70 protein-coding genes, 1 tRNA gene and 2 pseudogenes (2 of these 73 running past the window's edge) are annotated in these 52,594 nt (G+C 66.4%); 36 read left to right on the forward strand and 37 right to left on the reverse strand.

Translation table 11 applies throughout. The annotated features are described in order from the left end of the window. A protein-coding gene (locus LSF15_RS14475; RefSeq protein WP_232499257.1) for an ATP-dependent DNA ligase crosses the window boundary here: on the forward strand, nt 1-1,540 show its 3' portion. Its footprint begins 929 nt before the window's first position; the window shows 1,540 of its 2,469 coding nt (coding positions 930-2,469); its start codon lies off the left edge, out of view; its stop codon occupies nt 1,538-1,540. A gap of 18 nt (nt 1,541-1,558) precedes the next feature. Here LSF15_RS14475 and LSF15_RS14480 read toward each other — a convergent pair whose 3' ends face one another. Continuing rightward, on the reverse strand, nt 1,559-2,443 hold the full coding sequence (locus LSF15_RS14480) for an SDR family oxidoreductase (RefSeq protein WP_232499258.1): 885 nt from the start codon (nt 2,441-2,443) through the stop codon (nt 1,559-1,561). A gap of 206 nt (nt 2,444-2,649) precedes the next feature. On the opposite strand from LSF15_RS14480, the gene LSF15_RS14485 reads away from it, so the two are divergent. Next, nucleotides 2,650-3,060: a DUF7882 family protein gene (locus LSF15_RS14485; RefSeq protein ID WP_232499259.1), complete on the forward strand. Its 411-nt coding sequence runs from the start codon at nt 2,650-2,652 to the stop codon at nt 3,058-3,060. A 28-nt stretch (nt 3,061-3,088) separates the two neighbouring features. Next, the gene (locus tag LSF15_RS14490) at nt 3,089-3,295 is read left to right on the forward strand and encodes a hypothetical protein (RefSeq protein ID WP_232499260.1); all 207 of its coding nucleotides are present in this window, start codon (nt 3,089-3,091) and stop codon (nt 3,293-3,295) included. A 60-nt stretch (nt 3,296-3,355) separates the two neighbouring features. Here LSF15_RS14490 and LSF15_RS14495 read toward each other — a convergent pair whose 3' ends face one another. Further along, the gene (locus LSF15_RS14495) at nt 3,356-3,679 is read right to left on the reverse strand and encodes a DUF7882 family protein (protein ID WP_232499261.1); all 324 of its coding nucleotides are present in this window, start codon (nt 3,677-3,679) and stop codon (nt 3,356-3,358) included. 250 nt (nt 3,680-3,929) lie between these two features. On the opposite strand from LSF15_RS14495, the gene LSF15_RS14500 reads away from it, so the two are divergent. Beyond that, nucleotides 3,930-4,226 (forward strand): hypothetical protein, encoded by a 297-nt coding sequence (locus LSF15_RS14500; protein ID WP_232499262.1) that lies wholly within the window; start codon nt 3,930-3,932, stop codon nt 4,224-4,226. A gap of 9 nt (nt 4,227-4,235) precedes the next feature. Here the strand turns inward: LSF15_RS14500 and LSF15_RS14505 are convergent, their stop codons facing one another. Both LSF15_RS14505 and LSF15_RS14510 read right to left on the reverse strand, forming a co-directional pair. Then, a complete protein-coding gene (locus tag LSF15_RS14505; protein WP_232499263.1) occupies nt 4,236-4,892 on the reverse strand; it encodes a response regulator transcription factor in 657 nt (218 codons plus the stop codon). Beyond that, the gene (locus tag LSF15_RS14510; protein ID WP_232499264.1) at nt 4,889-6,331 is read right to left on the reverse strand and encodes a sensor histidine kinase; all 1,443 of its coding nucleotides are present in this window, start codon (nt 6,329-6,331) and stop codon (nt 4,889-4,891) included. Before LSF15_RS14510 ends, LSF15_RS14505 begins: the two co-directional genes overlap by 4 nt. A gap of 121 nt (nt 6,332-6,452) precedes the next feature. Between LSF15_RS14510 and LSF15_RS14515 the strand changes: the two genes are divergently transcribed. From LSF15_RS14515 to LSF15_RS14535, 5 genes are all read left to right on the forward strand, one after another. Then, nucleotides 6,453-7,661, forward strand: a complete 1,209-nt coding sequence (locus tag LSF15_RS14515; protein ID WP_232499265.1) for a phosphotransferase family protein — start codon at nt 6,453-6,455, stop codon at nt 7,659-7,661. A gap of 71 nt (nt 7,662-7,732) precedes the next feature. Beyond that, complete coding sequence (locus LSF15_RS14520; protein WP_232499266.1) at nt 7,733-8,107, forward strand: hypothetical protein; 375 nt, start codon at nt 7,733-7,735, stop codon at nt 8,105-8,107. A gap of 214 nt (nt 8,108-8,321) precedes the next feature. After that, nucleotides 8,322-8,741 (forward strand): hypothetical protein, encoded by a 420-nt coding sequence (locus LSF15_RS14525; protein WP_232499267.1) that lies wholly within the window; start codon nt 8,322-8,324, stop codon nt 8,739-8,741. A 161-nt stretch (nt 8,742-8,902) separates the two neighbouring features. After that, entirely contained in the window at nt 8,903-9,301 is a 399-nt protein-coding gene (locus LSF15_RS14530) for an MmcQ/YjbR family DNA-binding protein (protein WP_232499268.1), read from the forward strand. 115 nt (nt 9,302-9,416) lie between these two features. Then, a tRNA-Arg gene (locus LSF15_RS14535) sits at nt 9,417-9,489 on the forward strand. A gap of 64 nt (nt 9,490-9,553) precedes the next feature. Here the strand turns inward: LSF15_RS14535 and LSF15_RS14540 are convergent. The 6 genes from LSF15_RS14540 to LSF15_RS14565 all read right to left on the reverse strand — a co-directional run bounded on the left by LSF15_RS14540 (nt 9,554) and on the right by LSF15_RS14565 (nt 12,189). Next, a complete protein-coding gene (locus tag LSF15_RS14540) occupies nt 9,554-10,789 on the reverse strand; it encodes a tyrosine-type recombinase/integrase (protein WP_232499269.1) in 1,236 nt (411 codons plus the stop codon). An 18-nt stretch (nt 10,790-10,807) separates the two neighbouring features. Then, a complete protein-coding gene (locus LSF15_RS14545; RefSeq protein WP_232499270.1) occupies nt 10,808-11,008 on the reverse strand; it encodes a hypothetical protein in 201 nt (66 codons plus the stop codon). Further along, nucleotides 11,005-11,307, reverse strand: coding sequence for a hypothetical protein (locus LSF15_RS14550; RefSeq protein WP_232499271.1), 303 nt, complete (start codon nt 11,305-11,307; stop codon nt 11,005-11,007). Before LSF15_RS14550 ends, LSF15_RS14545 begins: the two co-directional genes overlap by 4 nt. Further along, the gene (locus LSF15_RS14555) at nt 11,304-11,594 is read right to left on the reverse strand and encodes a hypothetical protein (RefSeq protein WP_232499272.1); all 291 of its coding nucleotides are present in this window, start codon (nt 11,592-11,594) and stop codon (nt 11,304-11,306) included. The genes LSF15_RS14550 and LSF15_RS14555 overlap by 4 nt, the downstream gene beginning before the upstream one ends. An 80-nt stretch (nt 11,595-11,674) precedes the next feature. Beyond that, on the reverse strand, nt 11,675-11,989 hold the full coding sequence (locus tag LSF15_RS14560; protein WP_232499273.1) for a hypothetical protein: 315 nt from the start codon (nt 11,987-11,989) through the stop codon (nt 11,675-11,677). Further along, a complete protein-coding gene (locus LSF15_RS14565; protein WP_232499274.1) occupies nt 11,989-12,189 on the reverse strand; it encodes a helix-turn-helix transcriptional regulator in 201 nt (66 codons plus the stop codon). The genes LSF15_RS14560 and LSF15_RS14565 overlap by 1 nt, the downstream gene beginning before the upstream one ends. Nucleotides 12,190-12,296: 107 nt before the next feature. Here LSF15_RS14565 and LSF15_RS14570 point away from each other — a divergent pair, with 107 nt between their 5' ends. Then, nucleotides 12,297-12,863, forward strand: coding sequence for a helix-turn-helix domain-containing protein (locus tag LSF15_RS14570; protein ID WP_232499275.1), 567 nt, complete (start codon nt 12,297-12,299; stop codon nt 12,861-12,863). A gap of 117 nt (nt 12,864-12,980) precedes the next feature. On the opposite strand, the gene LSF15_RS14575 is transcribed toward LSF15_RS14570, so the two are convergent. Beyond that, nucleotides 12,981-13,640, reverse strand: a complete 660-nt coding sequence (locus LSF15_RS14575; protein WP_232499276.1) for a helix-turn-helix domain-containing protein — start codon at nt 13,638-13,640, stop codon at nt 12,981-12,983. Between the two features lie 115 nt (nt 13,641-13,755). Here LSF15_RS14575 and LSF15_RS14580 point away from each other — a divergent pair, with 115 nt between their 5' ends. From LSF15_RS14580 to LSF15_RS14625, 10 genes are all read left to right on the forward strand, one after another. Continuing rightward, nucleotides 13,756-13,956 carry a helix-turn-helix domain-containing protein gene (locus LSF15_RS14580; RefSeq protein ID WP_232499277.1) on the forward strand — a complete coding sequence of 67 codons (201 nt, stop codon included), beginning with the start codon at nt 13,756-13,758 and terminating at the stop codon, nt 13,954-13,956. Between the two features lie 118 nt (nt 13,957-14,074). Beyond that, on the forward strand, nt 14,075-14,890 hold the full coding sequence (locus LSF15_RS14585) for an LvrA C-terminal domain-related protein (protein ID WP_232499278.1): 816 nt from the start codon (nt 14,075-14,077) through the stop codon (nt 14,888-14,890). Nucleotides 14,891-14,959: 69 nt separating this feature from the next. Continuing rightward, on the forward strand, nt 14,960-16,018 hold the full coding sequence (locus LSF15_RS14590) for a hypothetical protein (RefSeq protein WP_232499279.1): 1,059 nt from the start codon (nt 14,960-14,962) through the stop codon (nt 16,016-16,018). After that, a complete protein-coding gene (locus tag LSF15_RS14595; RefSeq protein WP_232499280.1) occupies nt 16,015-16,392 on the forward strand; it encodes a hypothetical protein in 378 nt (125 codons plus the stop codon). The genes LSF15_RS14590 and LSF15_RS14595 overlap by 4 nt, the downstream gene beginning before the upstream one ends. Before the next feature lie 9 nt (nt 16,393-16,401). Beyond that, nucleotides 16,402-16,743, forward strand: coding sequence for a hypothetical protein (locus tag LSF15_RS14600; protein ID WP_232499281.1), 342 nt, complete (start codon nt 16,402-16,404; stop codon nt 16,741-16,743). A gap of 20 nt (nt 16,744-16,763) precedes the next feature. Beyond that, nucleotides 16,764-17,513 (forward strand): hypothetical protein, encoded by a 750-nt coding sequence (locus LSF15_RS14605; RefSeq protein ID WP_232499282.1) that lies wholly within the window; start codon nt 16,764-16,766, stop codon nt 17,511-17,513. 21 nt (nt 17,514-17,534) lie between these two features. After that, a complete protein-coding gene (locus LSF15_RS14610) occupies nt 17,535-18,296 on the forward strand; it encodes a hypothetical protein (protein ID WP_232499283.1) in 762 nt (253 codons plus the stop codon). Between the two features lie 246 nt (nt 18,297-18,542). After that, nucleotides 18,543-18,845, forward strand: coding sequence for a hypothetical protein (locus LSF15_RS14615; RefSeq protein ID WP_232499284.1), 303 nt, complete (start codon nt 18,543-18,545; stop codon nt 18,843-18,845). Next, nucleotides 18,842-19,189: a hypothetical protein gene (locus LSF15_RS14620; protein ID WP_232499285.1), complete on the forward strand. Its 348-nt coding sequence runs from the start codon at nt 18,842-18,844 to the stop codon at nt 19,187-19,189. Before LSF15_RS14615 ends, LSF15_RS14620 begins: the two co-directional genes overlap by 4 nt. Before the next feature lie 227 nt (nt 19,190-19,416). Beyond that, entirely contained in the window at nt 19,417-20,157 is a 741-nt protein-coding gene (locus LSF15_RS14625; RefSeq protein WP_232499286.1) for a hypothetical protein, read from the forward strand. A gap of 202 nt (nt 20,158-20,359) precedes the next feature. Here LSF15_RS14625 and LSF15_RS14630 read toward each other — a convergent pair whose 3' ends face one another. Beyond that, nucleotides 20,360-20,716 (reverse strand): hypothetical protein, encoded by a 357-nt coding sequence (locus tag LSF15_RS14630; protein WP_232499287.1) that lies wholly within the window; start codon nt 20,714-20,716, stop codon nt 20,360-20,362. Nucleotides 20,717-20,751: 35 nt separating this feature from the next. Further along, on the reverse strand, nt 20,752-21,039 hold the full coding sequence (locus LSF15_RS14635; RefSeq protein WP_232499288.1) for a hypothetical protein: 288 nt from the start codon (nt 21,037-21,039) through the stop codon (nt 20,752-20,754). Between the two features lie 99 nt (nt 21,040-21,138). On the opposite strand from LSF15_RS14635, the gene LSF15_RS14640 reads away from it, so the two are divergent. Beyond that, a complete protein-coding gene (locus tag LSF15_RS14640; protein ID WP_232499289.1) occupies nt 21,139-21,834 on the forward strand; it encodes a DUF3800 domain-containing protein in 696 nt (231 codons plus the stop codon). Nucleotides 21,835-22,001: 167 nt separating this feature from the next. Here LSF15_RS14640 and LSF15_RS18860 read toward each other — a convergent pair whose 3' ends face one another. From LSF15_RS18860 to LSF15_RS14650, 3 genes are all read right to left on the reverse strand, one after another. Then, entirely contained in the window at nt 22,002-22,136 is a 135-nt protein-coding gene (locus LSF15_RS18860; RefSeq protein WP_269756478.1) for a hypothetical protein, read from the reverse strand. A 167-nt stretch (nt 22,137-22,303) separates the two neighbouring features. Further along, complete coding sequence (locus LSF15_RS14645) at nt 22,304-23,206, reverse strand: DUF732 domain-containing protein (protein ID WP_232499290.1); 903 nt, start codon at nt 23,204-23,206, stop codon at nt 22,304-22,306. Nucleotides 23,207-23,715: 509 nt separating this feature from the next. Then, complete coding sequence (locus LSF15_RS14650) at nt 23,716-24,285, reverse strand: DinB family protein (RefSeq protein WP_232499291.1); 570 nt, start codon at nt 24,283-24,285, stop codon at nt 23,716-23,718. A gap of 77 nt (nt 24,286-24,362) precedes the next feature. Here LSF15_RS14650 and LSF15_RS14655 point away from each other — a divergent pair, with 77 nt between their 5' ends. The 3 genes from LSF15_RS14655 (at nt 24,363) to LSF15_RS14665 (ending at nt 26,453) form a co-directional block, all read left to right on the forward strand. Further along, nucleotides 24,363-24,701, forward strand: coding sequence for a hypothetical protein (locus LSF15_RS14655; protein WP_232499292.1), 339 nt, complete (start codon nt 24,363-24,365; stop codon nt 24,699-24,701). A gap of 293 nt (nt 24,702-24,994) precedes the next feature. Further along, on the forward strand, nt 24,995-25,732 hold the full coding sequence (locus LSF15_RS14660) for a DUF4328 domain-containing protein (RefSeq protein WP_232499293.1): 738 nt from the start codon (nt 24,995-24,997) through the stop codon (nt 25,730-25,732). A gap of 184 nt (nt 25,733-25,916) precedes the next feature. Then, on the forward strand, nt 25,917-26,453 hold the full coding sequence (locus LSF15_RS14665) for a helix-turn-helix domain-containing protein (protein ID WP_232499294.1): 537 nt from the start codon (nt 25,917-25,919) through the stop codon (nt 26,451-26,453). A gap of 119 nt (nt 26,454-26,572) precedes the next feature. On the opposite strand, the gene LSF15_RS14670 is transcribed toward LSF15_RS14665, so the two are convergent. Next, entirely contained in the window at nt 26,573-27,067 is a 495-nt protein-coding gene (locus tag LSF15_RS14670; protein WP_372460023.1) for a DUF7010 family protein, read from the reverse strand. Between LSF15_RS14670 and LSF15_RS14675 the strand changes: the two are divergent. Continuing rightward, nucleotides 27,015-27,239: pseudogene (locus tag LSF15_RS14675) on the forward strand (IS30 family transposase); the annotation flags it as partial. The gene LSF15_RS14670 and the pseudogene LSF15_RS14675 overlap by 53 nt on opposite strands. A 41-nt stretch (nt 27,240-27,280) precedes the next feature. Here LSF15_RS14675 and LSF15_RS14680 read toward each other — a convergent pair. Both LSF15_RS14680 and LSF15_RS14685 read right to left on the reverse strand, forming a co-directional pair. After that, complete coding sequence (locus LSF15_RS14680; protein ID WP_232499296.1) at nt 27,281-27,898, reverse strand: GNAT family N-acetyltransferase; 618 nt, start codon at nt 27,896-27,898, stop codon at nt 27,281-27,283. 181 nt (nt 27,899-28,079) lie between these two features. Continuing rightward, nucleotides 28,080-28,382: a putative quinol monooxygenase gene (locus tag LSF15_RS14685; protein ID WP_232499297.1), complete on the reverse strand. Its 303-nt coding sequence runs from the start codon at nt 28,380-28,382 to the stop codon at nt 28,080-28,082. A gap of 136 nt (nt 28,383-28,518) precedes the next feature. Here LSF15_RS14685 and LSF15_RS19085 point away from each other — a divergent pair, with 136 nt between their 5' ends. Further along, nucleotides 28,519-29,358 carry a helix-turn-helix domain-containing protein gene (locus LSF15_RS19085; protein WP_232499298.1) on the forward strand — a complete coding sequence of 280 codons (840 nt, stop codon included), beginning with the start codon at nt 28,519-28,521 and terminating at the stop codon, nt 29,356-29,358. 63 nt (nt 29,359-29,421) lie between these two features. After that, nucleotides 29,422-30,003 (forward strand): dihydrofolate reductase family protein, encoded by a 582-nt coding sequence (locus LSF15_RS14695; protein ID WP_232499299.1) that lies wholly within the window; start codon nt 29,422-29,424, stop codon nt 30,001-30,003. Between the two features lie 66 nt (nt 30,004-30,069). Here the strand turns inward: LSF15_RS14695 and LSF15_RS14700 are convergent, their stop codons facing one another. From LSF15_RS14700 to LSF15_RS14725, 6 genes are all read right to left on the reverse strand, one after another. Further along, entirely contained in the window at nt 30,070-30,510 is a 441-nt protein-coding gene (locus tag LSF15_RS14700; protein WP_232499300.1) for a GNAT family acetyltransferase, read from the reverse strand. Between the two features lie 60 nt (nt 30,511-30,570). Continuing rightward, on the reverse strand, nt 30,571-30,807 hold the full coding sequence (locus LSF15_RS14705; protein WP_232499301.1) for a hypothetical protein: 237 nt from the start codon (nt 30,805-30,807) through the stop codon (nt 30,571-30,573). A 335-nt stretch (nt 30,808-31,142) separates the two neighbouring features. Continuing rightward, nucleotides 31,143-32,315: a M14 family zinc carboxypeptidase gene (locus LSF15_RS14710; protein ID WP_232499302.1), complete on the reverse strand. Its 1,173-nt coding sequence runs from the start codon at nt 32,313-32,315 to the stop codon at nt 31,143-31,145. 764 nt (nt 32,316-33,079) lie between these two features. Next, nucleotides 33,080-33,610, reverse strand: coding sequence for an RNA polymerase sigma factor (locus LSF15_RS14715; protein WP_232499303.1), 531 nt, complete (start codon nt 33,608-33,610; stop codon nt 33,080-33,082). Beyond that, nucleotides 33,607-34,272 (reverse strand): hypothetical protein, encoded by a 666-nt coding sequence (locus LSF15_RS14720; protein WP_232499304.1) that lies wholly within the window; start codon nt 34,270-34,272, stop codon nt 33,607-33,609. Before LSF15_RS14720 ends, LSF15_RS14715 begins: the two co-directional genes overlap by 4 nt. Before the next feature lie 202 nt (nt 34,273-34,474). Further along, complete coding sequence (locus tag LSF15_RS14725; RefSeq protein ID WP_232499305.1) at nt 34,475-35,035, reverse strand: hypothetical protein; 561 nt, start codon at nt 35,033-35,035, stop codon at nt 34,475-34,477. A gap of 248 nt (nt 35,036-35,283) precedes the next feature. Here LSF15_RS14725 and LSF15_RS14730 point away from each other — a divergent pair, with 248 nt between their 5' ends. Beyond that, entirely contained in the window at nt 35,284-35,919 is a 636-nt protein-coding gene (locus tag LSF15_RS14730) for a Pr6Pr family membrane protein (RefSeq protein ID WP_232499306.1), read from the forward strand. Between the two features lie 556 nt (nt 35,920-36,475). On the opposite strand, the gene LSF15_RS14735 is transcribed toward LSF15_RS14730, so the two are convergent. The 3 genes from LSF15_RS14735 to LSF15_RS14745 all read right to left on the reverse strand — a co-directional run bounded on the left by LSF15_RS14735 (nt 36,476) and on the right by LSF15_RS14745 (nt 39,813). After that, nucleotides 36,476-37,993 (reverse strand): serine hydrolase domain-containing protein, encoded by a 1,518-nt coding sequence (locus LSF15_RS14735; protein WP_232499307.1) that lies wholly within the window; start codon nt 37,991-37,993, stop codon nt 36,476-36,478. A gap of 615 nt (nt 37,994-38,608) precedes the next feature. Continuing rightward, nucleotides 38,609-39,310 carry a hypothetical protein gene (locus tag LSF15_RS14740; protein ID WP_232499308.1) on the reverse strand — a complete coding sequence of 234 codons (702 nt, stop codon included), beginning with the start codon at nt 39,308-39,310 and terminating at the stop codon, nt 38,609-38,611. A 233-nt stretch (nt 39,311-39,543) separates the two neighbouring features. Next, nucleotides 39,544-39,813, reverse strand: a complete 270-nt coding sequence (locus LSF15_RS14745) for a hypothetical protein (protein WP_232499309.1) — start codon at nt 39,811-39,813, stop codon at nt 39,544-39,546. 311 nt (nt 39,814-40,124) lie between these two features. Here LSF15_RS14745 and LSF15_RS14750 point away from each other — a divergent pair, with 311 nt between their 5' ends. The 6 genes and pseudogenes from LSF15_RS14750 to LSF15_RS14775 all read left to right on the forward strand — a co-directional run bounded on the left by LSF15_RS14750 (nt 40,125) and on the right by LSF15_RS14775 (nt 45,746). Next, nucleotides 40,125-40,688, forward strand: a complete 564-nt coding sequence (locus LSF15_RS14750) for a hypothetical protein (RefSeq protein ID WP_232499310.1) — start codon at nt 40,125-40,127, stop codon at nt 40,686-40,688. Between the two features lie 253 nt (nt 40,689-40,941). Further along, a complete protein-coding gene (locus LSF15_RS14755; protein ID WP_232499311.1) occupies nt 40,942-41,382 on the forward strand; it encodes a DUF8243 domain-containing protein in 441 nt (146 codons plus the stop codon). A 375-nt stretch (nt 41,383-41,757) separates the two neighbouring features. Continuing rightward, nucleotides 41,758-42,348 carry a thymidine kinase gene (locus LSF15_RS14760; protein ID WP_232499312.1) on the forward strand — a complete coding sequence of 197 codons (591 nt, stop codon included), beginning with the start codon at nt 41,758-41,760 and terminating at the stop codon, nt 42,346-42,348. A 137-nt stretch (nt 42,349-42,485) separates the two neighbouring features. Next, nucleotides 42,486-43,744, forward strand: a pseudogene (locus tag LSF15_RS14765) (IS256 family transposase). A 656-nt stretch (nt 43,745-44,400) separates the two neighbouring features. After that, the gene (locus LSF15_RS14770; RefSeq protein WP_232499313.1) at nt 44,401-44,967 is read left to right on the forward strand and encodes a DUF7010 family protein; all 567 of its coding nucleotides are present in this window, start codon (nt 44,401-44,403) and stop codon (nt 44,965-44,967) included. A gap of 488 nt (nt 44,968-45,455) precedes the next feature. Next, nucleotides 45,456-45,746 carry a DUF6881 domain-containing protein gene (locus LSF15_RS14775; RefSeq protein ID WP_232499314.1) on the forward strand — a complete coding sequence of 97 codons (291 nt, stop codon included), beginning with the start codon at nt 45,456-45,458 and terminating at the stop codon, nt 45,744-45,746. A 65-nt stretch (nt 45,747-45,811) separates the two neighbouring features. Here LSF15_RS14775 and LSF15_RS14780 read toward each other — a convergent pair whose 3' ends face one another. Both LSF15_RS14780 and LSF15_RS14785 read right to left on the reverse strand, forming a co-directional pair. Beyond that, nucleotides 45,812-46,402 (reverse strand): hypothetical protein, encoded by a 591-nt coding sequence (locus tag LSF15_RS14780; RefSeq protein ID WP_232499315.1) that lies wholly within the window; start codon nt 46,400-46,402, stop codon nt 45,812-45,814. 146 nt (nt 46,403-46,548) lie between these two features. Further along, nucleotides 46,549-46,845 carry a hypothetical protein gene (locus tag LSF15_RS14785; protein WP_232499316.1) on the reverse strand — a complete coding sequence of 99 codons (297 nt, stop codon included), beginning with the start codon at nt 46,843-46,845 and terminating at the stop codon, nt 46,549-46,551. 170 nt (nt 46,846-47,015) lie between these two features. On the opposite strand from LSF15_RS14785, the gene LSF15_RS14790 reads away from it, so the two are divergent. Further along, on the forward strand, nt 47,016-47,687 hold the full coding sequence (locus LSF15_RS14790; protein WP_232499317.1) for a DUF4304 domain-containing protein: 672 nt from the start codon (nt 47,016-47,018) through the stop codon (nt 47,685-47,687). 80 nt (nt 47,688-47,767) lie between these two features. Here the strand turns inward: LSF15_RS14790 and LSF15_RS14795 are convergent, their stop codons facing one another. The 4 genes from LSF15_RS14795 to LSF15_RS14810 form a co-directional block, all read right to left on the reverse strand. Beyond that, a complete protein-coding gene (locus LSF15_RS14795; RefSeq protein ID WP_232499318.1) occupies nt 47,768-48,034 on the reverse strand; it encodes a hypothetical protein in 267 nt (88 codons plus the stop codon). Nucleotides 48,035-48,055: 21 nt separating this feature from the next. Continuing rightward, nucleotides 48,056-48,316, reverse strand: a complete 261-nt coding sequence (locus tag LSF15_RS14800) for a hypothetical protein (protein ID WP_232499319.1) — start codon at nt 48,314-48,316, stop codon at nt 48,056-48,058. Between the two features lie 295 nt (nt 48,317-48,611). Further along, the gene (locus tag LSF15_RS14805; protein ID WP_232499320.1) at nt 48,612-49,100 is read right to left on the reverse strand and encodes a hypothetical protein; all 489 of its coding nucleotides are present in this window, start codon (nt 49,098-49,100) and stop codon (nt 48,612-48,614) included. A gap of 9 nt (nt 49,101-49,109) precedes the next feature. Further along, a complete protein-coding gene (locus LSF15_RS14810) occupies nt 49,110-49,742 on the reverse strand; it encodes a sigma-70 family RNA polymerase sigma factor (protein WP_232499321.1) in 633 nt (210 codons plus the stop codon). A gap of 150 nt (nt 49,743-49,892) precedes the next feature. Between LSF15_RS14810 and LSF15_RS14815 the strand changes: the two genes are divergently transcribed. Beyond that, nucleotides 49,893-50,282, forward strand: coding sequence for an MmcQ/YjbR family DNA-binding protein (locus tag LSF15_RS14815; protein WP_232499322.1), 390 nt, complete (start codon nt 49,893-49,895; stop codon nt 50,280-50,282). 647 nt (nt 50,283-50,929) lie between these two features. On the opposite strand, the gene LSF15_RS14820 is transcribed toward LSF15_RS14815, so the two are convergent. The 3 genes in view from LSF15_RS14820 to LSF15_RS14830 are tightly spaced (each overlapping or abutting the next) and all read right to left on the reverse strand, a layout consistent with a single transcriptional unit that may run on beyond the window. Then, nucleotides 50,930-51,400, reverse strand: a complete 471-nt coding sequence (locus tag LSF15_RS14820; RefSeq protein ID WP_232499323.1) for a hypothetical protein — start codon at nt 51,398-51,400, stop codon at nt 50,930-50,932. Continuing rightward, a complete protein-coding gene (locus tag LSF15_RS14825) occupies nt 51,397-52,032 on the reverse strand; it encodes a DUF4166 domain-containing protein (RefSeq protein ID WP_232499324.1) in 636 nt (211 codons plus the stop codon). The genes LSF15_RS14820 and LSF15_RS14825 overlap by 4 nt, the downstream gene beginning before the upstream one ends. Then, nucleotides 52,029-52,594, reverse strand: the 3' portion of a protein-coding gene (locus tag LSF15_RS14830) for an SRPBCC family protein (RefSeq protein WP_232499325.1). Its footprint extends 43 nt past the window's final position; the window shows 566 of its 609 coding nt (coding positions 44-609); the start codon falls outside the window, past its right edge; its stop codon occupies nt 52,029-52,031. The genes LSF15_RS14825 and LSF15_RS14830 overlap by 4 nt, the downstream gene beginning before the upstream one ends.

The following is a 52,594-nucleotide window of genomic DNA, read 5'->3' on the forward strand; positions in this document are numbered from 1 at the left end:
GTCGACCGGCAAGACGCCCGAGCCCATGCCGGCCTCGACGTGGGGTGCCGCCAGCGCGCCGGGTGACGACTCCGCGCGGTTCGTCATTCAGGAGCACCACGCCCGTCGCCTGCACTTCGACCTGCGGCTCGAGCGCGACGGGGTGCTCAAGAGCTGGGCGGTGCCCAAGGGCGTGCCCGAGACATCCGGCGTCAACCATCTCGCGGTGCAGACCGAGGACCACCCGATGGAGTACGCGACGTTCGAGGGCACCATTCCGGCGGGGGAGTACGGCGCCGGCTCGATGACGATCTGGGACACCGGCACGTACGCCACCGAGAAGTGGCGCGACGAGGAGGTCATCATCGACCTCGACGGACAGCCGGGCGGGCCCCTCGGCGGTGTCGTGCGGGTCGCGCTCATCCGCACCGACGGGTCGGGCGAGAAGAGCAGCTGGCTGCTGCACCGCATGAAGGACCAGCGGCCGCACGCGCGGGTTGAGGAGGCGCGCCAGCGCCGTCTCGAAACTGCGGGCGACGACGAGGGTTTCGCGACGCGTCCTCCTGCGTCGGGCGCTCCTCGACCCGCGATGATCCGTGAGCGGCCGATGCTCGCCACGCCCGGCACCGTCGGCATGCTCGCCCGCGGTGACTGGGCGCTCGAGTGGAAGTGGGACGGCATCCGGGTGCTCGCGCGTGTCGAGGGCGGCGGCGTGCGACTCATGAGCCGCAACGGCATCGACATCACCGAGCGGTACCCCGAACTCGCCCGCCTGCCCGAGGTCATCGACGGCGACGCCCTCGTCGACGGCGAGATCGTCGCGCTCGACGCCGAGGGCCGGCCAGATTTCGGCCGGCTGCAGGAGCGCATGGGACTCACCAAGCCTCGCGAGATCGCCGCGGTCGCGGCATCCGTGCCGGTTCGCCTGCTGCTGTTCGACGTGCTCGAGGTCGACGGCGCGTCGGTGGTGGCCGAGCCCTACCGCGCCCGGCGGGCGCGACTCGCAGAGCTGGCGCGCCGCGTGCCCGGGGTGCCCGTCGAGGTGCCGCCGGCCGCCGAGGGGACGCCGGCCGACGCGCTCGACGAGAGCCGCATGCTGGGGCTCGAGGGGATCGTCGCGAAACGACCGGGCTCGGCCTACCGGCCGGGCGCGCGCACCGACGAATGGGTGAAGCTCAAGGTCACACGCACGCAGGAGGTCGTCATCGGCGGATACCGGCGCGGCGTCGGCACGCGCACTGGTCGTATCCGGTCACTGCTCGTCGGCATCCCCGGCGCACGCGGGCTCGAGCACGGGCTCGAGTACGCGGGCCGGGTCGGGTCGGGCCTGGGTGAGAAGGAACTCGATCGCCTGCTGGCGACCTTCTCCGAGACCGAGCAGCCGGATGCCCCGTTCCTCGACGTTCCCGCGGCCGACGCCGCCGACGCGGTGTGGGTGCGGCCCGGACTGGTCGGTGAGATCGAGTTCAGCGGATGGACCGGCACGGGCGTCGCCCGCCATCCGCGGTGGCGGGGCCTGCGCACCGATATCGACCCCGCCGACGTGCGTCGCGAGGAGTGATGCGCGGCGTGGGTGGTCTCAGAGTCCTCGCCCGCCGGTGACGGGCAGCACGGCGCCCGAGACGTACGACGCCTCGTCGGACGCGAGGTATACGTAGGCTCCGGCGAGCTCGGCGGGTTGACCGGCGCGGCCGAGCGGGGTGTTGCGCCCGAACTCCGGGAGCTTGTCGGGCCAGCCGGTCGCCGGGATGAGCGGCGTCCAGATCGGGCCGGGCGCGACGGCATTGACGCGGATGCCCCGTGGTCCGAGCTCTTCGGCGAGGGCCTTCGTGAACGCGACGAGCGCCGCCTTCGTCATGGCGTAGTCGACGAGCACCGACGATGGGTCGAACCCCTGGATGGATGCCGTGGTGATGATGGACGACCCCGCGTCCATGAGCGGCACGGCGGCACGCGCCATGAACACGGGAGCGAACAGGTTCACCCGCATGACGTACTCGAAGTCGTCGGTGGGGATCTCGTCGATCCCACCCCGGTTCCGTTGGTGCGCGGCATTCAGCACCAGCAGGTCGAGCCCGCCGAACGCCTGCGCGGTCTGCTCCACGATGTCGCGGCAGTGCTGCTCGTCGCGCAGGTCGCCCGGCAGCAGCAGCGGGTCGCTGCCCGCGTCGCGGATCCATTCGGTCGTCTCCTCGGCGTCGGGTCGCTCGCTCGGGAGATAGGAGATGGCCACCCGCGCGCCCTCGCGGGCGAACGCGATCGCGAGCGCACGCCCGATGCCCGAGTCGCCGCCGGTGATGAGCGAGCGCCGTCCCTCGAGCCGGCGATTGCCCCGATAGCTCTGCTCCCCGTGGTCGGGCAGCGGTGCCATGCGCTCGGTGAGCCCGGGCGGCTGCTGCTCCTGACGCGGGAACGGGTCGGTGGTGTGCTTGGTCGTGGGATCGATGAGCCGATCGTCGGTCACGGCGCCTCCTCGGATCACGCGCGACGCTACGCCGGTGCAGGGCCGGCCGACAGGGGATTGACACGGTCGCCGGCCCTCCGGCTGCGATGCCCGACTACCGCCACGCCGTTGGCCGGGACGACGCCGGCAGGGGAGGGCGGATGTCGCATCCGGGTCGCTCGTCGAAGGCCTGTCGGCGCAGGGCTCCCGCGGCCTATGCTGGTGTCGTGGGAACGCTGTACTACGGTGACTCCGGCACGCCGATCGGCATCGAAGATCGGGCGCTCGCGCACGTCAAGGTGGCGATCACGACCAAGCTCCGGCGGGGCGAGAGTTTCACGCTGTCATGGCAGCACACCGACGATCAGCCGCGTGGCCGCAGCACGCTGTGGCTGCATCCGTCGATCCCGCTTCGCTTCGTCTTCGACGAGCCCGAGCGCCCCGAGCTCAGCCGCCGGTGGATCGAAGACCTGATGCGCTCGGCGAACAGCACGGGCGGCATCCAGCTCGTTCCAGAGCATCTCGACACCAACCCGATACCGACGAACCCCGAACAGCCCGTACAGGTGGGGGTCGACGTGCAGGAGGTCGAGCCCGACAGCGAGTCCCAACAAGGCGGGCAGACGCAACCCGCCTGATCACGGGCGACGTTCAGGGAGGGGAACCATGAACGACACACTCGGGCACGAGATCGAGCGGTGGTGGCCGCATCTCTCGATAGAGGCGAAACACCGACTGCTCAACGACCTCGACGGTGAGATCGATCCGGCGACGGCGTCCGAGATCGAGGCGCTCGTCGGGTCGCCGGTCGACACATCGTTGTCACCCGCAGAGCGAGACTTCATCCGGACGCAGATGGAAGCCGTCGACTGAGCGTTCAGGGGTCCGCTGCAGGCGAATCCGCGCCTGACCGCGCGTTGTTGTCCTCGAGCGCTACTCGACGTCGATCTCCTCCGACTCGTCGGGCTCGGGTACGTAGTGCAGGCCGGAGGTGCTGTTGGCGGTGAGCAGCAGCTGTTCGACCCACAGTCGATTGAGGGTCGGCTGCCGGTTGCCGCTGAACACGAACTGCAGCGGGATCGCTTCGTGCAGCCAGAACGTCGTGCGGCCGCTGCCCTTCTCGACGCCGTGCTCCCACGTCATTGCGAAGCTCTCGGCACGTCGCAGCTTGTTCAGGATGGCCACGCGCAGGTGGGCGAGGACACGATCGTCGATATCGATCTCACGCTGAGACGAGTTGTAGATGAACTTGCCCATGCTCGCACTCTAGTGCTCACGCACCCGTCTCATGATGCGGCGTGGCGACCGCGTCGACTCGGGCTGGCCCGTCGTGGCGCGACGCCGCCCACGGCGCCCCGGCACGGCGCCCCGGCACGCCGACCCCGTTCCTGAATTGCGCACGGGCGAATGACGGGTGACGCGGTCAAGGGGCGACGGATGTCCCGCATCAGATGACAGTTCTCTCATACTCGGCCTGAGCCCGTCGCCCGTTTGATACCAATGAAGGATGGAGGAACCGGGCCGCGAGCGACTCTCGCGCCGGCGACCGGCGTGGCTGGTCGCGGGCGTGGTCGGCGCGCTCGTCGTGCTCGGCATCCTCGGGGTCTCCAATGCGCTCGCGGTCGCCGACTCGAGGGGTACGCAGCAGCAGATCGCGCCGGTGGTCGGCGGCACGCCGACGCCGTCGCCCTCAGCGCCCCCGGTCGACCCCGCTCCGTCGCCAGACCCGGCTCCGGTGCCCGCCCCGCCTCCGGTCGATATTGACGACGATGACGACGACGATGCCGACGACCTCGACGACTGACGGCCCCGGTCAGCTCAGGCGATAGCCCATTCCTCGAACGGTCTCGATGCGCCCGCGACCGAGCTTGCCGCGCAGGTAGCGCACATACACGTCGACGACGTTCGAGCCGGGGTCGAAGTCGTAGCCCCAGACGCGACTGAGCAGTTGCTCGCGGCTGAGCACTTGGCCGGGATGGCGGAAGAACTCGGCCGCGAGCGCGAACTCGCGGGCCGACAGGTCGACATGCGTGCCGTCGACCGTGACCCGGCGCGTGTGCAGGTCGAGCACGAGGCCGCCGTGCTCGAGCCTGGTGGCGGATTCGGCCGGGGCATCGTTGATGCGCAGCCGGATGCGGGCAAGCAGTTCGTCGAACCGGAACGGCTTCGGCATGTAGTCGTTCGCCCCGCCCGAGAGGCCCGCGACCGTGTCGTGCCCCGAGGTGCGCGCGGTCAGGATGATCACGGGCAGGGTCGATCCTCGGCCGCGCAGCTGTTCGAGCACCGTGAACCCGTCCATGCCCGGCAGGCCGATGTCGAGCACCATGAGGGCGTGGTCGCCGCTCAGGCCGAGTTCGAGCGCCGTGGGTCCGTCGGCGGCGCGCTGCGTCGTGAACCCGGCGGCGCGCAGGCCCTTCTCGACGAAGGCGGCGATGCGCTCCTCGTCTTCAGCGATGAGGATGCTGCTCACGGAGCCTCCGCCTTCGCGGGGCCGTCGACCGGGAGGACGAGCGTGAACGTCGCCCCGAACCCCGGGGTGCTCGCGAGTTCGACGCGCCCACCGTGGGTTCGCGCGATCGCCTGCACGATGGAGAGGCCGAGGCCGGAGCCCTTCACCCCGCGGCCGACGTCGACCCTGCGGAATCGTTCGAACACGGCGGACTGCGCCTCCTTCGGGATTCCCGGGCCACGATCGGCGACCGAGAAGTCGACGGTCGACTCCCCGTCGCCGACGTCAACGATACGGCTCCCGATCGTGAGGTCGCCCCCGCCATGGGTCGTGGCGTTCGTCGCGAGTTGCAGCAACGCCTGCGTGACCCGGGCCGAGTCGAGCACCGCCGTGCCCGCGGCGATCGGCCCCTCCGCGACCTCGGCGCCCTCGATCGCCTGGGCCTTGGCGATGACGTTGCGGGTCAGGGCTGCGACATCCGTCGGTTCGAGCGCGAGGTCACGCAGGGAGCCGGCCTGCTGCGCACTCGAGATGTCGGCGACCAGGTCGGCCATGCGGTCGAGCTCGTCGATGGCGAGCGTGCGCGTCTCGGCGACGTCGGCCGGCGAGTTCGGATCGAGCAGTTCGAGGTGCCCGCGGACGATGGTGATCGGCGTCTTGAGCTCGTGCCCGACGTCGTCGAGCAGTCGGCGCTGACCCTCGAGCGCACTGTCGAGGCGGTCGAGCATGTCGTTGAAGGTGCGAGCCAGTTGCGAGACGTCGTCGTTGCCCTGCACCTCGACGCGGTCGCTCGACGCGGTTGCCGTGATGCGTTCCGCGGTCTCGCGGAGGCGGCGGATCGGGGCGAGCAGGCGCCCCGAGACCAGCCAGCCGACCAGTGCCGCGGCGATGATCGTGATCACGGCGGCGATGTTGAACGTGCCCGCCGCCGCATCGAGGTCGGCGAGCGAGCCGCGCAGGTCGTATGCGGCGAGGAAGATGCCCTGCTGCGGGTCGTCGGCGAGTCGTACCGGCGTGGCGATGTAGCGCAGCACGCGGTCGCCTTCGACATAGGTGCCCACGACGACGCGCTCGCCCGACGTCTCGTCGACGACCCGCGTGACGAGCCCGGGGAAGCTGTCGAGCGGCGCATCGACGTGCACCCCGGGCACGAGCGCGGCCTGGCCGTCGATGATTCCGAGCGTGCCCTCGTTGCGGTCGGGGTTGATCTGCTGCACGACCGCGCGCAGCGCCTGGTCGAGACCGCTCCACTGGCCCTCGGTGACGACGATCCGCACGTTCTCGACCGTCGTCGTCAGGCGATCGTCGACGTTCGCGAGGATGCGCTCGCGCTGGAGGATGTGCGCGAACGAACCGGCGAGGAGGATTCCGATCGCGGCGACGAGCACGACGACCCCGACGATGCGCACACGAACCGAGAGCGACCGCCGTCGCGGCGTCATCGAGTCGGTCGGGCTCATCCGTTCATTATTCCCGGCCCGCCTCCGCGTCCCATCAGATCGGATGTCCCGCCCGCGGCTTATGAGAAAGCTCTCACATCCGGCTCATCCGCGACTCCTTTGCGCCGAATGGAATGAACGCGTGCAGAACCGTGTCGCCGAACTGGTCGCCGAGGCCGTGGCCGAGGGTGGCGAGCCCGTGCGTTCGTCACGGGTCGTCTCGGCCGAGGTGTCCGACGACGCTCGCCTCACCGCGGTGTCGGTGGGACTCGACGGCGCCGACGACCGGCTCTACTACGTGCGCGAGCCCGCCGACGGCGGACTGCCGCAACTCTGGCTGCACCCCGACGACCCGCGGCTGCCTGCGCTGCAGGCGGTCGCGTTCCCGCACGCCGTGAGCATCATGCTCGAGCGGATGTCGCTGCCGACGACCCTCGAATCGCTCGAGCTGCTCGCGTACCGGCCGGGCCGCCGGGCGGTCGCCCGCGTCGTGGCAGGCGGGCGGCAGTTCTGGCTCAAGGTCGTGCGCCCGACGCGAGTGGAGCGCATCGTCGCGGCCCACCGTGCACTCGAGGAGCAGGGTCTCCCGGTGCCGCGGCTCATCTCGTGGTCGCCCGCCGGCCTGCTGGTGCTCGGCGCCGCCGAGGGCGTGCCGATGGCCGACGTCACGCGCACCGCGTCGGCTGAGGCCGTCATCGCGGCGGTCGACCGGATGCGCGCGGCATTCGCCCTCACTCCGCTCGAGGAGCCGGTTCGCTCCATCGTGCGGGGTCGAAGCGCCTGGTACGCGAGCGTGCTCGGCGGCACTTCCACCGAGCTCGGGGAGCGCGCAGGAAGGCTCGCGCTCTGGGTCGACTGGCGGGAGGGGCCGGTTGCGACATCCGTCGCCGTGCATGGCGACCTGCACCTCGGCCAGCTGTTCGCATGCTCCGCCGAGGACCCGACCGTCGTGGGCGTCATCGACGTCGACACCGCGGGAATCGGCGACCCCGCCGACGACTCGGCCGCGTTCATCTCGAATGCACTGGCGGCGTCGGGTCTCAACGCCGACGCCGACGATGCGGGCCGGCTCGCGGAGATCGCCCGGCAGGCCTTCCGCGCTTGGGCCGTCGACCGGCTCGATGATCCCACGATGGCCGAGCGCGTACGCCTCTCGCTGGTCGAGCACCTGCTCGCGCAGGCCGCACAGCTCGCGGATCGCGACAGCCGCATCGAGCTCGCCTCTCGCTTGCTGGCGACCGCAGAGTCGGTTGTCGCGGGCCGCGGACTCGAACTCGTCGGGGCGGGTCGCGCAGATGAGAGCCCTCTCAGATCGGTCTCCTCGTCGCCTCATCGCGACCCGAGAGTCTGAAGAACGTCACAACCCGGCGGGCCACCCGCCCCGAATCCGGCGGGACTGCCGCCATACGAAAGAAGGACAGCATGCACGCGAAGAAGTGGATCATCATCGGCGCGGCCGGCACCCTCGGCCTCGGCATCCTCGCAGGCGGAGCGGCGGCAGTGGCCGACACGCTCGACCTGCGCGACGTGCAGGGCGGAATCAGCTCGGTGCAGCCCGTCGTGAGCAACAACGGCACCTCGACCGACGGCACCTCGACCGACGGCACGCAGGACGCGGTTGCGCCCACTTCGTCCCCGGTCTCGACGCAGAGCCCGGCATCTCCGATGTCGACGCCGAGCCCGGTCTCGCCGGTCTCGACGCCGAGCCCCGTCTCGGCGGTCTCTGCGCAGAGCCCCGTCAGCGCGCAGAGCGCTGCGTCGACGGCCTCGGTCGCGTCGGCCGACTCGCCCAACTGACCCGCCGCGTCACGACTGACGGCGCCCGCCCCGGATCCGATCCGAGGGCGGGCGCGGTCGCGTGCGCTGTCGCCGCGATGGCACCCGTACTGGGGGTGCCGCACTCAGTGACAGCACCGAGCCGCGGGTGCCCGCGCAGGGCCACGGTGGGAGATGGCGTGCCACGAGGCTACGCCGCTCGAATCCTCACCGAAGGGACACCATGTTCTCCAGAATGCTGACCAACGTGGGCGCCGGGGTCGCGCTCGCCGCGGCGCTGGCGCTCGGCACCGGTGCCGCCGCGTACGCGCACGAGTGTTACAACGCCAACCGCTCCGAGCAGGGCAACGCGAGTGCCGGCTCGAACTCGAAGGCGTGGTTCACGCTCGTCGTCGCCGACGCGATCCAGGGCGACGCCGATGCCGGGTTCATCACCCAGGAGCAGGCGGACTGCATCACGGCGGAGTACGCCACGACCGGCGCACCCGCTTCGTTCACGATCAAGGTCAAGGGCGCCGTGGGACAGGACGGCACGATCGGACTGCACAACCCGAACCTCTCCCACGCCACCGACGGCCAGGGCATCGACCACGCGTTCGCCGCCTACGGCGAGCAGATCTTCGGAAGCTACGCCGCCTGCGGCGTGGAGTTCTGAGCCCACCACGGATCGATTCTCGGTCGCGAACGACGCCCCGCACGCCGACGCGTGCGGGGCGTCGTTCGATCATCGCCGGGATCCGATTCGGACCGACACCTTCGTAGGGGCTGGCCCGTCGTCGCAATGCGGATGTCGCAGGCCCCGGATAGGGTGACGGCGTGGAGCATCCCGAGGTGGTCGATCCGCGGCACCCGCTCATCGAGCGCGTGCGAGTGATCTGCCTCGCGCTCCCCGAGTCCGTCGAGGTGAAGGCGTGGGGCCGGCCGACCTTCCGTGCTCGCAAGCCGATCTTCGTGCACGTCGCGGCCACGATGGAGCGGCCACTCTCGATCGTGGTCAAGACCGACCCCGACGAGCACCGCGCACTCGTCGAAGACGGCCGGTTCTACGGAGTGCCCTACTACGATCGCGCCCGATGGATCGGCGCCGACCTCGACGCGCCCGACACCGACTGGCAACTGCTCGCCGAACTCATCGAGACGTCGTATCGCCAGGTGGCGAACCGCAGGCAGCTCGCCGCGCTCGATGCGCTGCGTCCCGATCATGCAGCTGGCTGAGGCATCCGGTCAGGCCGCCCGAGCGACGCGACGGCTTCGATTGGCATGATCGAAGCCGGTACGTTAGAGTTACGTGGTTGCCTGATCGCGATCGAAGCGCCGGGCGATGTGCCATGCGCCCGTAGCTCAACGGATAGAGCATCTGACTACGGATCAGAAGGTTGGGGGTTCGAATCCCTCCGGGCGCACACTGGTTGAGACAGTACAGGCCCCGAATCACGCGGATCTCGCGAGAGTCGGGGTCTTTGTCGTTCATCGCTCGGCCTCCTGTGTGTGCAGTGTGTGTGCACCGGCGCTCTTCACTGGCACGAGCGCGGCGGTCGACTCGGCTGCATGGCGCGACGCCGACCCGATCAAGTGCGAGCAGATGTCGCCGGTGATCGAGACCGACGAGTGGCCGAGCCGCTTCGACACGATCGCGATATCGGTGCCGGCGGCGATCATGAGCGAGGCGTTCTCGTGGCGCTGGCCGTGGAACGTCATCTTCGGCAGGCCAGCCTCGACGCGTAGCTTGTCGAACAGGCGTGACGCGTACTGCGGGCGCAGGGGCTGCCCGTCCTCGTACGTGAAGACGTAGCCGGTCTCGGTGTACGCGTCGCCCCAGTCCGCAGCCTCCTCTTGTTGCGCGAGCCTCCAGCGTACGAGCGCGCCGCTCGAGCGGTCGTCGAGATCGACAGTGCGGCGGCCGGCGCGGGTCTTCGGTGCAGCCTCGACGATCTCGGTTCCCGCCTGGATGCGGTTGTTCCGCACGGTGACCGCGCGACGGGTCATGTCGACGTCCGTCCAGCGCAGGCCGAGCAGCTCGCCGCGGCGCATGCCCGTGAACATCGCGAGTTCGAACAGCGCAGAGAGTCGGTGCCCCGCGGCGACGTCGAGGAACTCGCCTACCTGCGCTGGCTCCCACACCTCGAGCTCCTTCTTCGACACGGCCGGGAGCTTGAGCCCCGTCGCGGGGTTGTGGTCGATCAGGTTCTCCTCGGCCGCTGAGCGGAGCGAGCCCTGCACGACGGCGACGATGCGGCGAACGGTCGTGGCGCCGCGGCCGTCGTCGAGCAGCTGCTTGATGAATGCGTTGACGTGGAAGCGGCGAACCTCCGAGAGTGGGACGCTACCGAGCGGTGAGGGTGCGATGTCGAGTTCGACGTATCGCCGGTAGTTCACCATGGTGGAGGCTTTCAGGCCGCGCCCGGTCTTCTGGTGGTGGTCGAGCCAGCGAAGGATGTACGCCCCGTACAGCTCACGGGTGGGGGCGACGTACGTGCCACGGTCGAGCTTCACGGCGGCCTCGTTGCGGGCCTTCTGCGCGGCCTGCTTCGAGGCGAAGCCGCCCTGTCGCACCTGGCGCCGCTTCCCCGTGATCGGGTCCGTACCGGCGGCGAGGTAGAACGCCCACGCGCCGTGCTTAGGGTTCTCGAGCTTCGGGCAGCGGTTCCCGAGGGTCTTGCCGTGCTCGTCGCGGCATCCGCACCTGCGGTACACGTCAGCCATGATGATCCTTCCTCGCGCCTAAGGCCACTCGTCGGGCACGACGGGGTGCTCGGCGCGCTGCGCAGCCTCGATGAGGGCGACGGCGAGGTGCCGCGCCTGGTCGGGGCTGAGGTGAGCGTGCACATTCACGTTCGTGAGAATCACGCCGGCCTCGGCTCCGGTGTCGGGCTTGACCTCGAGTGGTTCGATCGCGTACCGCGGGATGAGCTTGAACGTCATGACCCCTGCTCCCTGTTCAGCGCGGCGAGCGCGACGGCCTGTTCGAGCAGCCACGACGCGGCGGCCGCGGCTTCGCTCGCGAGCTTTCGGGCGTCGTCCACCGTGGCCTCGCTGGCCCAGTGCTCGGCGTTGATCGCGAGCTTGACCGGCTCGTCGTCGACCCGCGTGAGCGCGGCGGTCAGGTTCAAGGGGCCGACCGTGTCGGCGCTCATGTGGAAGTCGTGTTCGTTCCGGGGCCGGTGTCCGCGCGCGTCGCCCTCGCACCATGGCACCGGGCAGTCGATCCGCTCGGCGCTCATGAGGTCTCCTCCGGTGCGGAGAGCGACTTCCTGAGTTCGCGGAGCTGTTCGACGAGCGTGAGGAGCAGCCCGACGCTGATCTCGTACGCCCAGTGATCCTTGTCGTTCTGCCAGATCGTCAGCGCGGCCTTGCTCCAGGGCGCGTCGGGGGAGAAGATGCCCATCTCAGGGATGGGCGCGTCGGCGGGTGCTCCGTACTCCGCGAGGATGCGACGGCCGCGCCACCCCCACGCGGGGTGTTCGAGGTGCTGGAGATCGCTGGTCGCAGGGGATACCATCGTGTTCACGCTCTGGGGTTCCTTTCAAGGTGATTCTGGATCTCGCCCTTGGCCGGGTTGCTTCCGGCCAAGGGCGTCTTTCGTTTCGGTCAGGCGAGCGTCCACAGTTGGCAGCTCGAACCGGTGCGAGTGCGCCCACGCTGCGACGCAGCACGGACCTTCCCCTCCACAACGAGCTCGTTGCGACGGGTGCGGATGCTCTGCGGCGTCGCCTCGGGCACGGAAGGGTGCATGAAGCGGTGGGCCTCGTAGAGGTCGACGAGACGCTCGTCGGACAGGGGCCCGTGGTTGTTGATGAGCGTGACGATCGCGGCCTGCACGAGCTGCCGGCGCGTGGTCGTCTGAGCGTCGGCCGCTTCCCATGAGGTCTCGGGGTCGCGGGGTCGTGCGATGGGTGCGGGCACTAGGACTCCTCGGGTTCGGTGCCGTCGTGGGCACTCGCTTCGATCCATGCCGAGACATCGGCTTCGGTGTAGAGCACCTTCCGGGGGGTGGGCTTGTAGTACCTCGGGCCCTTGCCTTCGTGGCGCAGAACGGCCAGGTGCGCGCGGGTGATGCCGTAGCGCTCCTCGACCTGCAGCGGGGATAGGTACTGGGTGTGCATTGCTCTGTTCGCCTCCCTAATCCTAATCGGGAATGATTAGTAAGGCCAGAATAGATTAGACCGGATAAGGATGCAAGGCGTATCCGGAATCGGATAGGCTGCGGCGCGTGGTCGATGAGCGCGGGGCGGAGTCAGTCGATGCCGTGTTCGCGAACGCGGTGCGCGACGCGCGTCTCGCAGCGGGCATGTCTCAGGACGACCTCGGCACGCGGATGGCGCGGCGGGGGTTTGACTTCCACCAGACGACGATCGCGAAGATCGAGCGAGGCGCGCGACGCGTGACGGTCGGCGAGGCTGCCGAGCTCGCCGACATCGTTGGCATTCCGCTCGCGGCCGTCCTCGAGCGGGACCCGGCGTCAATGCCGGCGAAGCGGGCGCAGCTGGAGGCGAAGACGCGCGCGGTGATCATCGACCTGGTCGCGCTCGAGGATCGTGCCCGAGATGCACGCGTCCGTCTTGACGAGCTGCTGCAGCTCGCGGTCGAGTTCGACGAACTCGCCGGCGAGGATCTCGTCGAGTGGCGGGGCGAGCGGATGACGGCCGGCACGTTCCTGCGCGACCTGCTCAGCGTGCTCGACGTCGACGCGCTCTCGGACTGGGATCGGTTCACGCGCTCGGCAGGCGGCGCCGCGATGCTCCATCACTTCGGACTGGACCGGCCGGCCGCGCTTTGATCTAGCGTCAGATCCCCTGCCCGCGTGGCCAGTGATTCCGAGCAGGTTTTCGGCGCCGTGTGCAGCGTGTGTGCACCTCGGGCAGATTTCGGATATGGAACTCTGCGGCTCCTTCGATCATCGAACGCGCCGACCAGTCGCCCAACCCGCGTCGTCGGGCATTTGCTCATCGAGCACATCCTCGAGCGCCGCAACAAGGGGCTTCGGCTGCTGGCCTAGAGCCCAAGTTTCGAATTCAGAGTCGTCGGGTGCCGGGAGGCCGCTCTCGATCATGCGGATCTTGTACGGCTCCCAGTGCTCCCGGAACGACTCAATGAACGTGGCTCGCTCGCGTCCCAGAACCTCTTCGGCGCGCTTCGCGATTTCCGGTGTCAGGTTGACGCGCGCTGTCATCATCGCCTTGGAGTACTGATGCCATGCGGCTCGAACGTCCTCCAGGGCTTCCGCGGCGTTCAGGACCAGTCTCCAGCGCTCGACGTCAAGGATCGCGCTGTCGGGGAGCAGCAGCTCGGCGAGCGTTGTTCCGAAGGCGCGAGAGAATCCGATGGCCTCACCAATTGTGATTCCGCGTCTGCCGGCCTTGCTGCCCGGGTTCTCGATGCGCCAGATGGACGACTTATTCATCGGGCTGCCAAGGCTGGTCATTCGTTCGGCGAGGTCGACCTGACTCCAGCCGCGCTCCTCGCGCTCGATGCGTACGCGACGGGCGACATGTGATTCGTCGCCGAGTCTTTCGATGAGCCGGGAGATCTCGTCCCAACTCGCTGCTTCGCTCATTTCTGCCTCCGTACGGGTTCAAATTCGAAACGAGTCTATCTCGCAATGGGCGACACGACAAGGCACAGTAGATATCAGGACGACGAGCACTGATACAGGAAACGGAGGAGTCGCCATGGTCATCCCCGACGAACTCAAGGGCAAGGTCACGATCGATGTCGCGACCGCTGCTCGAGTTCTTGGCATCAGCAGGAACCTTGCCTACCATGCCGCTCGCGATGGGACCATCAAGACACTGAAGCTCGGTTCGCGAGTCCTGGTGCCCGTGGGACCCCTCCTCGACCTCCTCGCCGGTCAGACTGACGAGGCGGCCTAAACCGATGGGCATCCGTCGCACGCTCATGAAGTTTGAGACCGAGTTCACTCAGGTCCCGAACGCATGGCTGCGCGACGAACGACTCTCCCGCCGGGCGCGCGGTCTCCTTGCCGAGCTGATGACGCACAAGGTTGGCTGGCGAGTCTCGATCGCGTCGCTGCAGAAAGCCGGCCCTGAGGGTCGTGACGCGTTGCGCGGCGCGGTCTCCGAGCTCGTCGACGTCGGGTACCTGCGGCTGTCGCAGGGGCGCGGAGAGCGCGGCCGGTTCAACGAGATCGAGTACGAGCTATGCGACCCCTTCACCGCTGTCGGAAAACCCGACACCGGTGGATTTACCGACAGCGGTGAATCCGACACCGGTGGGTTCACCGACAACGGTGCAGCCGATGTCGGTGAATCCGACACTAAGAAGAACATCTCTCCAGAACACGACTCCGAAGAACAGAAAGAACTCTTCGTGCATCTCGACGATGCACCGGCAGCGGTGAAGCCTGATCATTCATCCGAGTTCGAAGTGGAGTTCTGGCCCGTCTACCCCCGCAAGCAGGCGAAGGCCCCTGCGGCCAAGGCGTTCGCGAAGGCGCGACGGAAGCACAGCCTCGAGACGATCACGGCCGGTGTCCGCGCGTACGCCCTGATGAACGCGGGCGGCGACAGGACGAAGATCAAGCTCGCCGCGGGGTGGCTCAACGATGAGCGCTTCCTCGACGAGGAGCAGCTGCCCAATCAGCCGGCGGCTGGCACTGGCGCTCGCGCGGGGCGTGAGACCGCCGCGGAACGTGCGTACGCGCTCACGGAGGAGCTGAGGCGGCAAGAGGCTGGGGACTTCGCCTCGCTGCCGGTGGCGCCGCGTCTCGACGATCACGTGCACGAGTTCGACCACGGGTGCTGCATTCGCTGCGGCTTCTACGACGAGGGCCGGAGGGTCGCATGAGCGACGACGTACCTAGGAAAGGACACCCCATGCACACGGACAGCAACATCACGGCTGGAGGAGCCCCTCATGGTTGACCATCTGAAGCCGGAGCTCGCGTTCAGGCAGGAGATCGACCGGCTGTGGCGTGCAGTGCGCGCGCTCGGCAACGCGACCCCGCTCGCGTCCTCATCGATCGGTCGAGGCGGCATCCGCATCTACGACGGCGGCATCATCACCGTCGAGAACGGTGGCATCAGCGTCATCGGGTGGATCGACGTCAGCGGCGAGATCCGCATCGCCGGCACCCTCCGAGGCACGGGCGACATCGTGTGGACGGGTGACGCGTCGTTCTCGGGCGACACGACGATCGGGGGGAACCTCGACGTCACAGGTGCGACAGCGATCTCGGGCACCCTGGACGTGACCGGGGCGACGACGCTGCAGGCGCTCGTCACCCTCCTGAACGATCTTCGGGTGCAGGGTGGCGGGAAGATCACGATCACGGGCGGCCCGTCACCGATCACGCTGCAGAACGGGACGCTGTCGTTCGGGACGGGCGCACAGCTCGACGCCGACGGAGGGGGCGCGCGCCTAGTCGCCTCCGGCGGCTCCGGGCCTCGCGCGTTCGCCTTCCCCGGCTCGGTCGGGATGCAGCACAGCCTCGGGCACTCCGTCATCGTCACGGGGACGCAGACCACGATCGAGGGCGGCCTTCAGGCGTTCGGCAATAAGAGCTTCGTGATGGAGCCCCCGACGAAGCCCGGCAAGCTCCTGCGCCACGGTTCGACAGAGTCGCCCGTGTCCGGCATCGAGTACTGGGGTGAAGCGGAACTCGACGACGACGGCAACGCGAGAGTCGAGCTGCCGGAGTACTTCGAGGCGCTCGCGAAGCCCAAGGGTCGCATCGTCCTGGTCTCGCCCGTTGACGAGCTCTTCTGGGTGGCGGCGTCGCGGATCAAGGACGGCGCTTTCACCGCGAAGGGTCAGCCTGGCGGCACGTTCTCATGGCTCGTGAAGGCCGAACGGTACGGCGGCGACTTCGACCTCGAGTCCGACATCGACGCCAACGATCTGACCGGCACCATCGACTCTCAACCCCTACGGCGACGCACTGTCGCAGATCCCACCGAAGGAGAAGCACCATGACCGATTACAAGACCAAGGCAACCGAGATCCTCGCCAAGACCGAGGACCTCGCACGCGACCTCGAATCACATCTCGGGCTCGCCGCTCGCACGCGCGAGTGGAACCCGACGTTCGACACCGCGAGCGAGTTCCGCGCGGAGCGCCCCGAAGGCCAGTCGGTCGAACGGCAGACGCACACGGACCGATTCGTCTCGGAGTACCACAACCAGGCGTCGCAGGCAGCCAAGGCCGTGCAGGAGCTCCAGCAGCCCGGCCAGACGCTCACGACCGCAGAGGCCGCCGCGCGAGACACGATCCTCGCGCTCGTCGACGAGATCCACGCCGTCCAGACCCACGACGACGCGATCGCGCTCGTCGCCACCATCAACGAGTAGGAGAACAACATGACCATCAACAAGATCACCGCGCCAGACCCGGAGGCGATCGCGACCATCGGCGACACCAACCACCACGACCGCGGCGTTCGCATCGTGCTCGGCGTGGGCTACACCACGAACGACAGCATCGCCGAGTGGGCATCGCGCCGGGGCTACAGCGTCGAGGTCGTCGACGAGATCCCGCAGGACCACCTCGACAAGGTCGCCCGGCTCGACGCGTACAGCGTCCAGTTCCTCGGCTCGCTCACCGACGCAACCGACCCCGACCAGCGATTCAAGGTCACCGCCGCCGACGGGCACACCGTCGTCGACCTCCGCGACGTCATCAACGGCACCACCACCGCCTGACCCCCGAGAGGACAGACACCATGACGATCTACATCACCAGCGTGCGCTCGTTCGCCGAGACCATCCGCAACGCACGCGAGCGGGCGGCGACGCTCGCCCGATCGCTGTCGGACGCGATCGCCCGGGCCCGCACGTTCACCGACCCCGACCTTTCCGACCAGGGCGTCGCCGCGAAGCGCGCCGAGCTCGAAGCCACGTTCCGCGCCGCCGCGCAGACGGACCTGCAGAAGCTGACGGCGGAGGTGTCGCACGCCCGGCAGTACCTCGCCCAGGCTGCACGCGAGAACACGCAGCTGCCGAACGACGCGGCCGGCCTGATCCGTGCCGAGCAGAAGTGGCGGCAGGTCGAGAAGATCCTCGACGCCGGCGGCGACCTGCTCTCCCAGATCCGCACCGCCGACGCTGACACCGCCCTCGCGATCGCCGAGTTCGGCCCGTCGTGGGTGCAGGCGCAGAGTGTCCGCCCGCAGGGCCTGACGGGCGCTGTCGCGGCCGGCCTCACTCCTGACGGCGTGCAGGGCGGAGATCCCGCGGCCAGCGTGCGCAGAGCGGTGAGCGCCCGTCTCGCGGACGTCACGACCGACCCGACGCTCGCGGAGCTCCTGCGGGTTGACAGCGCCGCGGATGGGCACGTCGCCACCGTCGAGCCGTGGCTGACCGCCGCGTCGAACCTCGTCGAGTACGGCACCGCTGACCTGCTCGGCGCTGCCCTCGCATCCCAGATCGCCCAGCCCAGCACCGAACCCGCCCCGGCTGAGGCCGCGGCCTAACCCGAATAGGAGACACACACCATGGGAGTACTCGAAGCCAAGAAGGCCACGACCCAGATCGCGCGCCTCGCGCAGAACCTGCAGACGCGCCTTCTCGCGCACGACGCGTTCACCGACCCGGACCTCACGAGCGAGGCCCGCCAGCGGCGCCGCGAAGAGCGCGTAGCCGCGTCGCTCACGGACGCGCGCCGCAAGGCCGCCGCGATCCTCAAGACCGCACAGGACGGTGCGGCGTTCGCCGACCGGCAGCTCGACGCCTACCGGCCGAAGCTCGACCCCAACGACGTCGCCCAGCTCACCCGCACCGCCCAGGCGTGGCAGATGACGATCGAGCCGCTGCGAGCCCAGGGCAAGAACTGGGCCGAGATCGCGGCAGTCACCGACGCCGACGGGCTCCTCGCGCTCGAGCGGTTCGCCCCGCAGACCATCCGCCTGCAGGAGTCCGCCCGCGATGCGGAGATCATCATGGCGAACCTGCAGCGCGCCAGCGACCGCCGTCTCGCGGAGATCCACACCGACGAGCCCGCGCGGCAGCGGTTCGTGGACGCGGCTGATGCGCAGAAGTACCTCGGCGCGGTGTCGGCGATCGCGAGCGGGATCGAGGGGGTCACGAAGCCGACCGACGCCACGGCCGTGATGATCAGCGTCAAGCGAAACATCCACCCGCTCGGCACACTGCCCACGGAGCCGCCCGCGACGTCGGAGCAGCTCGACCGCACGCTCTCCGCTGCCACCCACGGCGGCATGGGAGCACACGAGCTCGCCGCGTCCGTCCCCGCCTGAGGCGACCATGGGCAAGAAGAGGAAGAAGCCGCGGCCGCCGGCACCAGCGACACAGGCGGAGTCGTACGAGCAGATGGCCGCGGAGCTCGTGGCCCGCGGGCTCGCGTCGCCCCTGATCCTCGATTCACCCGGGCGGAGGCGCCGCGACGTCCGCCCAGACGACACCGCCTAGCCCGACACCGAAACTGGGGCCGGCGTGACCTTGCACAGCACGCCGGCCCCACCGAACCGACAAAGGGAACCATCTTGACCAGCATCCCCGGCTACACCACCCTCAAGCGGCAGGCACGCAAGGCGAGACGAGACGCCGAGGACACCGCCTCACGCGAGCTCTTCGCCTGGCACAAGGCCGAGAAGGAACGACTCGATACGGATGCGTCTCTGAGCATCGCAGAGCGTCAGTACCAGGAGCGCCAGCTGCTCATGGAGTTCGGTCGACGGTCGAAGCGATTGCTCGCGAAGGCGAAGCGCGACAACACTGTACCGAAGCTCCTCGAGCGGTCGGCTCGCGCGGAGATCGAGGCGAAGCGCGAGGAGCTCGACGGATGAACGAGCTTGCCAGCCTCCTCGACCACATGGAGCGTGGCCGCTGGCCCGTTCAGAGCGACGAGGAGGCGTGGCGTCTGCTCGCAACGTGGGCGTTCCAGACGGAGTGCCTCCAGACGGACGAGGCCGAGAACGTCGCGTGGGAGACCGAGATGCGCGAACTACTGCGCCGTGACCTTCCCTACGCCGAGTTCGTCGAACAGCGCATGGCCGCTCTCTCGCGGCGTCTGCAGGCCCGAAAGCTCGCGCAGACGAACCTCCGCTACAAGTACGGATTCAAGCCCCGCAGCGGGTCGCTCGTGCGGCGCGACGTGCGGCGCTTCTACCGCTCATGGTCGGAAGACTGATCCGACCTGTGGGGTAACGGCCGTCGCGGTGCACACGCGTTGCACACACGCGGCGAAGTGGCCAACGATTCACTGGGCGCGCGGGCAGGGGATCTGACAGCAGATCACATGGCGCAGACCCCTGAGGGTGCTCAGGGTGGTCATCTCGGCATGACGCACGCGCGTACGCGCCTCGCGCACGAGAGTCGAACGTTCGACAGCGGTCACGAGTTGGGTAGTCTCGGCCTATGTCGAATCCGGCGACTGAGCTCGCGCAAATCCTTGAATCGTGGGAGGTCCCGCGAGGTCAGAGTGCATACAACGCACGCGCGGTTGAGGGTGAGGACAACGTTGCGTTCTGGACTCGGCAAGCGCAGGCTGTGACTCTGCTTAGGGCCGTGATAGCTGAGATCGATGCGATGCAGGCCGCTGGCGATGACGTCTCTGCCTACTCCGCGTACATTGCCACCTGGTCGGAAGGAATCTTCTGCTTCCACAACGGATGGCAGTCGGGACACTCGCAGGGAGGCACTGCCGTCGAGATGCCCTCATTGCTCGCGCTCAAGTCGCTGGGCCTTCTCTTATCGAAGACAGGACGAGCGGTCGGCTCAAGCCCCACACAGCGCGCCACCCTGCTCGCCTGCCTTGCCGAGGCGCTGCAGCTGATCGAGAGCGAGCTCGACGACTGGGACCGATCGGAGAAGGAGTATCTCTATCGTCTGGTGGCGTCAGCGCGTGGCGCGCTCGAGGAGCACCCGCTCCTGGGTGAAATCGACATCCGGAAGCTGCTGAACGAGCTGATCGGCGCTCTCACTGGGGTCGCGCTGGATCTCCGGGCCTCGGAGGGGAAGACGGACCGGTTCGACAGGATCATGAACTGGGTCGCGTCGACTGCCGGCGTCGTTCGGGGCATCGTGTATGACGCAGAGGCTCTTGCGAGTCTTGGGGTCGCTGTCGGCACGATCGCGGCGGTCACCGGCAGCCAGTGAAGGGGAAGGGCCCCGTGAAGTGCTGGACGCGGGTTATGTTCTGCATCCTCGGGCCTGACGCACGCGTGCACACGCGCCTCGCGCGCGCGCATGGGCGTGACCGGTCGACTGCGGCAGCCGGGGATGGCCTCAACAGCGCTTAGGGCATCCCGGTCAGTTGTCGCGGTCCGGGGAAGGGTGTCCGCCTGGGTGACACCCTTCGTCAGCGGAATGTGCCGTTGTGGTGCCGGTTGACGTTGTAGAGGGCGTAGGAGAGGCGTTTCTCCGCCTTGGTGGGTCTGCCGCTGCGCGTCATGGTCGTGGTGAGCGCGAGGTATTGGTTGAGGAGCTTGTCTTCCTTGGTGACGCGGGCAGCCCAGAGGTCGACCTGGCGGGCGTGGGTGGCGATCGCGGTCTGGGTGGAGCGGTCGAACCAGAGGCCGTAGTCGCGTGCGATGTTCGTGACCGAGCCGGGCGAGATGCCGTGCTCGCGTGCGATGGCGTTGCGACCCTTGCCGGCGCGGATATCGGCGGCGACAGCTTCGCGGGTGCTGCGGGGGAGCGGGAGCGGCTTGGGCATTGAGCCTCCTGCCTCCATTGTTCCCGGGATACCACCTAATCCTCGGCTCGTGGCGCCGGATAGTCGAACTTCGGGTAGCCCTTGAACCCTGGAGCGTGCGACTGTATGAACGCCTGATGCGTCGCCTCGAGCGCGGCCCGCAGCGTCCGGTACCGGCCGACGATCGACCCGGCGAACTCTGCCACGTATCCAACTTCGGCACCGACGCGGACGATCCGCACGACGCCGTACGCCCGGCCGTTCGTGTCGGCGAGCGTCCACACGCCGGGCGTACGCTCGTCGGTTCCGAGGAACGGATGCCAGCGCGGTCGAAACTCGGGCAACGGTGCTCCTCTCGTGGGGAGCGCGCCGGCCCGCGCAGTGCCGATTGTAGTAGCCAGACTCGGGTGAGAATCGCCCAATTCTCGGGAGAGGATGGAGGAATGCTGTTCGCCTTCATCGATGAGTCCTACACGAAGGACCGCTACTACGTTGCGGCGGTGTTAGTCGACGCGGACGATCTCAGGGCGCTCTCGGCGGCCGTGGCGCGTTCAGCGGAGTATGCCGCGGGCTATGGGGTGGAACTCGGGACCGAGTTTCATGCGCACAGCATCATGTCGGGGCGTGATGGTTGGGAGCCTGTACAGGGGAAACCTCGGGCAGCGATCGCAATCTATCGGGATCTCCTTCGGGAGCTTTCAGGTCTGCCCGTCTCGATCTACATTGAGGGCGTCGACGTCCCGAGACTCAATGCGCGGTACCGGTACCCTGACCCACCGCACCTCGTCACTCTGCGTCACGTTCTAGAGGATCTCCAGCAGGCCGCAGCCATGCGCGGCGACCAGGTGATCGTGATCTGCGACGAGGTTACCGATCAGGAGGCGCACAGCAAGAAGTTCGGCGAGTACCAGTTGATCGGCACACCCGGCTACCGATCAACAACGCTCTCGCGTATTGAGCAGTTCATGTTCGCTGATTCGCGCCAGTCGCCCGGCCTCCAGTTCGCGGACGCTGTCGCGTACCTCTATCGCCGGCGTGACGCACACACCGAATCATCCGCGCGAACCGCGCGAGCTGTAGAGGATCTCTGGGCGGTCATTCGACCTCGCGCGCGCAAAGCGCGCCGTTGGGACCCTTAAGCACTAATACCCCGCGAGGCGGGGTATTAGGCGGACAACGCTCCGGTATCCGGCTCGTCGTACGACCACGGTAACACGCAACGTTGAGCGATCGCTGGATTTTCTTGACAAACGGCGCGATCCATGGTTGCCACCGGGAGCAGTGTTCTTCCCGATGAGACGCATGTTTACGATGCGCCCTCGGGTGCCCGTTCGATGACGGAGACGACGCACGTGCGGCAGATGTACCGGCCGGCCCTCCAGATCGTTCGCGTGCCGCAGACCGGGCAGTCCGGCTCCGTCGCGATCAGGTCGTCATCCATGCTGGAAGGCTACGACCAGGCATCTGTAGGGTGGCGCCCATGCCAAGCCGTGAGCAGTGCATCGCGGCGTTCGCAGCGCACGCCCTGCGAGTCGCGACCCGTATCGCACAGGACGACCTCGATGCCGTGCACGACGGAGCCCGCGACTTAGGGCCTGAGATCCCGCCTCAGCCCGCCGCCGCGGCCTCTGCCAGCTCATCCTGAACCCACTGATCGGCATACTCGGGGCAGTAGGCGGAAGCGCCCGCCGAGAAGACGACGAAGTTGTTCGCGGTCGGGTGCTGCGCATCCGCGGATTCGACCAGCGTCACACTCTCGTGCGAGCCGCCCGACGCCAGCACGTTGCACGCCTGGTGCGCGAGCGCGATCCGGTCAGCTTCCGGCATCGATATCAACGGTTCCACTGCTCGCCCTGGCCCGGTCATGTTGATGACGGCGAGATCGGGCGCGACGACGAGGCAGGGGAAGTCATCGCCGGACTGCGCGTAGCAGACGCCACCCGGCGCGGTGAGGGCCTCGACGTCGACTGCCGGCTCGGTCGGGTCGGGCGTCGGTGTGGGCTCGGCGGGCACGGCGGTCGCTGCGGGCTCGCCCGCCTGTACCTCTGGCTCGCCCGGGGTGAGGGCTCCCGTCGCGGCGACGGCGACCCCACCGCCGAGGACGAGCACACCGGCAACGGCTGCAACAGCGATCCACTTCTTGGCCATGCCTCGGAGCCTAGCGGCCACCACCATGCCGAACTCTCGGCGGGTTCGATCCGGAGCACTGTGTGTGCGATCGTGTGTGCAAACTGCAGAGGATGAGCAGGGGGCAGCGGGGATCGTGGCCTGTTGACCCGAGCCCACGCCCGCGAGATCCTGCGCCACACGGGACGTGCGGGTATGAGCAGTCATGGCGAGCAGTTCTCTACGGATCAGAAGGTTGGGGGTTCGAATCCCTCCGGGCGCACACTGGTTGAGACAGTGTGAAAGCGGTTCGCGAATGCGGGCCGCTTTCGTCGTTTCGGACGAACCTCCGATGTCGAACGCGCGACCTGTGAATTTGATCGCTCCCTGGCGGTGAATCTTCATCACTACTTGTCGCAGGTAGCTGCCCGGAAGGGATCGGCTAACGGAACGCCCTGTCCGAGCAGACCCAGCGGTGCTGCACCCAGATGTTCGGCTCGACGTACACACCCTCGTCTGCGCCGCAGTCGATGCGGAGCGTCGAGAGCCCCCGGGCGACGGCGGCCTCGACCCATCGGTCACGAAGGTGTACGACGTGCCGCCTTCCTTGACGATCGTCTCCGCGGGCCGGTGCGTCACGACGAAGACCGGCGAGTGATACGTCGGGTTGTCGCCCCAGTGGGGAATACCAGGTCGGCCATCCGCCGGCCGACGATCACCGCGCCGATCGTGCTGAACAGCTTGTCTGGAAGCGCTCGACCTCGGGCCCCGATCTCCCCGCGAACATCCAGTCATGCATGCGGTCGCCCTCGTGTCCCATCGGTTCCTCGACGGTCACGTTGGGACCGGTGATACAACCGTCGAGCGACATCGTGATCTCCAACAGGACCTTGCCCGTTGCGAATCTCCCGTCTCTACCGCTCGGCGGCGCGAGCCTTGGCTGCCTCGACCGTGTGATAGCCGGGCGGCCAGAGGTCGATCTGCGGTCGTCCGTGGATGGCCTGGATGACCGCGATCTCGCCGGCGTGAAATGCCTCATGGAACATGAGCCGATGGATCAATGACCGCCTCGTCAGGTGCGCCGCGGCCTGCTCGCCATCGGGGCTCATCGGTTCGTCGAGCGTCTCCGGCGTCCAGCTCCGAAGTGCGTGCGCAACGATGGCCCATGTCGTCGTCCACCCAGCCACCAGCTCCTCGGCGGAGCGGGGCTGGTCGAGGTGATCCTCCCAGCCGTCATCCTCCATGCCGGCGAACGGGGTCGACTCCCGGCCCGGCAGCCCGAGGAAGGAGCAGAGCCAGTAGACCCGCGTCGCAGCGGCGTGCCCGGCGATCGCCCAGATCGGCCAGCTTGCGCTCGCGTCGGCGCGCGCGGCGTCGTCGGGTACGGCCCGCAACGCGAGTTCCTCGGGCGACATTCCGCGCAGGCCTTCCACGATGAGGTCGTTGTACAGGCGCCAGTCGCCGTAGAACGGTTCGATGCTCATGGTTCAGACCTTATCCCTCACCGGATCTTCAGTGGCCTCCGGGTTCAGCCGGGCGATAGCATGCGGCGATGAGCACAGTGCAAGCCGATTCCGGCCACGGCCTGGGAGTGGTCACGCCCTGGCGTCACTACACATGGATCGCCGTAGGCGGCGTGATCGTCGTCCCCGTGCTCCTCGCGTTCGCGTTCAATAGCTATACCGCACCCGATGATGCCGCGTTCATCCGCATGGCTTTTGCACAGGTGGCCGGCAACACTATCGCGATCGCGACGATGCTCACGTTGGTCATTCTGAGCGTCGCGAGCCGAACCAAGGCGGCGACATCAACGCTCGTGTTGAGTGCCGCGATCGTCATCTTGGTCTCCGCCGGATCGCTTTCCAACGCGGCCGACACTCTGCTGCAACGCATCGGCTGAAGCGACACGCGATCGAGCTCGACGCACTGCGGCTAAAAGACATCGCTGTCTGGCGTCCTCCAGCCCGATCCGCATGCGGGCACCGGCATGACTAGGGAGAGCCTGCGACAGGGGGCTGTTCTCGTTCCCACTCATCGGCGACTCCGTCCCGGGTAGATGGTCCGCATTTCGGCAAGGTGTCGCCAGTGGTGCTGACGCCTCGAACGGATCGCTAGAGTTGCACGCGATCCAGCGAGTAGAGCTGTCCGGATCGCACGACGTGTCGAAGACAATCCCCCTGAGGAATCCAGCCGATGACCAACACCCCCACACCGCCTTCTGCCGGCTGGCACCCAGCGCCAGACGGATCGTCGGCAACGGACGGCGCACGATGGACGCAGCCGCATCACGAGCCCAGCCAGCAACCCGCGACTGCCAACGCCATCGCGAAGCTCGCGATGGCGACCCAAGTGCTCCTGATTGTCTGCGGCGTCCTGTCCGTCACCACCATCGGAATCGAGACGTTCGGGATCAGTGCGGTCACGGGCTACCTCAACGATCACAACTTGGCCATCGACGTTTTCGACGTGTATGACCAGAGCACGTTGGTGGTCACGATCCTGTCGGCTGTCTCCCTTATCGCCACCAGCGTGCTCTGGGTCATCTGGCAATACCGGGCTGCCAAGCAGGTCACTGGCCGAACACGGCGCTCACCCGGTTGGCACGCCGGATCCTGGTTCGTGCCCATTATCATGTTCTGGTTCCCGTACCAGAACATCTCGGACCTCTGGCGAGCGGGCGGGCGTACTCGGCCCTCGTGGCTGATCATCTGGTGGTTGCTTTATGTCGTCAGCAACTTCGTCATCCAGCAATCGAGCCGGATCTACACGGCCGCCGAGGATCTCGAACAGCTCCGTACCGCGATGTGGATGAGCATCGCAGGCGAGATTCTCCTCCTGGCAGCCGCGCCGTTAGCATGGCTGATCATCCGCGGGATCACGCAGGGCATTCTGCAGCGCTCCTCTGGCCCCGTACATTCGCTGGTGGTCTGACGACCACCCATCGTTCAGAGGATGTGCGCAAGCCGATCCTTCAGCGATAGATCGGCATGCGCGTCATCCGACGTCGCGATGAGACGATGAGAATTCGGTGGCGGGACGGTGGCGGCTCAATGGCGGCTCACTGACGGCGTCTTGACGTGGTGCTGACGGGAAGCGCGGAGCGAGCATGAGATCCATGAACACGACACGAATCGTCGATCTCCGTCAGGAGTACGGCTGGACCCAGGAACGACTCGCGACCGAGAGTGGCGTTGGACTCAGAACCATCCAGCGGCTGGAAGCGGGACAGGACGCCAGCCTGGAGACCTTGTCCCTCGTGGCTGAGGCCCTGCGTGTTTCAGTTCGCGACCTCTTCACCACAATCGATGACGCCGAGCTCAGTAGCCGCGTCGAATCTCTGCAAGCCAGAACGGAGCAACAGCAGGCTGCGCGCGACCGGCTCACCGGTGCGTGGAGGTGGCTGTACATCGGGATCGGCGTCGTGCTGAGCCTGGTCAGCTTCACGCTCGGACAGTACGGGTTCGTATTGTTCCTCGCGTACTGGACGGGCGGCTATCTGATTCTGGTGGCGATCCGCAGGATCTACCTCGAACCGCGGCTCGAGGAGAAGTACCCGCTCTCGCGGAGCAAGCGGCAGCTCCGGGCGCAACGGACGCCGTGGCGTGTCTCGGAGCCCGAGGAATCAGGAACCGTCTCCAAAGCACTGCCGTGAGCGGCGCGAGCGAGGGCGGCGGATCATCGGTCTGTCTCGATTGGGTGTTTCCGTCGTCGTCGCTGCCTGATGCTGCCCACGAGCGCGTCGCACCAGCCGATCCCCTGAGCGGTGCGAACTCACCCAGCGGCCGTGCGGGACGCGGAGATGCGCCTCGTTTCGCCCTGGGCGCGGAACAAGACGGCTGAGAAGACGAGGAACACGGCAGCGCCCAGCCAGCCGCTGATATTGCCCAGGCTGGGTAGCCAGAACAGGGTGACGACACCTACCGTGATGAGTGCTCCCGCCAGCACCGCGAACAGTTTCATGCCGTAGAGCGAGATGAACACCAGACAGTGCGCGCCGACGATGATCAAGGACGCCGGGAAGAACAGCAGCGGCACATAGGTGCCGAGGGCGATCGCGACCAGCAGCCCAAGCGGCACGGTGAACGCGGACTGCATCGCGAGGGCCGCAGACGGATGCCCCTTGGGTAGTGCTGCCGAGCCGCCCATGAGCTTCAACACCAGCGTGGCCAGCGGAAAGATGAACATTCCGCCGATAAAGAAGGTGGCGATCGCTACCGGCATCGAGATCTTCTTCTGCGACCCGCACTCGCCCTGGCAGCGAGGCATCAACGAAAACACCAATGGCCTGCTGCGTCAGTACTTTCCGAAGGGCACCGAGCTCGCCGGGTTCAGCAAGGAGCACCTCGACGCCGTCGCCGCGGAGCTGAACGACCGCCCCCGCAAACGACTAGAGTTCCAAACCCCGAATGAAGTCATCGGGGACGTCCTGTTGCGATGACCGCTTGAATCCGCCGATCCCTCAGCGGGCAGGAGATGTGGTTAGTCGCTGTGTGCAGCGATGCGGTTCTCGAGATCGGTCCGGGTGGCCGGCCACTCGGTGGCGAGCACTGAATAGACCGCGGTATCTCGCCAGCTGCCATCTGCGCGCCTCTGGTCCCGGCGTAGGACGCCCTCGAATTGGGCCCCCAGTCGTTCGATCGCGCTGCGGGAGCGGGCGTTCACGGCGTCGGCCTGAATCTTCACACGGCCGAAGCCGTGGCCGAACGCGAGTCCGAGGATGAGCAGCTTGGTTTCAGGGTTCACGGTCGTGCCCCAGACATCGGGGCTATATGCGGTGGCACCTATGTGTGCACTTTCGTTGTGTAGGTCGAAGTCACCCAGCCAGGTTGCGCCGACGATCTTGCCCGCTCCACTCCCGGCCGAAGCGCGGACGGTCCAGGCAAGGGACGTCTCGTCATCGAGGTAATAGGAGTCCACGAAGCGCTCGAAAGCATGAAGGTCGGTTGGCAGCGCGGCGACGCCCCCGCCGTAGCCGTTCTCGAAGACCTCTCTCCGTCCGATGGCACGGTACAGCTCCGGAATGTCGGGAGGAGTCATCGGCGTCAATGTCACGACGGAGCCGGCGAGCATGGTCGGGCGGGGAAGAACTGCGGTCACGGATTCAGTGTCACACCTCGCGCATGCGTGCGGCGAACTCGAGGCCCCTCGAGTGCGAGCCGCTACCGGCCTACCAGTCCCGAAGGACGAACCCACCGCGTGAGGCGCAACCGGCGAGCATTTCGACGCTCGCAACCGATCGGCATTCGCGCCCGCTATACCGCTGGCCGAGCTGCGACAGTCAGTCGCGAAGCGGTGAGCCGGCCACCTCGAACTGGAAGCCGCCGAACTCGCCGGACAGTAGCGGGCGAGCCGCTGCAATGGACGCCTGAACCTCGGGCATTCGGAGGGACTCCTGATGCGCATCGGCGCTTCGCCAAAGCTCGATCACGAACACGGTGTCCGGCTCCGCATCGTTGGTGCCCACCTCGTAGGCGAGGCAACCGACTTCGGAGAGGACGCCACTTCTCTGGGTGAGGTGTGCGACGAGCGCGTCGCGCTTTCCTGGAACGGCACCTAACGTGCCAGCGTTCGCGAAGACCATGAAAGAAAGGCTAGCTATCCGTTCACCCGGTAAAGCAGTGGATCTCCGTCCGCTGGCGGACCCTCGATCGGGTGTCAGAAGTCGGAGGCCGGAAGTCGAGTGAGGGTAGTTGGAGGTGGCGGCGATACTGTGGGGCGTGGAGTACGTGTCCAGAGTGCCGCGACCGCCGCTGGACGGGCTGATCGGCGACCTCTACTACCTTGAGGGCGCCCCGCCGTACGCCCGGTTGATGCTGCCGGCGGCGCCCGCGCCTTTGCTCATCGTCAATCTTGGGGCGCCGTTTCTCATCCGCGCAGGGACCGATGTAGAAGCCGTGGAGTACACCGACGGCTGCGCGGTCACCACGCCCACCCGTGCGTGGGAGTTCAGCTACCCAACCCCGACCCGGTCCGTGGGCGTCCACTTCAGGCCGTGGGGGCTGGCACCGTTCCTTCCGATGCCCGCGGCCGAGTTGTGCGACCGACCGGCGACGGTGGAGCAGATCTGGGGCCAGCCCGCTTCAGCTGAGTTGCGACGCCGACTGACCTTGGCGGACGCGCCGCACGAAATGCTGATGGTGCTCGAGGAGGAACTGGTGCGACGGCTGCGCCCGATCAACGGCTTGGACATCGTCCGCCGGATGAGCAGCGCCATCGCGGAGACCGGCGGAGCGGTGCCGATCAGCGACCTCGGCGGGGCAGCTCACGCCAGCAGCACGTACTTGGCGAAGCGGTTCAAGGAGATCATCGGCGTCACGCCGAAGCGGCTGGCGCGCAGCTACCGATTCACCACTACCGTGCTGGCGCTCGATGTGGCCGCACCTATCGACTGGGGCGATGTTGCCGCTGGCTCAGGCTACTTCGACCAGGCCCACTTCGTCCACGAGTTCCGGGAGTACACCGGGCTCACGCCGACCCGGTATGTCGAAGTCCGGCAACGCTTCCTCCGCGAACATCCCGGCCACGCGCTGGAAGGCTGGCCGCTGCCAGCCGATTGATTTCTTACAAGAGCGACCACTCACGACACACGAGACTTGGGACTCCAGACAGAGGAGTGACCCATGGGGAAAGTAGTCATGAATGCGTCGGTCTCGGTTGATGGCTTCATTGCGGCTGAGAACGACGATCCCGGTCCACTGTTCGAATGGTTGGTCAGCGGTGACGTGCCGCTGGACGAGAGCGGCGTGTTGAATGTGTCGCAGAGGTCCTACGACTACGTCCGGCCGTACTGGGACCAGATCGGGGTGACCATCGCCGGCCGCCATGTCTTCGACATCACGGACGGTTGGGACGGGAAGCCTCCGAGCGGGATCGACCACGTCGTCGTCGTGACACACCGGCCGGCGCCCGAGGGCTGGGACCCCAACGCGCCGTTTCACTTCGTCGACGGCATCGAGGCGGCCGTGACCATGGCGAAGGAGCTCGCGGGTGGCCGCACTGTCGAGGTCGCCGCCGGCGACGTCGGCGGCCAGGTGCTCGCCGCAGGTTTGGTCGACGAGGTACGCATGGACGTCGCACCCGTCGTGCTCGGGTCCGGCAAGCGCTACTTCGGCTCTGTCGACTCGCAGCACCTGCTGGAAGACCCAGACGTGGTGATTCAGGGTAACCGGGTGCTACACCTGCGCTATCAGGTGCGCAGTTAACCGATCCTCTAACGGATCGAACCGTTGCCTCGCGCGACGTCGGGTCGCACGCGAGATGCGGCGTAGTCAGACGTCTGGGATGAGGCGCTTCCCCATCGACACGACGGGGTCAACGACATACCCCAGAGTCTCGTAGAACGAAAGTGCCTGCTCGTTGCTCGTGCGCACCTGGAGCGACAGCTTGGGACACCCAAGGCTCAGGAGTCGCTCTTCAAACTCCGCCATGAGCCTGCGTCCGAGTCCGGAACCCTGCAGGGCTGGCTTCACCGCCAGGTAGTTGACCCAGCCGCGGTGACCGTCAAATCCCGCCATGCCGACCGCCACGATGTCACGCCCGGCATCTGTTACTGACTCTGCAACGAGGAACAGTTCCGGCTGTACCGTCCGCTTGCGCGCGATATCCCGATTGGGGTCATTCCAGGGGCGAATGAGTCCGCACTCAGTCCAGAGAGCGACGACCTGCTCAGTATCACCGGTCTCGAACGTACGGATGGCGTATTCGGTCATCGATCCACGGTAGCCGCAACACCTCGGGCCACAGGCCACTACACGATCCCTTTTCGAGATCTACTCTGATGGATCGCTGCCGTCGGGCGGTTCGAATTCCGCCATGAATCGAGCTCGCGCCTTCTCGAGCCACTCGGCATGGTTCGGGAGAAACGTCGTCACCGGGTTCCTCTCGAGCACAGCCTCGAGGTTGTACAGAACTTGGTGCTCCGGATCCTGCGTCTCGCTTCGTTGATTGAACGCCGCGAGCCATTCGAAGAGAATCAGAGCCTCATCGCCACTCAGCGTGAAGCTCACGTCTGGCTCTTGCATGCTGCTCCCTCACGACCCCTTCATCGCGCCGTCCGGGTTACAGAACCCGCTTGCTCCCAATCAGCTGCGTCACATTGAATCGAACCCTACAGAGTCGCGCCCGATGGCCGGTCCTCAGGCGCGACGGTCGCTGATGTTCCACTCGCTTCCGGACGTTTGATGCCCACCACCGTCCATGCCCGGTGCGCTGTTCGGGCGTGGTCGCCCGTGTGAGCGGCCCCAGACCCGGCTGGAGTGTCCAGTCGGGTCTGGGGCCGGGGCATGCGGGAGTCACGCAGGAGCCTGCAGCATGTCACGCGCCGGGCTGCCAGGGACCGGTATCAGTCGGCCGGGAGAAAGACCCGGTTCGGGATCTCCTCGTAGTCCGCCGGATCGAGAGTGTCGACGCTGCCGTCGACGATCGCGTCGACCAGGCCGTCCAGGCCGGTCTCGACCTGCTTGGTCAGCATGCCGTTGCGCTTCTGGCCGTCGGTCTGGGTGTTGCTGGAGGTCTCGAACAGCACGGTGGCGCTGCCGCGCAGGGCGAACGAGCCGAGCGCGGTGCCCGGCAGGTTGGTGTCCTGGGGATAGAGCGTCAGGGCTCCGAAGCCAGAATTGCCCTGGCCCTGCAGCGCGTCGTAGACCGCGACGTTGGCCCGGCGCGAGGCGTCGTAGTCGAACTTCGGCCAGTCACCGAACTCGCTCGGGTCGGCGATGAAGCGGCCCGAGATGGACAGCGGCGACATCTCGCCGGTGCCCTCGACGGCATAGCAGGACCATTGGTTGTGCAGGTCGACGAAGTAGTCGACGGTGCCGAACTCGGTTTCCAGGCTGCGGTAGAGGTCGCGGACGGTCTGCGACTCCGGCGTGATGTACCAGCCGGTGTCGGCGCTGTTGCCCGGGAAGTCCGCGGGGGCCGGGACGTAGTCCAGGTCTGGGTTGAAGTCACGGTTCACGTCGAAGCCGGGCACGTCGGCGCGGTAGTTCCACGACGGCCCCGCACCTGCCAGCTGCGGGAAGTCCGCGACGACGTCGTCCCAGGACATCTCGTTCTGGCGGGTGTCGTTTTCGCCGCCGTCGACGTTGAGTCGCGGGACCGCCACGATGGTGATGTTCTCGCGCAGCGCCTGAGCCGCAGGGGTGTTGCTGCCCCACTGGGGGAGCAGGTTGAGCAGCGCCTCTGTGCCGTGGTTCTCGTTGCCGTGGATCTGGGATTCGACCAGAAGCACGGTGTCGCCGTGGCCGACGCGGGCCTGATAGATCTCGCGCCCCTGGTTGCTGTAGCCGGCAACCTCCACGTCGACGGTGCCGCCAGTGGTGCGCTCGATCTGCTGGAGCCGCTTCGTCAGCTGGGCGTGGTTGACATAAGCGTCGTTGTTGTTGCCGGGTTCGGTGCCGCAATGCGACTCGGGCGGGATGGCGAAGGCGGGTGCGGGTGCGGAGAGGACGGCGGCGCCGAGGAGAAGGGCGGCGGCCCCTGAGACGGCGCGGACCTTGGTGTGGGCGAGTGACATGGAAACCCTTCCGTAGGGAGAAGTGAATCACTGCAGACTCGCATGCTTCTGGCTGGGCCGCTAGTAGTACTTGGAGATCGCTCTCCTTTACTTGCGCGTCGCACGGTCAGAAGTCGGCGCCCTACCGTCCGAAGTTGGCGCCGCCCGTCGCGCACCCTCCTCGCTCCCGGGCAGCCCACGGTGATGCGGCGCAAGTCCATCGAGGGTGGCGACGGTGAGCCCATGCCGCACTACCGACAGTAGGCACGAGGCGTCAGTTGACGATCCTCCAGCGGGAGGGCTCGAGAGCTGCCGTGGTTCTCTTGATTACTCGGTCAGCTCGAGCGTTGGCAGATCTGACTCGAATGCGACTAATCCGAAGTTGCCGGATAGCCGATAACTTGCTCCCTCCACCCCGAATTCATCGAGGGATCCGAAATCAGGCTGGCCGGTTGCGTCTACGGCCGGATGCGCTCCCTTGGATAGCACCCAACTGTCTTCGAGATAGACGTTCTCCAGCTCCGGGATCGACCAGTAGCCAGTCAACGTGCCTCCACGGTGGCAAGTTCGATCCTGCGCAGATCCATCTCAGCATCATGGCATCTCGCCTCGGTCACCTCGGCGCCGCCCCAAAGCCGATCCTCTGCCGGGACGTACTCAGCTCTTTCCGGCAGATGGCCCGTTCTAGGCGGTGGCCTCGTCGCGCGGATCCGGAAGATAGGCGGTGATGTCGATCGGCACGGTCGGGGGCAGTGCGATCCCGGCGGGGTCGATGGGTGCTGCGGTCATGGTGTGTTCCTTTCGTATTGGTGTTCGTGAAGGAGTTCACGGAGTTGGATCCGTGCCCGCTGGTAACGTCCTCGCGCGGTCGACTCGCTGATCCCGAGGATGGTGGCTGCTTCCGGAAGCGTGAATCCATCCCAGAGGACGAGGCGCACGAGTTCGGATTGGTCGTCCGGGATGGCGTCGAGGGCGGCGCGGATGTCGAGGGTTTCCGCGTCCACGTGTTCGGTCGGGAGCGCCTGCAGATGTTCGCGCAGCTTGCCTGTGAGGGCGGAATGACGGGCGGCGCCGCGGGCGGCATTGGCAAGGATCCGCCTCGCGACGCCGAACAGCCACATCCGTGCTTGCTCGGACTCAACGGGCATTCGATCGCCTCGCCGCCACGCAACCATGAACGTCTCGCTGAGCAGATCAGCGGCGTCGGCCGGGATCGTCACGCGTCTGCCGAAATAACTGAGGAGGTCGGCGGCGTTGGCCTCGTAGGCGCGCTCCAGGTGTGCCTGTCGCGTCGATCGGCTTCGACGGCGCATCATTGCGCGGAGCCTTCGGCCGTGTCGTTGCATGGCCCTGCCGCATATTCCAACGAGACACCTTGTTTCAGGTAGCCAGCCTGCTCGAACTCGGCACCGATGCGATGGCTCATGACTTGTGTCGCCGCAATCGAGTACGTCGCGGGCGGCGGGGTCGCGCCGGAGGCGATGCTGTCCGGGTCGGTGAACGCCACGCGTTGTTCGACGTCGATTTGGTACGCTGCCTCGATCTCGTCAGCGGTGATGGATGCGATGAGCGGATCCCAGTCGTGATTGGTGAGGAATGTCCGCGCCTCTTCGGTGCGCCGGTCGACTTCCTCGTCCGGTACGTCGTGGTCGCGATAGTTGGGTTCTACGCGAATGAAGACTTCGCAGAGGCCGAGGTCGGATCCGTCCGGCAACTCGAAGCTGCGCTGCGCGACGACGTCGGGGGTCCAGCCCAGCCAGTCGATCACGGCCGGGCCGGCCGTTGCCGCGGTGACGCCCAAGCCGACGATACCGATACCCAGGGCGGAGCCTGCGATCAGCTTGCGCAGGAACGTTGTTCCCCGCGGAGCTTCGGCGAGGACGGCGCACGCAGTCGCTTTCGCGTGTTCGGCGGTGGCGGGATCAGACCCCAGCGCCGGTGGTGCAGCGTGCCGCACCGCCTCATCCAACCAGTCCATCGCCCTGCCCTTCGTGGAGTGCCTTCACATAGGACATGTCCGGAAAGGCGCCGTCCTTAACAGCTATCGCGAAGCTTGTTTCGGCCGGACTGCCTTCGAGAAGCCGCAGACAGCGTACGTGTGCGCTTTCGTGCACTCCGGATCCGTCGACGGCCTTCCGCTGACGGGCCGGCGCGCCACGGGCGGCGCGACGCGCGGAGGGTCATCCGTTGGGCGAGATGATACTTACGGTTCGAGTGGGTGCGGGTCGTGTGGCGAGCACCATGGCGACGATTCCGAGGAAGACTCCGGCGGTCGACCGCACCAACATGTCGAGCCCGACCAGCGCGCTCACGACCTCCTGATTGGACGACGCCGTGCCCGCCGCGACGATCAGCATCTGCAGCAGAGAGGGCACGATGACCGCGATCAGCGACCAGCTCGGCGCCCAGTTCCACGGCGACGGTATGACGCCGGCTCGCGCGATCTGCACGGACGCCACAGCTGCCAGAACCACCTTGAACAGGGTGTCAGCGGTGCCCAGCGCGAGCTGCTGATCCAGCGTCAGCTGCGTCAGTAGACCAAGGCTCAACAGGATCTGGTCCGCGAAGGTCCAAATCGCGAGAAGGGCGAGTACCCCGGTGCCGAAGGGGCGGTGTCCGGTGGCGCTGCCGGCTCCTCGGATGCCGAATGCGAAGATCAGCAGCGCGATCGAGAACAACCCAGGCGCCACGAATCCTGATCCGGGGATGGACAAGAGCATGGGAGCGGCGACGGCGCCCACCAGCGTCGACACGATCAGGAACGCTCCGCCGAGTATCCACGCTCGCCGAGCGTCTCGCATCGTCGCGTCGTCGCGCGGTCGAGGACTGGTCACGAGCCGCAGCATATCTGCTCCCTCCCGGCCGGCACGGTGCCATCTCGTGAGCACCCCCGCAACATCGAGGGCAATCGCGCTGAGGGTTCCGCCATCGGCCAAACCATGGAGAGCGCTGGGTGGGGGTTGGTTCCCGCGTGGTTAGGCTGACCGGCATGACCCAGCGGAGCGCGCTCTTGACGGCCGCCAGCACGATCGCGCTGGTCCGGATGGTCGAGGGTGCGCTGTGCATCGCGGTTCTCGCCTATGCCTACGGCCTGCGCGTTGCGGCCGGCGACAGCAACCTCTTCGACTACTTCGGCTATTTCACCAACCAGACCAGTCTTCTCGCAAGCGTCGCGCTGATCACCACTGGCATGTTCGCCATCCTCGGACGACATGTGCCGGGTTGGCTGTCCACGCTGCGAGGAATCACCACCGCGTGCCTGCTCGTTGTCGCGGTCGTCTACAACGTCCTTGTGCCCGGCGCAGGGTCCGCACCGCCCTGGGTGAGCGTTGTCCTCCACGTCGTGTTCCCGATCGCTGTCACGCTCGACTGGGCGCTCGTCGGAGACCGTCCGCCCCTGTCTTGGCGGCGGCTCTGGGTCGTCCTCCCTTACCCGCTCATCTGGGTGGGAGTCGTCCTCGCTCGCGGCGCGATCGACGGATGGGTCCCGTACGGCTTCCTCCTTCCTGAACGAGGACTCCTCTCCCTCTTCGCCCATGTCGTCGGACTGGTCGGCGCACTGCTCGCGGCCGGCGCCCTGGTCTGGGCCGCGAGCCGGCTGCACGTACCTCGGTCGATCGCTTGAGCAATAGGGCGATCCCGGCGCTGAGCGCACGGGACGGCAATCGCATGATCGATGTGGGTGACCAACGGTTCCGGGAGATCGCATACGCTCGGGCCATGTCGCGATGATTTCCGCTGGCCGCCCGATCAACGGTTGGCTTGATAGGCGCGCTCGTTTCCGTGGGGCTGTTGGCGGGGTGCAGCCTCTTCGAACTGAAGTTGTCGTCTCCCACCGAGGTCGAGACAGCGAACCTGCGGATCTCAGCTGATCAGATCAGGTATTCCTTCGACGGCTACTGCGGAGTCGGAGTGAAGATCGAGAACACGAGCGACCGCACGGTGCATTTCGCCGAAGACGACGTCGAGATCTTCGACGGCGCGAGCTTCACCGAATGGGACCCCGTTCACGGATGTCCACACGGGGGATGAGGTCAGCGGTTACGTCGTCAACGAGTTCCCGACAACGATCGATCCCGGCGCGGGTCAAAAACCATCGCTTCTGACCCGCTCGTGGACAGAGTTCTCCCCGGTCGACCCCGCCACCGGGTCACACGCAACGAGCACGGGCGTCTCGAGAGCTAGCCGACCTTGGGGAGCAACCGGCCGCTGGTGCGGTACCAGGCGACCTCCCCGCTCGGGCCGCGCACGAAGTCGGAGCGGGGCGAGAGGGGGCTCGCGCCCACCACGTGGTCGTCGCGGTAGAAGTCCACGTACTCGGGCGCCGCTTCGTCGGCCACCGAGCCATCCGGATTCAGTGGGCGAATGCGCAGCCGGCCGCTCTCGGCGGTGAACTCGAGCGTCACCCTCGCCGTGTTGCCGTCGGGCCCGATCTCGGCGAGGTCGTACCGACCTTCGTAGGGGGCCAGCTGCGCAGCGGTTCTGATTCGGGGATCGGCCGGCAGGTTGTGGACGCCGGCGAACCGCGACAACGCCCAGTCGTCTTGGAAGAAGTTGCTCAGGAGCTTCGGGCCATCCTCGGAGTTCGTGAGCATGGCGATGCCGAAATTCCGTTCGGGAACGAAGAGGAACCCGCTGTGCTGCCCGGGCCAATCGCCGCCGTGCTGCACGACGCGGACCCCTTCGGCGGTCGGCCGCACCCGGAAGCTGACTGCGTACCCGTCGATCTCGATGAAGATCGTTCCCCCCGGGCCCGGATGCGAGTGCATCGCCTCGAGCGAACCAGGGCTGAGGATGGGACGGCCATCGGGTCCGGTGCCGTCGCCCAGGTGGAAGCGCAGGTAGCTCAGTTGATCGCGAGCGCTCGAGATGAGGGCGCCGGTCGGGTTGAGCGACCTCGGGACATACCAGAAGGACGGATCCAGTACCGCCTTGCCCTCGACCACGCTGTGGGCGCCGGTGAAGGTGTGTCCGACGAGGTCGTCGGTGAAGAACCGGGTCTGGTCGAGGCCCAGCGGGTCGAGCACGAGCTCCTGCATGGCTTGCTCGAAGGTCGTTCCGTGCACCTTCGCTACCACGCGGCCCGCGAGCACGACTGCGGCGTTGTTGTAGAAGAACGTGGACCCGAGCGGCGTCAGCTGAGGAAGGCCCACCATGCTCGCCACGTAGCGCTCGATCGCGTCCTCACCCCGCCCGAAGTCCTCGAGGTCGTCACCGAACCAGCCGGCGGTGTGGTTCAGCAGGTGCCGTACGGTCACGTCGGCCGCCACGTCGTGGTCGGCGACGGTGAACTCCGGCACATAGGTGCGCACGGCCCGGTCGAGGTCCACCTTGCCCGCATCGACCAGGCGCATCATCGCGGTCCCGGTGAACGTCTTGGTCGTCGATCCGATGCGGAACAACGAGTGCTCGTCCACCGGCACCGGAGCGTCGACGCTGGCGATGCCATAGCCTCGCACATGCTCGTTCCCGTCGTGCAGTACCGCCACCGCGACGCCGGGCACCGCGTACTCCTCCATCGCCGACTGGATCTTGGCGTCGAGCTCGGCGAAGAGGGCGTCGGACGCGCTGGGCGACGATGCAACCGTCGGGCCGGTGCTCCCTGTCGGGCTCGAAGCACCCGGGTCCTCGGCGGTGCATCCCGCCACCGCCGTGCCGGTGGCCACGATGGCAGCCAGGTCGGCGGACCGCCGCAGCATGGACCGCCTCGACATCGTCCGCGACGCAGACGGAACTTCGTTGTCCAGCAGGCCCATCGTTGCCCCCTTGCGCCGAGTCTGGCAGATCCTACTCGGCCGGCGCGACCACAGCGAGACCGCCTCGTCGCACACCACGACCATTCTGAATCCGTCCCACTCGGGCACGTACATGCAACCGCCAGGCATCGACGCCGGTTCGGGGAGGTCGGCAACAACCTTCGCGAGAGCGACCTCAGGCGGAATCCGCACTGTTGCGGGCAATGTCACCCTGTAAGCGTCCCAACGATCTCCATACGGGCATGTGGGTGGCGTGTTGGCTCCTCCGCCGATATCCCAACCGATCGGATCCCCACTCTGAAGGCCCTCGTTGTCGCACCTACTCTGACGGTGAGATCGTGACGTCGAGCTTGCCGTCTTGGTCCTTGAACCCGAGGCCGACCGGGATCAGTCCCCATGTTCGGAGGTGAGATCCGCTAACTCGTGGCCGCTACGTTTCCGTCGCGCAACTGGCGGAACGACCTGGCTTTTGGGCTCGCATAGCGTTGCGACGCTGGCGTGCAACCTGCCGGAACCTTGGTTCTCCTTCCGGACCGCGCGGTTCGGATCCGTCAGACGTCACGAGCGACCCGTATCAGCCCAGCCGTTCTCGAGCTCGACGCCGCTTCCGTCGAGCGTCGACTCGAACGCGAGAAACACGTCGACGAGTGCATCCCGGTCGGTGAAGTACCGCGCGTAGTAGGCCTCGAGCTCGGGGGCGAACCCGCCGTCGAGCACGACCTGGGAACCGAGGTAGGCGAACAGCTCGTTGGCACGGTTCTCTGACCGGTCGCCGACCGAAGCCGCGATCTGTCCGAGCACGCCGTCGTCGGCGGGCACCCGCAGGAGCTCCGCCTCGACGAGCACATCGACCTCATCGCGCTCTGCGGGATCCAGTCGGGCATACACGGCATGCAGAAGCTCGTGCGCGGCCGTCGTCACCATCATCGGCCGCAGTCGCGCATCCTCGGGCTTGAAGATCGAGATGACGTCGTACCCGGTGTAGCACCCGACCGTCGTGCCGCCGTCGGATTCATCGGGCTCGAACGCACGCGGGTCGCAAGCTTGCGACAACTCGTCTTGGTCGCGAAATCGTGGCCGGGCATCGAAGAAGATCTCGCGCCCCTCGGCCGTGAGGAACGCCTCATCGGCGAGCGCCGCGATCTCGGCGTCGGGACGGTTGATGATGAGCCCCCCGGGTGTGGTGAGCTCGAGCATGACCAAGAGTCCGCCGAGGGTCAGCACGCCGGCGAGGACGACGGTGAGTGCGTTCCGGGTCACGATGGCGAGTATGCCACGGCGGATGACCCAACACGGCCTGGGCCGCGGCCGCCGACCACGCGTTGCCGGTCTCTCCTACGATGCGCATCACGCCACCGCATTTCATCACTTGCCGGAATCCCGCGCGCGCGATGGAGTCCGCGACCGCAGGGATTCCGGCGCTCCGCCGGGATCCCGTACTAATCGAGCCCCCCGTGCGCATTTGACGAGCGTGAAACCAGCGGCCGGTCGATCTACCAGACGGTGCCGCCGCCGACCGAGATGCCGCCCCACGTGAGCGCGATGAAGATTGCGGCGAACACGACGGGCGCGATGCCCTTGCCGTTGCGCGCGAGCCCCTTGAAGAGCGCGATCACGGTAAGGATTGCGGCGACGATCGAGAGGCCGCCGCCGAGGATAAGCCCGATGAACAGCGGGATGGGCATGAGCACGAGGCCAGCCAGCGCGAACCAGAACGCGGCCCAGGCAGCCGGATTAGAGCGGCGTTCGATGGAGGAGGACATGCTTCATCATCTCGTGTCCGCAGCCCGCAGCCCGTGAGACCCGCGCTGCTCGTCCAGCTGAGCGCGTCCACTCGACGATCGGCGATCGGGCATATCTCGCGATTGCCGCGCGCCGGATGCGATCGAATCAGAGATTCGGCCTGCGTCGCGAGGCGTGGGAGGGCCGCCGCGGCAGCGCTCGCCAGTGCCCCGCGGACTCCGGGGGCAAGCCCCCTGCGAGCTCGGGGGTCACCTCCACAGCCGCGTCGCGCTACCGGCGATAACTTCTGGCCATGGACCAGGTCACGCGCACGAGGAACTCAGTCGTTTTCTTGGCAGTCTCGCTCGCGGCGATGGGAGTCGGGCAGCTGCTGCTCTCGTTCGGGCGCGACTTCATCAACGCCCAACAGCCCATTGACTGGGCGCACTGGCTCATCCTCATCGGCGCAGTGGGCGGTGCGCTCAGCATCTCAGGATTCGGACACGGCCGGCTCGGCCGGATCGCACGTTCCCTCGTCGTGATCGGCGCCGTCGGGTTCGGCGGAATGGTCGCGATCGACCTCCTGCTCTGGACACTGCCCGCCGAGCCGATGCTCGACGACGCCCTCAGCGCCGCGATCGATGCACCGCAGGTCGCCGTGCCCTTCCTGTGGGTCGGACCCGCGCTGTTCTTCATCGGCCTGGCGCTCGTCGCGGTCGAATGGCTTCGCCTGAGCGCGTGGGCGGCCGGGCTGTTCATCGTCGGCACCGTGCTGAGCGGAGTCGGCGCCGCCACCGCCGTCGACGGCATCACACTCGTCAGTTTCGCGATCATGCTTGCAGGTCTGGGCCGCCTGTTCGCTGCGACATCCGTCAGACCGCACACTGCTGTGCCCACCGCGGCACTGCACGGCTGAGCCCGGTCACCATAGAGCTTCCTCCTACCAACCCAACGACTACTGTCGCCTCAATTCCTCAAGCTGATCGTCCTGCGGACTACGCCAATTGGTCGAGGGCCCTGCTGATGCGCACGTATCGCGGGCAGTTTCCGTGGGTCTCGTCGGATGGTTGACGATCAACCTCGTTTGCAACACCATCGAGCATGGGGGGTGGCACCTGACCCCTCGACGACGTCCGTCGCCGATCGCGGCTAGCGAACCGAGGAAGACGATGCAACCGTCAGCTATCAACGACATCAAACTGGAGATGCGCGGACGCGGTTTCACGACGAAGGCCTTCGTCGACGACGAGCTCTTCGCCCGGATCGTCGGACTGCTCGACGATCAGCCGGAGCGGATCGACACACCGCCCGACGAGTTGCGCTTCATCGAAGGACGACTCGATCTCCCCATGGGTCACCTGGAACACTTCCGCATCACGGCAGCGGACGGGCGCACGACCTGTGACTGCGGACGCACGACGACTGCGCTCGACATCGTCTCTACCGCACTGGTGAACCGGACCCACCCGTTCGACCTGATGCGCGACGCGCTCCTCGGCTTCCGCAACACCCTCGAGTTCGCTGATAAGGGCCGGCAAGGGGACTGCTACGCCTGTGGACGGGCGGTGCTGGCGTCCTCCTACTGGACGAGCGGCTACATGTACGCCTAAACCCGCGTCAACGATTGAGTGGCTGATAACCGGGCCGCAATCAGGTACGCGACCCATCACTGGTGTGCGGCCCGCACAGAACGTGTTCGACCACGGCTGGCCGAGTGCCTTGCCGTCCGCGCTCGAGCGCGACGGCATGCAGATCGACGACTACCTCGCCTCCTAGGTGGCGTCCCCGGCCCGGCGGCACTGGCTCTACACCCAGGAGGGCAGCCAGGGCCAAGACGTCTCTACCGCACGACATCCTTGCGACGTGAGGGCAGTTCCACGTCAATCGTCGCCGTTGCGGATCCCTCAGTGAACTCATGGACTGCGGGGTGCGGGCCTGCATCCTTTCTGTTCCAACTGACGACGGCCTCACTTAAGCTCTGACCCATGCCCAGGAACCCGAACGGCCGGCTCCAGGTGGTCTGCGGGCCGATGTTCGCCGGCAAGTCCGAGGAGCTACTGCGGCGAGTGCGCCGCGCGCAACTAGCCGGACTCGCCATCGAGGTCGTCAACCACGCGCTTGACGATCGACACGCCGCGGGCCGGGTGGCCTCGCACTCGGGGCTCAGCATCGCGTCCCGATCAGTGCCCGACGTCGAGTCGCTGGTGGAGCTGGTCGGCGAACGCGAGTTGAACCTGCTGGCAATCGACGAGGCCCAGTTCTTCGGGCCGGAGCTCGTCCCGACGGTGAGCAGGCTGGTGCTCACCGGGATGTCAGTGGTCGTCGCCGGTCTCTGCGTGACGTTCGACGGCCGCCCCTTCGAGCCCCTCCCGTCGCTCATGGCGCTCGCCGAGGACGTGACGAAGCTCACAGCCGTGTGCGCTGTCTGCGGGCAGGACGCTGCGTTCCATCAGCGCGTCCTCACCGCCGAAGTCGCGGACGCTCGCGTCGCGACCGCCGAGCACGTGGGCGGCATCGAGTCGTACCAGGCACGCTGCAGGCAGCACTTCGGCGAACTAGGCCCTCGCTCGGCGTAATGCGTCGCCCAGCCCGCGATCCCGCGCCCGACAGTTGTCGCCTCATAACGGATCCGCTTGGGGTCTGTCGGGATCTTTGTGTAACTGGCTCGGCGTGACTGCCGCGATCTAGGGTCGCGGCGTGAGGAGAATCACGCATGGGTAAGGAGTTGCAGCGGTTCAGGCAGGTGAATCCGCAGACCGGTGAGGTCATCGAGGCGGAGGTCGATCTGTCGGCGCTGGCGGAGCAGTTGGTCGTGTCGGCACAGGCGCAGGGCATCGAGCTGACCGGTCCGGACGGGCTGCTGACAGGGCTGACGAGGCAGGTGCTGCAGTCCGCGTTGGAATCCGAACTGTCAGGTCATCTCGGCTACGACCGGTACGCGGTCCAGGGGCGGGGGTCGGGGAACTCCCGGAACGGGTCGACGCCCAAGACGGTGCGGACCGAGATCGGCGAGGTCACCGTGCAGGTCCCGCGGGATCGGGCCGGCACGTTCGAACCGCAGATCGTGCCGAAGCATCAACGCCGTCTGGACGGGTTCGATCAGAACGTGTTGTCGTTGTACGCGAAAGGCATGACCACCGGCGACATCGCCGCGCATCTCGCGGAGATGTATGGCGATGACGTGTCCCGGGATCTGGTGTCCACGGTCACCGACCGGATCGTGGACGAGATGACGGAATGGCAGTCCCGCCCGCTGGATCAGGTGTACCCGGTGATCCTGATCGACGCGATCATGCTGAAGATCCGGGCCGGGACGGTCGGGAACCGGCCGGTGTACGTGGCGATGGGGATCGATCTGGACGGGCACCGGGACGTGCTCGGGATGTGGGTCGGCCCGACCGGCGGGGAAGGCGCGAAGCAGTGGATGAACATGCTCACCGAACTGCGCAACCGTGGCGTGCAGGACGTCATCATGGTCTGCTGCGACGGCCTGAAAGGGCTCCCGGAATCGATCCGGGCGACGTGGCCGCAGGCATCCGTGCAGACCTGTGTGGTGCACTTTGGTGCGCAACAGCCTGCGGTTCGCGTCGAAGAAGCAATCAGGCGCCCACGATCGCGGCCGCGGAGTCCTGCTTCGCGGAGTTCGCCGACGCGTGGGAGCCCACCTACCCGGCGATGGTGCAGATGTGGCGTCGCTCCTGGGGCGAGTTCACCCCGTTCCTCGAGTTCCCGCTCGAGCTGCGCAAGATCGTGTACACCACGAACGCGATCGAATCCCTCAACGCGAGGTTCCGGCAAGCCGTCCGCCGCCGCGGGCACTTCCCGAACGAGCAATCCGCGCTGAAGGTGCTCTACCTCGTCGCGGTCCATCGACAACACAACCGAACGAATCCGACTGGCGAAACCGCCGGCTGGAAGGGCATCCTGAACGTACTGGCCATGACCTACGGCGACCGCCTAGGCATCAACTGAACAACCGAGCCGATGACCACTTACACAGAAACACGGACAGACCCTTTGCCGGCCGACACCGTGCCGGCGTGCCAGCGCCCGGATCCCCAGCCCCTCAACGCGCGCGTCACGTCGGATCCGAGCAAACACATCCACCCGAGACTCCATCCGTCCTCCACCCTCAGCAATCGGAAATCACAGTTCCGACAACGGTGGAGGTGGGTCCGGCTTAGATTGCCGCAGACACCCCGGCAACCATCAAGTGGTCCTCGCTTAGATTGCCCTGGTGGGTTCGACTTACGCTGCCATAGTCACCCCACCACCCCAGGGGACGTCACCCACACCGGACGTGCGGAGTTCCCCTCACGAGTGGGTGCATGTGGAGATGTGCCTGAAAGATTTCATCCGAAGGGTACGGAGCGTCCTGGCCCCCCGAGCGCTCGATGCTGACCAGATCGTCGGTCCTGATCTACCAGCAAGCCGGTGACACCGGTGAGGCTGGCAACGCCACGCGGTGGCGAGCCACCCTCGCAGTGAAGGATCCCAATGCGGACGTCCGCCGAGGACTGGCTGGCGGGCGCGCAGTTGATGGGCGCCGGTGGCATCGGCCAGTATGGACTCAGCCGCGTGCGTCGAGAAGCGTCGGCCACTTTTGGTTGATGAGAGGAGTGCCGCGCGTGGAAGTTCTGGCGGCACAAGCCGATGTGCGTCGCATCTACCGAGGCGGATATTCCGGCCCGCTCGTCTCCACGATCGTGTGGGCCGTCGCCAACGCGGTCTTCTATTGGGTTTCCCCGGCCGCCGGGATGGCCGCCCTGTTCATCGGCGGAATGTTCATCTTTCCGCTGGCCACGTTGGTGTTGAAGCTCATGGGCGGCTCGGCGGCACTGCCCAAGGGGCATCCGTCTGCGGCGCTCGCGATGCAGTCCGCGTTCACCGTGCCTCTGGGGCTGCTGGTCGCGATCGTCCTCGGCACCTTTGAGCCGCTGCTGTTCTTCCCGGCGTCCTTGATCATCGTGGGCGCCCATTATCTGGTGTTCATCTCGCTCTACGGCATGAAACTGTTCGGGGTGCTGGCGGGAGCACTCATCACGGTAGGCGTCATCACCCTGTTCTGGCTACCCAACCTGGGCGATATCAGCGGCTGGCTGGGCGCTGCCGTGTTCCTCGTCTTCTCAGCCGTCTTGTTCCGCGCCCAGGGCGAAACGAGGCGCATCTCCGCGTCCCGGACGGCCGTTAGGTGAGTTCGAACCGCTCAGGGATCCCTCACCGTACGTTGCGGGCAGGATAGTCGACATTCGACTTCAGCGCCCGGTGGAGGATCCCGAGACTGAGGCTTGGCTCGAGCCATTCCGTGACGGTGTCGGGGAGTTGAGCCGAGAAGGCGAGGTCCTCGGACATCTCGCTTCCGTTGTGACGTGGTTCTGGTCCCCGTTGAGCCCGCGTCGACGGCAGGCTTGAGTGTGGCTTGTTGCGGTTTGGGCCGACGGGACGCGCGAACGATCGATCGAGGACTATCCCCCGTGGGGGTATGTCTCGGAGATGAGGCAGGGGTTCATCGAGTGTGACGAATGGTCGATGGAGCACCGGGGACTTTACGCGTTCCGCTGGCTCCCCGACGACCGGGCTGCAGAGTTGAGAGCGGCACTGGCGATCGAACCGCGCGATTTCTGAACGCGCGCTCAGGGATCCCTCAGCGAGACTTGAGTCGCAATCGGGCGGAGAGGATCTGATGCGATACCAACGGGTTCGATGGGCCCACGACTCAGTCGAGGTCCCTATTCTGCTGTACAGCGAGATCGACGATGATGGCTGGGAGATCCGAAAGGTCGAGGAATTCAGGTCGGGGTTCCGCGACCTCGCATCGCGGGACGTGGAGACGGGCGGCAGTTTTCTCGGAATCGAGCCGATCCCTCCGCTCGATGAGATCAACCTGAGCGCCGAGTTCGATGGGGCGCTGATCAGTGCCGAGGATTTCGAGACCGTCTGGGGCGAAGCTAAGGCGTCGCACAAGCTGCCTTGACCGTTCTCGCTGGCACCGTGCACCCCCGCAGCTACGTTCCCGCTGACCGATCCGCCTGCGGGCTCCTATCTGAATTGATGGAGAGCTGCGCTGAAGGCGTCGGGGTCGGCGCGGGTCTCGTCAGTCAATAGCAGCGTGTGGTCTCCGATGATCCTCGTGAATGCGCCACGGCACGGGATCGTCACGATTTTCGTGAGCCCATGGCGCCATGCGGTGATGAGCGCCTCAAGGGAACGACGCTCGGGCTGCTCCTCGACTGAGGTGGGGAGCCCCACCGTCCGCCTGCGGAATTGCGAGGTCTGCCAAGGTTGATAGCGCTCAAGGCCAGCCTCACCGAAGCGGTCGTGCCAGGACGGCCCGGTGATTCGCGCAAGCAACTCCATGCGCTCGGCAGAGTTGTTGGCTGTGCTGCGAATCGCGTCGAAGAGTGCGGGGTCGCGGACTTCGCCGGCGTGCCGGAGCGTCGAATTCCAGAGCTCCGGCCATGCTGCCTGCCAATCTTCGATGTCGACTCCATCATTTTCGTTCACCTGAGGGTCGGGTGAATCGACGAGTGGCGGCGGAACGTCGTCGTGGGGAGGTTTCAGCCCCCAGGCGTCGCGGATCCACAGCAGCTCGACAAGTGACGCTGGATCGTCATCGACGGTGATCACCATGTCGTGCGGCCAGGGATTCCCGGGAATCGGTACAGATGAGCGCACGACTACCTCCTGGAGGGTGTCTCTCGACGGGCTGACACCCGACCGTCTCACAAACGCGACCCGAGCGCACCATCTCAACGTCGTCCCGCTGCGGGATCCCTCTACGCCAAATGCCCGAGAGCCTTGAGCAGGTCACCTAGCCACACAAGCTCGAACGTGATGGTGGAGTCGATGTCATCGGTGCGGTGGAGGTTCGTCCACGATTCGGTGAGCTGCCCAATCGTTGGCGATGGCGGCTCGTTCAGCACATCGTAGATCTCGGGAAACGGTAGCGAATAGAAGTAGTCCTCGGGCAGCGTCACGGTCTCGCCTCTGGTCTGCTCCAAATGAGTGATCAACCGTTCGAACACCTCGCGGAGTTCCCGGGTGTCGATCTGCAGTCCGCTCCACGAATCCATGTGCCAAAACTGGTCCGCCACCGCGCCGCCTGCCGCGACGCATCCTGCCCGATGGTCGGGCCTCGGGTGTGCAGCGCCGCGACGACAACCTGCGTGCTGCGACCATGACGACGATGAGCTGTTCTAGGCAAGAATGACTGACGGCCCAAGGTGAATGTGAGGCGGAACGCGTGACCGAGAACGGCGATCTCGCCAAGTCCGTTTCCGCTGCATTGAGCGAGGTCCTCAAGCCCGTCGGATTCCGCAAAAGGGCGAATAGCTTCAACAGGACCGCCGATGACGGGCTTGTGCATCACGTTTCGGTGCAGCTCGGCTCGTATGATCCGAGCGGAAAGCACGCGGTGCCGGGACTCGTTCCCGATCTGCACGGGCGCTACCGGGTGAATCTTGGAGTCCACGTTCCCGCGATGAGTCGGATGGGCTCACCCAGGAGCACCTTGATAAACGACTACAACTGCCAGCTGCGGTGGGGGCTCGGCGATTTCATGCCCGGCGGTTTTGATCAATGGTGGGACCTCCGGGATCGCCTGTCCGTGGAGGAGGTGTCTCAGGTGCTCGCCAGGCGTGCTCTGCCCCATCTCGATCATTTCAGCAGCGCTGACCGAGTGCTGGATGCCTACAACGAACAGGGTCCGCGTGCGTTCGGCCCGATCACGCCCAAAGCAGCAGCACTCGATGTCGCCGATCTTCTCCTGGCCCGCAACCGGATAGAAGAGGCACGACGACTGCTCGCGACCTATGTCGAGTCCGTGAGGCGGGGAGATCACGCCGGGCACAAGGAGTACCTCCGTGAGTATCTCGCGGAGCGGGGCTTCGAAGCGCTATGGCAACCGCTGCAGTAGCCGATGCTCACCTGCGACCCGTTGAGATAGCCTTCGAAGTCCTCGTCCCGTGCGAGATCGATCGCTGAGATCGTGACGGGTCAACCCGGCGGGGGATTGACCACCACATCGTCGAGGATCTCCATCGTTGTGACCAGTTGGCCATCCGTAGTGGTGCTGACAGTGTCGATCAGCACGACGTGGACGTGCCCAGCCGCATCGGTGTAGGTCACCCAGTCGGGATGGTGCAGCGTAGTGACAGCGTCGCCGGCCTCTCCGCGAGGTTCGTCGACGACGATCGGACCGGGTCCGGCGATGGTCCCTTTGTCCGCGAGCAGATCCTGAATCGTGTTCGTGTCAGTAGGCATCGGGGTCTCCTTTGGGCGTGCTCAAGTGATGACCTGGTCGGAGAGAATCTCGATTGTGTGGACCATCTGGGATGCGCTTCCCGGATTGGGACCGCTTGTGACCGTGTCCAGGAGCACCGCGTGCCAGTGACCGAGCTTGTCCTTGTACGTCACCGTGTCGTAGTGATGGATGACGACGACACCGCCGTCAGCAGCAGCCTGAGGTTCGATGACGGGTTCTCGACCGCGGATCGTTCCCCGCTCGGCGATCAACTTTTCGATCGAGCCGAACTCAGTTGACATGACATCTCCTCTCGGTGCCGCACCGTACTCGCCTCGAGAAGTGGCGGCAAGGGGGCGGGCTGGTCCGCAGGGACCGGCTCACGCGAAATCCGGGGCAGCTTGGCGACACAACGGGAATACGAAAGCCTTCGGGTTATCGATGGCTCCTGCCTAAACAGGGTGCACACAGCCAACCGCCTTGGGTTCGCTGCCCTCGTTATTCGAGTTGCGGCTTTTCGGCTTCGGGTCCGTCAGCGGACGTCCGCAGGTGGATCCCTCGCCGGGACGCAGGATGCTTTTCGGCGATCGGCATTGATCACTCGGTCGGGCAGGGTATTCCGCCCTCGTGAGCGATCAAGATCGTGTCAAAGACGTACTTGCCGTTCTGTGACCTGATAACGAACTCACCGAGATACGTGCCCGCATCGTTCACCGCGGGGACGGTCACGGTGGCATCGGGGTCGACCCCCTTCTCGACGTCGGGAAGGACGGTGAGGGCTGCCTCGAGGGCCATGAGTGCGTCTTCAGGCGTGAACCCGAAGATGCTCTCGGCACCGGGTGATTCACTGAGCGCGCGTTGTTGGCCACGAATCATGACCTCGAGAACTTCTCTGCGAGATTCGGCGCCCAAGTCAGGTGCCGACTCCACGATGCCGAATGCTCCACAATCGGGATCGGTAAACACTCTCTCCGGCGATGGCGTGGATCCGGCTGGTGCTTCAGTTTGGCTCGCACATCCGGACATCAAGAGCACGACCACACTCAAGAGCGCCGATGTCGAGGCGAGCTTCTTCTGATCCACCATGATTGCCTCCTAGTCTTGACGCAGCCCGAATAGCTTTGCGTGGTCGCCGACGTAGGACTCCTCGCAGACTCCCGGATCGGCTGCGGCGAAACCCAGCGCGGTCAGCCCGTAGCGCGTGTGGAAGTCTGGCGAGATCTCGACCATCCCGATCACTACACCGTCTTTCGTGACGTTCATCCGCAGGTTGTCGTCGGGACCAAGCTCCCGCTCACGCTCGGGAAGTTGTTCCAGTGCCGCTGCGAGCAAATCGATGTACAACGAGTGGGGCAGATGCGTGCTCTCCTGGATCGTCTCCGCACCGACACTGATATGCCATTCGAGGGTGGCTTGGATGGCCTCAGCGCGGCTGGCGTAGAACCCTTCCTCGGCCAGTTCTCGGACAATGTCGAGCCCGCATGCGATTGCCAGCTCGGTCTCGGTCGGCGGAGTTCGTTCCGGCGCGAGAGTCTGCTCAACCATCGCATCGATCGAACCCGGCCGTGTTTCACCCGGGGTGGCGCACCCGACGGCGCCCGTCAGCACTCCGACGAGCACCGTAGCCAACAGCGCAGTGCGAATGCTGTTCATGGCGTGTCCTCCGTCAGCAGTGGTAGCCAATGCTCGCGACAGTTCGCCGTCGCTGCTGTTTCTGTGGTCCTCCACGTGCACCTCCTCAACTGAGATATGTCCTGGGAACCGGAAAGTTGAACACGCAGTGGCCCAGCGTCATGCTCAAAGCGGAATTCTGCGCCCGCTCGAGGATCGTCAACTGACGCCTGCCTCTCTGTCGGTAGCGCGGCATAGGCTCACAACGTGGCCACCCTCGACGACCTGCGACGCACCACCGTCGGGCTGCCCGGTAGCGATGAACGCGCGACGACGGGCGGCGCCGCTTGGTTCGTTCGCGGCAAGCTGTACGCGTGGGAGTGCCATCCGTGGCCGAGCATCCCCGCAGACATGCGCGAGACAATCGCGGCCGAGCTCGTCGTCGGCGTGAAGGTCGCCGACCGCCTGGACGCCCTCGCTCTTGTCGAAATGGCGCCCGACGTGTTCCTGCGCACCACCACCGCTTGGGGCGAGCCGAAGGTCGCATTCCGCATGGCCGGCATCGACGAGGACCATCTCGCCGAGCTCGTGACGGACGCTTGGCGCGTACAGGCTCCAAAGTATCTGCGGCGCGAGCTCGACGACGTCGGCTCTTAGAGGATGGCGGAGCGGCGGCGTCATTCCTCGCCCCATTCGAACGAGCTCAACTCCCACGGATCGTCGGGGGTGCGGCGGTCGGCCTGTGTACCCGGCGGTATCGCTGCCAGTTCCTCCAGCGTTGGGTCGGCGGAGACAACGTGCCGAATGTGCGTCGCCACGCAAGCACCAGGCGCGTTTGGGTCTTCGCCATCGGAAACTGCCCAATCGCCCTCAGGGGAATGGAGCACCTGCAGGACGGCCGCCCCTCCCAAGACAGAACGGGTAACAACCGCGCCAAGGGCAGCAGGAAAGGTCCCCTCCTCGAACGGCCACGGCATGTACCGGAACATCTCCGCACCGTTCACTCGGATGGCCTCTCAGTCGACTACAGGAAGTCCACGCATTATCGCGCACGGAGAGGACGCTGCCCTCCCCTGTCGCCCCCAAGACGATCCTCGAGCGGATGTCCGCTGGCCGCCTTGCGCCGTCCGAATCAGCCCTCGAAGACCTTGGAACTCGTGAATGCGGTATCGGCTGAGACGGCCCCACGAGTTCCGGTGGGCACCCAGAGGTCGAGTGGGTGACCGTTCGTTCATCTGCGCAACAGTGGTGGCGGTGAATGAGGTGATCGAGTGGCGCGAGGCGATGAACTGATCATCCTTGCTTTACCGTTGCTCGGCCGCGTGTGCCGCCGCGTTCGTCGAGGTCCGCTTCTCGTCGCGTTTCCCGATCCGATCGAACGTGATTGCACCGGCGAGAGCGATGCCAAGGACGATGCCCACGGTCCAGATGAACGTTGCAGTCAGATCCGCTCTGAAGAAGTACCTCGCAAATGCGCCCGCAACGCCGATGACCCCGGTCAGAGGGACAGTAACGGCGACGGCAACCAGTTCCGCGCGCCATGGGCGAGTCACCTTTGCCAGTCGCATGCAGAACCAGCCGAATGGCACGGCGATCACGAGCAGCGCCGACAGCCAAAGACGCTCGGCGAGCATTTCTTCGGCGCCCGCGACATAACGAGCGCCCGCCTCGCCGAGCAGCGTCGCGACTTGAATCAGCCCGATCACGGATTGCCACACCAGGATCGCATGCAGTGCTCCGCCCACCAACAAGATCATGCGCTCAACCGGACTCATACTGAGGTCCTGTTTGGTAGCACCCGGCGTAGTCGTGGGGAGACGCGGCGTGGCGGCATCTTGGCGTCGTGGCACGTTCGGATTCTAGGGCCCGCCCAGCTCGAACAAACTGGCGGTCGCTCTGGCGCCAGATCAGACGGAAGCGCCCGCAGGCCGATCGGGAAGCGGAACGCGAGCGGGCCATCGTAGAAGCGTTGCGCGTCCGAGGTCAGGATCATGCTGCCGTCCTCGTCGACGGTCAGGTCGAGGTCGACGGCGAGGTGTTGGTGGGTGCCGAGATAGTCCACGACGCGGTCGCCGACGAGGATCATCGTCGCGTCGAATCGTCGCCGGCGGCCTCGGATGTCGTACTCCCGCACGAACGTGATGGTTTCGCGGCCGAGCGGGTCGCGGTACGGGAAGTTCTCAATCCGGAAGGGCACGTCCCTACCCACGTCGGGGATGAGGATGTTGCGCAGTCTCCCGACCTGCAGGAACGGGACCGTCCACCACGGCCCACGGCGAATGCTCGTCATCATGCCGGTGCCGATGCATGCCTCACGGGAGTCGAGCCCGACCCCGAACCGCCGCTGCATCATCGGATGCAGGCGCGCGAAGTCCTCACCCAGGGCCCGCTGGAAGATCGATGTCATCGGATCTGCTCCGGGGCGGGAAGACTGGCGAGCGTGGCCGGCGCGTCACGGAGGTGATCATCTCGCCGCGAACCATCGGCAGGTGCTCGTCGGCAGCGCGCCGCGCGTGGCCTTCCGGGCTGCCAGAACCACAGCACGCTGCGCAGCGGCCACCGCTCGGGTGCCTCCCCGCGCTCGATCCAGATGCGAAGCCGGTCGAAGCTCCACGCGGTCACCCATCCCAGGATCGGACGGACCACGAGATCCGGCATCCGGCCCCACCCGGGCGTGTAGTCGTAGCCGGTGATGAACCGGATGCCGCCGTCGACCGGGATGTATCGCCAATACCCGCGTCCAGCGCGGATCGGCGAAAGCCGATCAGATGTCCCGAACCGCCACGCGGATGTCCGGGAACCGTCCGGACGCGACGCTTCGCCGAGGCTGACCCCGACACCCGCCACCGTGTGGAACGGAACCTGACGCGTGTAGGTAAAGCGGGCCGCACCGGCCTCCGTCATCCCGGCCGGGACGATCTGCGAGAACCGCAGATCCCACCGCCCATGCTCACCGGGCCGCTGCGTCA

Source organism: Agromyces humatus (genome assembly GCF_021228295.1).
GTDB lineage: Bacteria > Actinomycetota > Actinomycetes > Actinomycetales > Microbacteriaceae > Agromyces > Agromyces humatus.

Bases quoted from the DNA above. Each gene is read 5' to 3' on its own strand.
- LSF15_RS14605 (WP_232499282.1), top strand. From the start codon at position 16,764: ATGACGATCTACATCACCAGCGTGCGCTCGTTCGCCGAGACCATCCGC.
- LSF15_RS14500 (WP_232499262.1), top strand. From the start codon at position 3,930: ATGGAGGAACCGGGCCGCGAGCGACTCTCGCGCCGGCGACCGGCGTGG.
- LSF15_RS14580 (WP_232499277.1), top strand. From the start codon at position 13,756: ATGGTCATCCCCGACGAACTCAAGGGCAAGGTCACGATCGATGTCGCG.
- LSF15_RS14660 (WP_232499293.1), top strand. From the start codon at position 24,995: ATGACCAACACCCCCACACCGCCTTCTGCCGGCTGGCACCCAGCGCCA.
- LSF15_RS14650 (WP_232499291.1), bottom strand. From the start codon at position 24,285: ATGAGCATCGAACCGTTCTACGGCGACTGGCGCCTGTACAACGACCTC.
- LSF15_RS14785 (WP_232499316.1), bottom strand. From the start codon at position 46,845: ATGGATTCGTGGAGCGGACTGCAGATCGACACCCGGGAACTCCGCGAG.
- LSF15_RS14550 (WP_232499271.1), bottom strand. From the start codon at position 11,307: ATGAGCGCCGAGCGGATCGACTGCCCGGTGCCATGGTGCGAGGGCGAC.
- LSF15_RS14715 (WP_232499303.1), bottom strand. From the start codon at position 33,610: ATGATGCGCCGTCGAAGCCGATCGACGCGACAGGCACACCTGGAGCGC.
- LSF15_RS14745 (WP_232499309.1), bottom strand. From the start codon at position 39,813: ATGTCCTCCTCCATCGAACGCCGCTCTAATCCGGCTGCCTGGGCCGCG.
- LSF15_RS14665 (WP_232499294.1), top strand. From the start codon at position 25,917: ATGAACACGACACGAATCGTCGATCTCCGTCAGGAGTACGGCTGGACC.
- LSF15_RS14795 (WP_232499318.1), bottom strand. From the start codon at position 48,034: ATGCCTACTGACACGAACACGATTCAGGATCTGCTCGCGGACAAAGGG.
- LSF15_RS14670 (WP_372460023.1), bottom strand. From the start codon at position 27,067: ATGCCTCGCTGCCAGGGCGAGTGCGGGTCGCAGAAGAAGATCTCGATG.
- LSF15_RS14780 (WP_232499315.1), bottom strand. From the start codon at position 46,402: ATGGTGATCACCGTCGATGACGATCCAGCGTCACTTGTCGAGCTGCTG.
- LSF15_RS14645 (WP_232499290.1), bottom strand. From the start codon at position 23,206: ATGAAGATTCACCGCCAGGGAGCGATCAAATTCACAGGTCGCGCGTTC.
- LSF15_RS14685 (WP_232499297.1), bottom strand. From the start codon at position 28,382: ATGGTCTTCGCGAACGCTGGCACGTTAGGTGCCGTTCCAGGAAAGCGC.
- LSF15_RS14620 (WP_232499285.1), top strand. From the start codon at position 18,842: ATGAACGAGCTTGCCAGCCTCCTCGACCACATGGAGCGTGGCCGCTGG.
- LSF15_RS14805 (WP_232499320.1), bottom strand. From the start codon at position 49,100: ATGGTGGATCAGAAGAAGCTCGCCTCGACATCGGCGCTCTTGAGTGTG.
- LSF15_RS14565 (WP_232499274.1), bottom strand. From the start codon at position 12,189: ATGCACACCCAGTACCTATCCCCGCTGCAGGTCGAGGAGCGCTACGGC.
- LSF15_RS14625 (WP_232499286.1), top strand. From the start codon at position 19,417: ATGTCGAATCCGGCGACTGAGCTCGCGCAAATCCTTGAATCGTGGGAG.
- LSF15_RS14730 (WP_232499306.1), top strand. From the start codon at position 35,284: ATGACCCAGCGGAGCGCGCTCTTGACGGCCGCCAGCACGATCGCGCTG.
- LSF15_RS14525 (WP_232499267.1), top strand. From the start codon at position 8,322: ATGCTGACCAACGTGGGCGCCGGGGTCGCGCTCGCCGCGGCGCTGGCG.
- LSF15_RS14520 (WP_232499266.1), top strand. From the start codon at position 7,733: ATGCACGCGAAGAAGTGGATCATCATCGGCGCGGCCGGCACCCTCGGC.
- LSF15_RS14590 (WP_232499279.1), top strand. From the start codon at position 14,960: ATGGTTGACCATCTGAAGCCGGAGCTCGCGTTCAGGCAGGAGATCGAC.
- LSF15_RS18860 (WP_269756478.1), bottom strand. From the start codon at position 22,136: ATGGATGACGACCTGATCGCGACGGAGCCGGACTGCCCGGTCTGCGGC.
- LSF15_RS14490 (WP_232499260.1), top strand. From the start codon at position 3,089: ATGAACGACACACTCGGGCACGAGATCGAGCGGTGGTGGCCGCATCTC.
- LSF15_RS14720 (WP_232499304.1), bottom strand. From the start codon at position 34,272: ATGGACTGGTTGGATGAGGCGGTGCGGCACGCTGCACCACCGGCGCTG.
- LSF15_RS14575 (WP_232499276.1), bottom strand. From the start codon at position 13,640: ATGAGCGAAGCAGCGAGTTGGGACGAGATCTCCCGGCTCATCGAAAGA.
- LSF15_RS14760 (WP_232499312.1), top strand. From the start codon at position 41,758: ATGCCCAGGAACCCGAACGGCCGGCTCCAGGTGGTCTGCGGGCCGATG.
- LSF15_RS14600 (WP_232499281.1), top strand. From the start codon at position 16,402: ATGACCATCAACAAGATCACCGCGCCAGACCCGGAGGCGATCGCGACC.
- LSF15_RS14775 (WP_232499314.1), top strand. From the start codon at position 45,456: ATGCGATACCAACGGGTTCGATGGGCCCACGACTCAGTCGAGGTCCCT.
- LSF15_RS14695 (WP_232499299.1), top strand. From the start codon at position 29,422: ATGGGGAAAGTAGTCATGAATGCGTCGGTCTCGGTTGATGGCTTCATT.
- LSF15_RS14710 (WP_232499302.1), bottom strand. From the start codon at position 32,315: ATGTCACTCGCCCACACCAAGGTCCGCGCCGTCTCAGGGGCCGCCGCC.
- LSF15_RS14700 (WP_232499300.1), bottom strand. From the start codon at position 30,510: ATGACCGAATACGCCATCCGTACGTTCGAGACCGGTGATACTGAGCAG.
- LSF15_RS14820 (WP_232499323.1), bottom strand. From the start codon at position 51,400: ATGAGTCCGGTTGAGCGCATGATCTTGTTGGTGGGCGGAGCACTGCAT.
- LSF15_RS14800 (WP_232499319.1), bottom strand. From the start codon at position 48,316: ATGTCAACTGAGTTCGGCTCGATCGAAAAGTTGATCGCCGAGCGGGGA.
- LSF15_RS14540 (WP_232499269.1), bottom strand. From the start codon at position 10,789: ATGGCTGACGTGTACCGCAGGTGCGGATGCCGCGACGAGCACGGCAAG.
- LSF15_RS14630 (WP_232499287.1), bottom strand. From the start codon at position 20,716: ATGCCCAAGCCGCTCCCGCTCCCCCGCAGCACCCGCGAAGCTGTCGCC.
- LSF15_RS14510 (WP_232499264.1), bottom strand. From the start codon at position 6,331: ATGAGCCCGACCGACTCGATGACGCCGCGACGGCGGTCGCTCTCGGTT.
- LSF15_RS14825 (WP_232499324.1), bottom strand. From the start codon at position 52,032: ATGACATCGATCTTCCAGCGGGCCCTGGGTGAGGACTTCGCGCGCCTG.
- LSF15_RS14640 (WP_232499289.1), top strand. From the start codon at position 21,139: ATGCTGTTCGCCTTCATCGATGAGTCCTACACGAAGGACCGCTACTAC.
- LSF15_RS14735 (WP_232499307.1), bottom strand. From the start codon at position 37,993: ATGCTGCGGCGGTCCGCCGACCTGGCTGCCATCGTGGCCACCGGCACG.
- LSF15_RS14495 (WP_232499261.1), bottom strand. From the start codon at position 3,679: ATGGGCAAGTTCATCTACAACTCGTCTCAGCGTGAGATCGATATCGAC.
- LSF15_RS14545 (WP_232499270.1), bottom strand. From the start codon at position 11,008: ATGACGTTCAAGCTCATCCCGCGGTACGCGATCGAACCACTCGAGGTC.
- LSF15_RS14755 (WP_232499311.1), top strand. From the start codon at position 40,942: ATGCAACCGTCAGCTATCAACGACATCAAACTGGAGATGCGCGGACGC.
- LSF15_RS14595 (WP_232499280.1), top strand. From the start codon at position 16,015: ATGACCGATTACAAGACCAAGGCAACCGAGATCCTCGCCAAGACCGAG.
- LSF15_RS14585 (WP_232499278.1), top strand. From the start codon at position 14,075: ATGACGCACAAGGTTGGCTGGCGAGTCTCGATCGCGTCGCTGCAGAAA.
- LSF15_RS14610 (WP_232499283.1), top strand. From the start codon at position 17,535: ATGGGAGTACTCGAAGCCAAGAAGGCCACGACCCAGATCGCGCGCCTC.